Origin of the sequence: Janibacter sp. HTCC2649 (assembly GCF_000152705.1) — a bacterium.
Lineage (GTDB): Bacteria > Actinomycetota > Actinomycetes > Actinomycetales > Dermatophilaceae > Knoellia.
On record NZ_CH672413.1, the window covers coordinates 3,897,427 to 3,955,097 of the forward strand.

48 protein-coding genes (1 of these 48 running past the window's edge) are annotated in these 57,671 nt (G+C 69.2%); 31 read left to right on the forward strand and 17 right to left on the reverse strand.

The features are described from left to right. On the forward strand, positions 1-1,028 hold the 3' portion of the coding sequence (pruA, locus tag JNB_RS18600; protein WP_009778080.1) for an L-glutamate gamma-semialdehyde dehydrogenase. Its footprint begins 604 nt before the window's first position; 1,028 of the gene's 1,632 nt are visible here — the last part of the coding sequence; the start codon falls outside the window, past its left edge; its stop codon occupies positions 1,026-1,028. Between the two features lie 102 nt (positions 1,029-1,130). Here pruA and JNB_RS18605 read toward each other — a convergent pair whose 3' ends face one another. Genes JNB_RS18605 through JNB_RS18615 form a run of 3 tightly spaced genes read right to left on the reverse strand, consistent with a single transcriptional unit; the run spans position 1,131 to position 2,497 of the window. After that, a complete protein-coding gene (locus JNB_RS18605) occupies positions 1,131-1,619 on the reverse strand; it encodes a DUF2505 domain-containing protein (protein WP_009778081.1) in 489 nt (162 codons plus the stop codon). Positions 1,620-1,664: 45 nt separating this feature from the next. Further along, positions 1,665-2,189 (reverse strand): hypothetical protein, encoded by a 525-nt coding sequence (locus tag JNB_RS18610; protein WP_009778082.1) that lies wholly within the window; start codon positions 2,187-2,189, stop codon positions 1,665-1,667. After that, positions 2,186-2,497: a hypothetical protein gene (locus tag JNB_RS18615; protein WP_148232516.1), complete on the reverse strand. Its 312-nt coding sequence runs from the start codon at positions 2,495-2,497 to the stop codon at positions 2,186-2,188. Before JNB_RS18615 ends, JNB_RS18610 begins: the two co-directional genes overlap by 4 nt. Before the next feature lie 143 nt (positions 2,498-2,640). Between JNB_RS18615 and JNB_RS18620 the strand changes: the two genes are divergently transcribed. From JNB_RS18620 to JNB_RS20745, 3 genes are all read left to right on the forward strand, one after another. Further along, positions 2,641-7,569 carry an NAD-glutamate dehydrogenase gene (locus tag JNB_RS18620; RefSeq protein ID WP_009778084.1) on the forward strand — a complete coding sequence of 1,643 codons (4,929 nt, stop codon included), beginning with the start codon at positions 2,641-2,643 and terminating at the stop codon, positions 7,567-7,569. Between the two features lie 25 nt (positions 7,570-7,594). After that, positions 7,595-9,079 carry a sensor histidine kinase gene (locus JNB_RS18625; RefSeq protein WP_009778085.1) on the forward strand — a complete coding sequence of 495 codons (1,485 nt, stop codon included), beginning with the start codon at positions 7,595-7,597 and terminating at the stop codon, positions 9,077-9,079. A 284-nt stretch (positions 9,080-9,363) separates the two neighbouring features. Continuing rightward, a complete protein-coding gene (locus JNB_RS20745) occupies positions 9,364-11,070 on the forward strand; it encodes an HNH endonuclease signature motif containing protein (RefSeq protein ID WP_009778086.1) in 1,707 nt (568 codons plus the stop codon). An 89-nt stretch (positions 11,071-11,159) separates the two neighbouring features. Here JNB_RS20745 and JNB_RS18635 read toward each other — a convergent pair whose 3' ends face one another. The 3 genes from JNB_RS18635 to glgX all read right to left on the reverse strand — a co-directional run bounded on the left by JNB_RS18635 (position 11,160) and on the right by glgX (position 18,183). Then, positions 11,160-11,408, reverse strand: a complete 249-nt coding sequence (locus JNB_RS18635) for a WhiB family transcriptional regulator (protein ID WP_009778087.1) — start codon at positions 11,406-11,408, stop codon at positions 11,160-11,162. Positions 11,409-11,683: 275 nt separating this feature from the next. Further along, complete coding sequence (locus JNB_RS18640) at positions 11,684-15,928, reverse strand: FtsK/SpoIIIE domain-containing protein (RefSeq protein ID WP_009778088.1); 4,245 nt, start codon at positions 15,926-15,928, stop codon at positions 11,684-11,686. Between the two features lie 89 nt (positions 15,929-16,017). Beyond that, positions 16,018-18,183 carry a glycogen debranching protein GlgX gene (gene glgX / locus JNB_RS18645; protein WP_009778089.1) on the reverse strand — a complete coding sequence of 722 codons (2,166 nt, stop codon included), beginning with the start codon at positions 18,181-18,183 and terminating at the stop codon, positions 16,018-16,020. Between the two features lie 86 nt (positions 18,184-18,269). Here glgX and JNB_RS18650 point away from each other — a divergent pair, with 86 nt between their 5' ends. Further along, positions 18,270-18,803 (forward strand): YbjN domain-containing protein, encoded by a 534-nt coding sequence (locus JNB_RS18650; protein WP_009778090.1) that lies wholly within the window; start codon positions 18,270-18,272, stop codon positions 18,801-18,803. Further along, positions 18,803-19,615 carry an enoyl-CoA hydratase/isomerase family protein gene (locus JNB_RS18655; RefSeq protein WP_009778091.1) on the forward strand — a complete coding sequence of 271 codons (813 nt, stop codon included), beginning with the start codon at positions 18,803-18,805 and terminating at the stop codon, positions 19,613-19,615. The genes JNB_RS18650 and JNB_RS18655 overlap by 1 nt, the downstream gene beginning before the upstream one ends. Before the next feature lie 37 nt (positions 19,616-19,652). Here JNB_RS18655 and JNB_RS18660 read toward each other — a convergent pair whose 3' ends face one another. Further along, positions 19,653-20,297 (reverse strand): HAD family hydrolase, encoded by a 645-nt coding sequence (locus tag JNB_RS18660; RefSeq protein ID WP_009778092.1) that lies wholly within the window; start codon positions 20,295-20,297, stop codon positions 19,653-19,655. Positions 20,298-20,466: 169 nt separating this feature from the next. Between JNB_RS18660 and JNB_RS18665 the strand changes: the two genes are divergently transcribed. The 4 genes from JNB_RS18665 to mnmA all read left to right on the forward strand — a co-directional run bounded on the left by JNB_RS18665 (position 20,467) and on the right by mnmA (position 24,675). Beyond that, positions 20,467-21,258: an electron transfer flavoprotein subunit beta/FixA family protein gene (locus JNB_RS18665; RefSeq protein WP_009778093.1), complete on the forward strand. Its 792-nt coding sequence runs from the start codon at positions 20,467-20,469 to the stop codon at positions 21,256-21,258. Between the two features lie 13 nt (positions 21,259-21,271). Further along, complete coding sequence (locus JNB_RS18670) at positions 21,272-22,228, forward strand: electron transfer flavoprotein subunit alpha/FixB family protein (RefSeq protein ID WP_009778094.1); 957 nt, start codon at positions 21,272-21,274, stop codon at positions 22,226-22,228. A gap of 120 nt (positions 22,229-22,348) precedes the next feature. Continuing rightward, on the forward strand, positions 22,349-23,551 hold the full coding sequence (locus tag JNB_RS18675; RefSeq protein ID WP_040883983.1) for a cysteine desulfurase family protein: 1,203 nt from the start codon (positions 22,349-22,351) through the stop codon (positions 23,549-23,551). Beyond that, positions 23,551-24,675 carry a tRNA 2-thiouridine(34) synthase MnmA gene (gene mnmA / locus JNB_RS18680; protein WP_009778096.1) on the forward strand — a complete coding sequence of 375 codons (1,125 nt, stop codon included), beginning with the start codon at positions 23,551-23,553 and terminating at the stop codon, positions 24,673-24,675. The genes JNB_RS18675 and mnmA overlap by 1 nt, the downstream gene beginning before the upstream one ends. Before the next feature lie 116 nt (positions 24,676-24,791). Here mnmA and JNB_RS18685 read toward each other — a convergent pair whose 3' ends face one another. Next, on the reverse strand, positions 24,792-26,210 hold the full coding sequence (locus JNB_RS18685) for a PLP-dependent aminotransferase family protein (RefSeq protein ID WP_050766650.1): 1,419 nt from the start codon (positions 26,208-26,210) through the stop codon (positions 24,792-24,794). 77 nt (positions 26,211-26,287) lie between these two features. Between JNB_RS18685 and JNB_RS18690 the strand changes: the two genes are divergently transcribed. From JNB_RS18690 to JNB_RS18700, 3 genes are read left to right on the forward strand one after another with little or no spacing between them, the layout of a single operon-like run. Next, a complete protein-coding gene (locus JNB_RS18690) occupies positions 26,288-26,929 on the forward strand; it encodes a pyridoxamine 5'-phosphate oxidase family protein (protein WP_009778098.1) in 642 nt (213 codons plus the stop codon). Beyond that, a complete protein-coding gene (locus tag JNB_RS18695) occupies positions 26,926-27,927 on the forward strand; it encodes a hypothetical protein (RefSeq protein ID WP_009778099.1) in 1,002 nt (333 codons plus the stop codon). Before JNB_RS18690 ends, JNB_RS18695 begins: the two co-directional genes overlap by 4 nt. Beyond that, positions 27,927-29,000 (forward strand): DMT family transporter, encoded by a 1,074-nt coding sequence (locus JNB_RS18700; RefSeq protein ID WP_009778100.1) that lies wholly within the window; start codon positions 27,927-27,929, stop codon positions 28,998-29,000. The genes JNB_RS18695 and JNB_RS18700 overlap by 1 nt, the downstream gene beginning before the upstream one ends. On the opposite strand, the gene JNB_RS18705 is transcribed toward JNB_RS18700, so the two are convergent. Continuing rightward, complete coding sequence (locus JNB_RS18705) at positions 28,978-30,501, reverse strand: long-chain fatty acid--CoA ligase (RefSeq protein WP_009778101.1); 1,524 nt, start codon at positions 30,499-30,501, stop codon at positions 28,978-28,980. The genes JNB_RS18700 and JNB_RS18705 overlap by 23 nt on opposite strands. Positions 30,502-30,665: 164 nt before the next feature. Between JNB_RS18705 and JNB_RS18710 the strand changes: the two genes are divergently transcribed. The 7 genes from JNB_RS18710 (at position 30,666) to JNB_RS21615 (ending at position 39,735) form a co-directional block, all read left to right on the forward strand. Further along, positions 30,666-32,144 carry a xanthine dehydrogenase small subunit gene (locus JNB_RS18710; protein WP_009778102.1) on the forward strand — a complete coding sequence of 493 codons (1,479 nt, stop codon included), beginning with the start codon at positions 30,666-30,668 and terminating at the stop codon, positions 32,142-32,144. Beyond that, a complete protein-coding gene (gene xdhB, locus JNB_RS18715) occupies positions 32,141-34,585 on the forward strand; it encodes a xanthine dehydrogenase molybdopterin binding subunit (protein WP_009778103.1) in 2,445 nt (814 codons plus the stop codon). The genes JNB_RS18710 and xdhB overlap by 4 nt, the downstream gene beginning before the upstream one ends. A gap of 3 nt (positions 34,586-34,588) precedes the next feature. Continuing rightward, positions 34,589-35,452: a xanthine dehydrogenase accessory protein XdhC gene (xdhC, locus tag JNB_RS18720; protein ID WP_009778104.1), complete on the forward strand. Its 864-nt coding sequence runs from the start codon at positions 34,589-34,591 to the stop codon at positions 35,450-35,452. A gap of 32 nt (positions 35,453-35,484) precedes the next feature. Then, positions 35,485-37,443: a glycosyltransferase gene (locus tag JNB_RS18725; RefSeq protein WP_009778105.1), complete on the forward strand. Its 1,959-nt coding sequence runs from the start codon at positions 35,485-35,487 to the stop codon at positions 37,441-37,443. Beyond that, positions 37,418-38,755, forward strand: coding sequence for a nucleotide disphospho-sugar-binding domain-containing protein (locus JNB_RS18730; RefSeq protein ID WP_009778106.1), 1,338 nt, complete (start codon positions 37,418-37,420; stop codon positions 38,753-38,755). The genes JNB_RS18725 and JNB_RS18730 overlap by 26 nt, the downstream gene beginning before the upstream one ends. Then, positions 38,752-39,210, forward strand: a complete 459-nt coding sequence (locus tag JNB_RS18735) for a DUF664 domain-containing protein (protein WP_009778107.1) — start codon at positions 38,752-38,754, stop codon at positions 39,208-39,210. The genes JNB_RS18730 and JNB_RS18735 overlap by 4 nt, the downstream gene beginning before the upstream one ends. Positions 39,211-39,459: 249 nt before the next feature. Next, positions 39,460-39,735, forward strand: coding sequence for a hypothetical protein (locus tag JNB_RS21615; RefSeq protein ID WP_009778109.1), 276 nt, complete (start codon positions 39,460-39,462; stop codon positions 39,733-39,735). A 17-nt stretch (positions 39,736-39,752) separates the two neighbouring features. Here JNB_RS21615 and JNB_RS18745 read toward each other — a convergent pair whose 3' ends face one another. Continuing rightward, positions 39,753-40,964 (reverse strand): IS110 family transposase, encoded by a 1,212-nt coding sequence (locus JNB_RS18745; RefSeq protein ID WP_040883616.1) that lies wholly within the window; start codon positions 40,962-40,964, stop codon positions 39,753-39,755. Between the two features lie 183 nt (positions 40,965-41,147). Between JNB_RS18745 and ligA the strand changes: the two genes are divergently transcribed. After that, positions 41,148-43,343, forward strand: a complete 2,196-nt coding sequence (gene ligA, locus JNB_RS18750; protein ID WP_009778110.1) for an NAD-dependent DNA ligase LigA — start codon at positions 41,148-41,150, stop codon at positions 43,341-43,343. Positions 43,344-43,366: 23 nt separating this feature from the next. Here ligA and JNB_RS18755 read toward each other — a convergent pair whose 3' ends face one another. Both JNB_RS18755 and JNB_RS18760 read right to left on the reverse strand, forming a co-directional pair. Then, complete coding sequence (locus JNB_RS18755) at positions 43,367-43,762, reverse strand: hypothetical protein (RefSeq protein WP_009778111.1); 396 nt, start codon at positions 43,760-43,762, stop codon at positions 43,367-43,369. Next, the gene (locus JNB_RS18760; RefSeq protein ID WP_009778112.1) at positions 43,762-44,226 is read right to left on the reverse strand and encodes a hypothetical protein; all 465 of its coding nucleotides are present in this window, start codon (positions 44,224-44,226) and stop codon (positions 43,762-43,764) included. The genes JNB_RS18755 and JNB_RS18760 overlap by 1 nt, the downstream gene beginning before the upstream one ends. Before the next feature lie 56 nt (positions 44,227-44,282). On the opposite strand from JNB_RS18760, the gene JNB_RS18765 reads away from it, so the two are divergent. After that, positions 44,283-44,630 (forward strand): hypothetical protein, encoded by a 348-nt coding sequence (locus JNB_RS18765; protein ID WP_009778113.1) that lies wholly within the window; start codon positions 44,283-44,285, stop codon positions 44,628-44,630. Position 44,631: 1 nt separating this feature from the next. Here JNB_RS18765 and JNB_RS18770 read toward each other — a convergent pair whose 3' ends face one another. Further along, positions 44,632-45,678 (reverse strand): hypothetical protein, encoded by a 1,047-nt coding sequence (locus JNB_RS18770; protein ID WP_009778114.1) that lies wholly within the window; start codon positions 45,676-45,678, stop codon positions 44,632-44,634. After that, positions 45,675-45,968 (reverse strand): type VII secretion target, encoded by a 294-nt coding sequence (locus tag JNB_RS18775; RefSeq protein WP_009778115.1) that lies wholly within the window; start codon positions 45,966-45,968, stop codon positions 45,675-45,677. Before JNB_RS18775 ends, JNB_RS18770 begins: the two co-directional genes overlap by 4 nt. Positions 45,969-46,047: 79 nt before the next feature. On the opposite strand from JNB_RS18775, the gene JNB_RS18780 reads away from it, so the two are divergent. From JNB_RS18780 to JNB_RS20750, 6 genes are all read left to right on the forward strand, one after another. Further along, on the forward strand, positions 46,048-46,578 hold the full coding sequence (locus tag JNB_RS18780) for a hypothetical protein (protein WP_009778116.1): 531 nt from the start codon (positions 46,048-46,050) through the stop codon (positions 46,576-46,578). A gap of 10 nt (positions 46,579-46,588) precedes the next feature. Then, positions 46,589-46,948, forward strand: coding sequence for a hypothetical protein (locus tag JNB_RS18785; protein ID WP_148232517.1), 360 nt, complete (start codon positions 46,589-46,591; stop codon positions 46,946-46,948). Between the two features lie 20 nt (positions 46,949-46,968). Further along, positions 46,969-47,265: an Asp-tRNA(Asn)/Glu-tRNA(Gln) amidotransferase subunit GatC gene (gene gatC / locus JNB_RS18790; RefSeq protein ID WP_009778118.1), complete on the forward strand. Its 297-nt coding sequence runs from the start codon at positions 46,969-46,971 to the stop codon at positions 47,263-47,265. Positions 47,266-47,353: 88 nt separating this feature from the next. Continuing rightward, positions 47,354-48,877 (forward strand): Asp-tRNA(Asn)/Glu-tRNA(Gln) amidotransferase subunit GatA, encoded by a 1,524-nt coding sequence (gatA, locus tag JNB_RS18795; protein WP_009778119.1) that lies wholly within the window; start codon positions 47,354-47,356, stop codon positions 48,875-48,877. Positions 48,878-48,881: 4 nt separating this feature from the next. Then, on the forward strand, positions 48,882-50,414 hold the full coding sequence (gene gatB, locus JNB_RS18800; RefSeq protein ID WP_009778120.1) for an Asp-tRNA(Asn)/Glu-tRNA(Gln) amidotransferase subunit GatB: 1,533 nt from the start codon (positions 48,882-48,884) through the stop codon (positions 50,412-50,414). A 232-nt stretch (positions 50,415-50,646) separates the two neighbouring features. Next, entirely contained in the window at positions 50,647-51,558 is a 912-nt protein-coding gene (locus tag JNB_RS20750) for an endonuclease/exonuclease/phosphatase family protein (protein ID WP_148232518.1), read from the forward strand. Between the two features lie 78 nt (positions 51,559-51,636). Here the strand turns inward: JNB_RS20750 and JNB_RS18815 are convergent, their stop codons facing one another. Then, on the reverse strand, positions 51,637-52,230 hold the full coding sequence (locus JNB_RS18815; RefSeq protein ID WP_009778122.1) for a DUF937 domain-containing protein: 594 nt from the start codon (positions 52,228-52,230) through the stop codon (positions 51,637-51,639). A 107-nt stretch (positions 52,231-52,337) separates the two neighbouring features. Next, positions 52,338-53,489 carry a sorbosone dehydrogenase family protein gene (locus JNB_RS18820; RefSeq protein ID WP_009778123.1) on the reverse strand — a complete coding sequence of 384 codons (1,152 nt, stop codon included), beginning with the start codon at positions 53,487-53,489 and terminating at the stop codon, positions 52,338-52,340. 29 nt (positions 53,490-53,518) lie between these two features. Here JNB_RS18820 and JNB_RS18825 point away from each other — a divergent pair, with 29 nt between their 5' ends. Both JNB_RS18825 and JNB_RS18830 read left to right on the forward strand, forming a co-directional pair. Next, entirely contained in the window at positions 53,519-54,448 is a 930-nt protein-coding gene (locus JNB_RS18825) for a 2-hydroxyacid dehydrogenase (protein WP_009778124.1), read from the forward strand. A 31-nt stretch (positions 54,449-54,479) separates the two neighbouring features. Beyond that, positions 54,480-55,022, forward strand: a complete 543-nt coding sequence (locus tag JNB_RS18830; RefSeq protein ID WP_009778125.1) for a histidine phosphatase family protein — start codon at positions 54,480-54,482, stop codon at positions 55,020-55,022. 12 nt (positions 55,023-55,034) lie between these two features. On the opposite strand, the gene JNB_RS18835 is transcribed toward JNB_RS18830, so the two are convergent. After that, complete coding sequence (locus tag JNB_RS18835; protein ID WP_009778126.1) at positions 55,035-55,478, reverse strand: MarR family winged helix-turn-helix transcriptional regulator; 444 nt, start codon at positions 55,476-55,478, stop codon at positions 55,035-55,037. Between the two features lie 129 nt (positions 55,479-55,607). Here JNB_RS18835 and JNB_RS18840 point away from each other — a divergent pair, with 129 nt between their 5' ends. Then, positions 55,608-57,623, forward strand: coding sequence for an MMPL family transporter (locus tag JNB_RS18840; RefSeq protein ID WP_009778127.1), 2,016 nt, complete (start codon positions 55,608-55,610; stop codon positions 57,621-57,623). Positions 57,624-57,671: the final 48 nt, after the last annotated feature.

Here is a 57,671-nt window from a genome sequence, read left to right on the forward strand (position 1 = left end):
CGCCAGCCCTCATGGGCAACACGGTCGTGTGGAAGGCGTCGCACACCCAGGCTCTCGCCGCGCAGTTCGTCCTCGAGATCCTCGAAGAGGCCGGCATGCCGCCGGGTGTCATCAACCTCGTGACCGGGCACGGCACAGAGGTCTCCGACGTCGTCCTCAAGCACCCCGAGTTCGCCGGCCTGCACTTCACCGGTTCGACCCGCGTCTTCCAGCAGCTGTGGCAGGAGATCGGGTCCAACCTCACGACCTACCGCCACTACCCGCGCATCGTCGGTGAGACCGGTGGCAAGGACTTCATCCTCGCCCACCCCAGCGCCGACCCCGAGGTCGTCCGCACCGCGATGCTCCGTGGCGCGTTCGAGTACCAGGGCCAGAAGTGCTCGGCCGCGTCGCGCGCGTTCATCCCGCGCAGCATCTGGAAGGTCATCAAAAAGGATCTGCAGGACCTGACCGAGGGTTTGACCGTCGGCGACGTCACCGACCTGTCCAACTTCATGGGCGCCGTCATCGACGACCGCGCGTTCGCCAAGCACAAGGCCGCGATCGACCGGGCCAAGGCCACGAGCGGCATCGACATCGTCGCCGGCGGGACCTATGACGACTCCGAGGGCTACTTCGTGCGCCCGACGATCATGGTCGGCGAGGACCCGCACGACGAGATCTTCACGACCGAGTACTTCGGCCCGCTGCTCTCCGTCCACGTCTACCCGGACCGCCAGTTCGACAAGGTCATGGACATCATCGACAGCGCGTCGGCCTACGCCCTGACCGGCTCGATCATCGCCCAGGACCGCGCCGCCGTGGCTGCCGCATCGAACCGTCTGCGCTTCGCCGCCGGCAACTTCTACGTCAACGACAAGCCCACCGGTGCGGTCGTCGGCCAGCAGCCGTTCGGTGGCGGGCGTGCGTCCGGCACCAACGACAAGGCCGGCTCGGCGCAGAACCTCCTGCGCTGGACGAGCCCGCGCTCCATCAAGGAGACGTTCGTGCCGCCGAAGAACCACACCTACCCGCACATGGGTGTCTGACCCTCACACCACGCGACTTCGTGCCCCGGACGGACACGGTGACGGAGGCCTTCGGCCGACGGAACGTGTCCGTCCGGGGCACAAAGTCGATCTTGGGGTTGGTCAGCTGACGCGCTGGCGGAGCAGGTCCGTCTCGGTCCTGGCCGCGAACAACAGCGGGTCCGACGCGGCCTTCTCGAGCTTGCCGCCGATGAGGGGAACGCTGACCTTGAGGTCCCCGTCGATCTCCTGAACGCTGCCAGAAGCGCTGGGGGACAACCGAACCGTGCCCTTGAGGGTCATCGGCGCGCCCTTGATCTGCACCTGCAGGTCGCCCGTCCGCGAGCCGTCGGCGGCCGGGGGTCCCCACACCTGGACCTCGGCGATCGTCAGGGTCGGCCCGACAAAGGTCTTCGCGATGTCGGGCAGGTCGTCGGTCGGGAGCACCCGCTCGCTCACGATCCTGGTCTTGTCGCCCGCCGTGGAGACGGTCGAGGACCAGTCGCCGGTCGTGGTCGCCTCGCACTTCGCGTTCTGGAAGTCCTGGGTGCTCATGACTGCCCAGACCTCGTCAGCGGTGGCGGGGTACTCGGCTCGATGGGTGAACTTCACTGCAACTCCTCACGTGGCGGGAACTGATCTTCTCACTGGGGCCTCTCACCGAAGGCGCAGGTTGCCCGCGACCTCGGCGAGCTCGCGCGTCGACGTGAGGACCTCGGCGAGGAGCCGGTCCCGTCGTCGCCGGTGCTGGGCCGTGAGTCCGTCGAGCTCGGTCTGCAGCGTGCTCACGAGCGCCGCGGTGTCGCGGGCGGCGTCGAGGTCGGCCTCGCCGGTGACACCCCACCCGAGCCCGACCTGTCCGTGCTCGATGACGAGCCCGGCCGTGTCTGCGGCGTCGACCACCCGCCGAGCGCGAGCCTGCAGCTCGCTCAGCTCCGCGGCATACGTCTGAAGGGCAGCGCCGACAACGTCGGCCTGACGCCCGCTCTCGGTGAGCGCTGCGATCGAACGCTGTCCCTCCTTGCGGAGGCGCACCGACGTCGAGGTGCCCCACGAGTCCTTGAGAGCGGCGTATGCCGTCGTGCCGCCTTCGCTGGCAGCGGCCAGTTCGCGCGCTGCCCGTCGGGCGGCCGTGCCGGCCGCCGTGACAGAGCCCGGGTCTCCGGGGACCTGGCTCCTCATCGCTGCTCCACCGGCAGGGTGGCGTCGTGCTGCTCGGCCGCCGTGAGGTCCTCGGACGTGTCACGGTCACCGAGCCGGGTGGAGACTCGCGACAGGGTGGAGAGGTGCTGGCCGGTGACCTCGTCGACGGCGCGCAGCAGGTCGACGACCTGGTCGACCCAGGCATCGACGGTGCGCTGGGGGTCTGGCTCACCCATGACGACGAGGCAGGACAGGAGGTCGTCCTCGACTGCGGCCACGGTCTGCGACAGGCCCTCGAGAACTGCACTCACCTGGGTGAGTGCAGGGGTGTCGGCGGGCCTGGGCACCACGTCACTCTAGTGCTCACGTGTCACGCGCCCGGCCCCTCATCCACAGCCACCGCGAGGTGAGTAGTCTCGTTGTCGGACACAGCGACGTGTCCCGCCGAGGCCTTCGGTGACGCCAAAACTCAAAGGATCTGCAGCGCACCATGACGGAGTCATCGGTCCACCCCCGATCGACCACGCTCGACACCATCATCACGGCGTTTGCCGACCTCGACGACCGCCCGGACGGGCCTGTCGTCGTGAGTCGCTACTACCGCCATGTGCCCGATGAGGAGCTCCGCTCGCGACCCGCGCTGACCCTCGCAGGGACGGTGAAGTCCCACCTCGAGATCGCCCAGACGCGCGCGCCCGGCGCCGGGCTCGTGCGGGTCTTCAACCCCACGACCGAGAGCGATGGCTGGTCCAGCGCGCGCACGGTGATCCAGGTCGTCACCGATGACATGCCGTTCCTCGTCGACTCCGTCACCTCCGCGCTCGTCCAGCGCGACATCGACATCCACCTCGTCGTGCACCCGCAGCTGCGGGTCCGACGAGACGCCTCCGGGCAGCTCATCGAGACGTGCGACGAGGACTGCGCCACCGCCGCCACGGACGATGGAACAGGTGTCCTCTCCGAGTCCTGGATCCTGCTCACCATCGACCGTGAGAGCGACGAGGCCGGACGCGAAGAGCTCCAGGCCATCCTCGAGAACGTCCTCGGGGACGTCCGTGAGGCTGTCGCGGACTGGCCCCGGATGCGCACCAAGTGCCTCGTCCTCGCGGCCGAGCTCGAGGGTGAGCCACCGGCCGGTGTCGATCGCGACGAGGTCGGACAGGCCGTGGCGTTCCTGCGCTGGATGGCCAACAACCACTTCACCTTCCTCGGCTATCGCGAGTACTCCCTCGAAGCCACCGATGACGGAGACGTCATCCGGCCGCTCAACGGCACCGGCCTCGGCATGCTCCAGAAGGACCGACCGGCGGACAAGGCCCTCGTTCCCTTGTCCCCGCAGTCGAGCAAGAAGGCACGCGAACGCGGCGTCCTCGTCCTCACCAAGGCGAACTCGCGCTCGACGGTGCACCGCCCGGCATACCTCGACTATGTCGGTGTCCGGACCTATTCAGCGGACGGACAGACCTTGGGGGAGAAGCGCTTCCTCGGCCTCTATGCCTCGACGGCCTACACCGAGTCGGTGCTGCGGCTGCCCGTCGTCGCCGAGAAGGTTGCCGCTGTCCTCGAGCGTTCCGGCCTCGCGGCCGACTCGCACACCGGCAAGGACCTCGTCGAGGTGCTCGAGACCTATCCGCGCGACGAGCTCATCCAGGCCAGCCCTGACCAGCTGTTCGAGACCGCGATGGCCGTCACCCAGCTGCAGGAGCGTCGACGCACCAAGCTCTTCCTGCGCGAGGACGACTTCGGGCGCTTCGTGTCCTGTCAGGTCTACATTCCACGCGACCGCTACAACACCGGCGTGCGCACACGCATGGCCGCGATCCTCAAGGACGCCTTCCACGGTGAGAGCGTCGAGTTCACAGCTCGCGTGAGCGAACGCGCCCTGTCCAGACTGCAGTTCGTCGTCCGGGTTCCCGTCGGTCAGCGCATCCAGTCGCTCGACGAGACCCAACGCGCCGACCTCGAGCGCAGCCTCGTGGAGGTCAGCCGCAACTGGTCCGACCGCCTCGGTGACGGGCTGCGTGGTCGACTCGGTGAGGTCGAGGGCGACCGGCTGCTCGACAAGTTCGGGCGCGGATTCCCCACCGGCTACGAAGAGACGTTCTCCGTCGTCCAGGGTGTGGCCGACCTGCACCACCTGGACCGCCTCGGCGACGACCGGCGCACCAGCGTCGCGCTGTATCGCCCGGCCGACTCGGCCGAGAACCTCCGCCGGTTCAAGCTCTTCCGCATCGACCCGTTGTCGTTGACCGACATCCTCCCGATCTTCACCGACATGGGTGTCGAGGTCGTCGACGAGCAGCCCTACGAGGTCACCCGATCCGACGGCTCACCCCTGCACGTCTACGACTTCGGCCTGCGCGTCAACGACGCGGCGATCTGGTCCGGGGTGACGCACGAAGATCTCCGTGACCTCTTCGAGGGCGCCGTGCTCGCCGTCTGGGACGGGCGCGCCGAGTCGGACGGGTTCAACCAGCTCGTCCTCGCCGCTCGCCTCACCTGGCGCCAGGTCGTCATCCTGCGCACCGTCGCGAAGTACCTCCGCCAGACGCAGGCGACGTTCAGCCAGTCCTACTTCGAGGACGCCCTCGTCTCCAACCCGACGATCGCCACCGACCTCGTCGCCTTCTTCGAGGCCCGGTTCGACCCGGACCGCTTCGACGGAGAGGCGACGGACGAGCGCGAGGCCGCCGCGAAGGAGATCGCCGACCGCATCACCGGTGCCCTCGACGACGTCAGCTCGCTCGACGAGGACCGCATCATCCGTTCCTTCCTCGCCGTGATGACCGCAACCCTGCGCACCAACTTCTTCCAGACCGTCGCAATGACCGAGGTCGCCGCCGAGGAAGACGTCGCAGAATCCAAGCCGTACGTCTCCCTCAAGCTCAACCCCAAGGCGATACCCGACCTCCCGGCTCCTCGGCCGGCATACGAGATCTGGGTCTACAGCCCCCAGGTCGAAGGTGTGCACCTGCGGTTCGGTTCGGTCGCCCGCGGTGGTCTGCGTTGGAGCGACCGGCGCGAGGACTTCCGGACCGAGATCCTGGGACTGGTCAAGGCGCAGATGGTCAAGAACGCCGTCATCGTGCCGACCGGCTCCAAGGGTGGGTTCTATGCCAAGGACCTCCCCGACCCCGCAGTGTCACGCGAGAAGTGGCTCGAGGAGGGCCAGTCCGCCTACCGCACCTTCATCTCGGGTCTGCTCGACCTGACGGACAACCGCGTCGGCACCGAGATCACCGCACCGGAGCGGGTCGTCAGGCATGACGGCGACGATTCCTATCTCGTCGTGGCGGCGGACAAGGGGACGGCGACGTTCTCGGACATCGCCAACGGTGTCGCCCAGTCCTACGGCTTCTGGCTCGACGACGCCTTCGCGTCGGGTGGCTCGGCCGGCTACGACCACAAGGCCATGGGCATCACCGCCCGGGGCGCGTGGGAGTCGGTCAAGCGTCACTTCCGCGAGATGGGCGTCGACAGCCAGTCGCAGGACTTCACCGTCGTCGGTGTCGGCGACATGAGCGGTGACGTCTTCGGCAACGGCATGCTGCTGTCCGAGCACATCCGTCTCGTCGCCGCGTTCGACCACCGCCACATCTTCATCGACCCTGAACCCGTTGCGGCACAGTCGTTCCAGGAGCGAGCACGGCTCTTTGCGCTGCCACGTTCATCGTGGGACGACTATGACCGTTCGCTCATCTCGGAGGGCGGTGGCGTCTTCCCGAGGACGCTGAAGTCCATCGCGATCACCCCGCAGATGCGAGCGGCCCTGGGTCTGCCCGACGACACGACGATGATGACTCCGACAGAGCTCATCCACGCGATCGTCCTCGCGCCGGCGGACCTGTTCTGGAACGGTGGCATCGGCACCTACGTCAAGGCGTCCAGCGAGAGCCACCTCGAGATCGGCGACCGCGCCAACGACGCCATCCGCGTCAACGGCAACGAGCTCCGGGTCAAGGTCGTGGGCGAGGGCGGCAACCTCGGCCTCTCGCAGCTGGGCCGGATCGAGGCGGCCCTCTCGGGGGTTCGCGTCAACACCGACGCCATCGACAACAGTGCGGGCGTCGACACGTCCGACCACGAGGTCAACATCAAGATCCTTCTGGGCGACGTCGTCCGACGCGGTGACCTCACCACCGAGGAGCGCAACACCCTCCTCGCGTCGATGACCGACGACGTGGCCGAGCACGTGCTCCGCGACAACTACGAGCAGAACGTCCTCCTCGGCAACGCCCGGGCGCAGGAGGTCTCCATGGTGTCCGTGCACCAGCGGCTCATGGGCTGGCTCGAGGAGCGCGGCGAGCTCGACCGGGCCCTGGAGTTCCTGCCGACCGACGCCGAGATCGAGAAGCGCGCCTCCGAAGGTATTGGCCTGAAGTCCCCGGAGTTCGCGGTGCTCGTCGCCTACGCCAAGCTCGCGCTCAAGAAGGACATCCTCGAGAGCGACCTTCCGGACGACCCGTACTTCGAGGCGACGCTCGCCGACTACTTCCCGGCAGCACTGCGGGAGGCGTATGCCGCGGAGCTGGGTGAGCATCCCCTGCGCCGTGAGATCGTCACCAACTCCGTCGTGAACTCGATGGTCAACCGTGGCGGCATCACCTTCGCCTTCCGGGCGACGGAGGAGGCCGCCGGCAGCCCCGAGCAGGTGGCTCGCGCCTACGTCGTGTGCCGTGAGGTCTTCGACCTGCGCGGCCACGTCGAGGCCGTCGAGGCGCTCGACAACGTCCTGCCGACCTCGGTGCAGACGGAGCTCTACCTCGAGTTCCGGCGGCTGCTCGACCGGGCCGTCCGCTGGCTGCTGGTCGCTCGCCCGAACCGACTCGACATCACCACCGAGGTCGAGCGGTTCGCCCCGGTTGTCGCCGCGCTCGCGCCGCGCATCCCCGAGCTGCTCCAGGGGACCGAGCGTGAACGCGTCGTCGCCCAGGCGGCGCACTGGGAGGCCGCCGGTGTGCCGACCGACCTGGCCAAGCGGGCGGCATCACTTCTCGACTCCTACTCACTGCTCGACGTCGTCGACATCGCCTCCGATCTCGACCGCACACCCAGCGACGTCGCCGAGGTCTACTTCCGGATGTCGGAGCGGTTCGGCATCGACGGCATGCTCACCCGGGTGGCCCGCCTGCCCCGTGACGACCGCTGGGATGCGCTTGCTCGTGGAGCGCTGCGCGACGACCTCTACGGCGTGCTCGAGGCGTTCACCCGCAGTGCCTTCGAGTTCGAGGAGGATCTCGACGGCGACGGCACGGTGACTGCCGAGGAACGCATCGAGTCGTGGAGCCTGGCCAACGCGGACGGTCTGGCGCGCGCGGCAACCCAGCTCACCGGCATCCGTTCGCTCGAAAAGCCCAACATCGCGGCACTCTCTGTCGCGTTGCGTGCGCTCCGATCCATGGTCCGCTCCGGGAAGTGAGGGACCCACGATCTAGGCTCGGCCCGTGAGCACCCTTGCCGAATCCCTCCGCGCCTCAACCACGCTGGAGGATGCCGACATCGAGTGGGTCCACTTGGTTGTCGGCGACTGGCAGCTCATCGCGGACCTGTCGTTCGCCGACCTCGTCCTGTGGGTTCCGTCGGGCCTCGACGGGTGGCGGGCCGTGGCCCACGTGCGGCCCAACACGGGACCGATGGTCTTCTACGACGACGTCGTCGGCAGGACCTCCGGGCGATGGCGCGACCCGATTCTCGATGAGGCCTATCGGCACCGACGGATCGTCGCCGCGCGCGAGCCGGAGCGGCAGGGTGAGATGGCCGTGCGTGAGCACGCCATCCCCGTCGTCAAAGAGGGCCGTGCGCTCGCGGTCATCACCCGGCACGCCAACGTCGTCACCGGTCGGACCCCGAGCCGGCTCGAGCTGACCTATCGGCACCTCGCCGACGCCCTCACGCGGATGATCGCGGCGGGGGAGTTCCCGAGCACCGCGGCCCCCACCGGGGCTCGTCGGGGGGCCCCTCGCGTCGGCGACGGTGTCGTCCACCTCGACACCGACGGGGCAGTGCTCTACGCCAGCCCCAACGCGATCAGCGCCATCCACCGTCTCGGGCATCGCGGCGACGTGATCGGTGAGGTCCTGTCCACTGTCGTCGCCGAGCTGTTGCAGTCCTCTGGCTCTGCGGTCGACGAGTCACTCGCCGTGGTCATCACCGGCCGGGCGCCCTGGTGGACCGAGATCTCGACGACGTCGGCGAGTGTCACGTTGCGGGCGATCCCACTCACCGCGGCGGGCAGTCGCGAAGGCGCCATGCTCCTGCTGCGCGACGTCTCCGAGTTGCGCCGCCGGGAGCAGGAGCTCATCACCAAGGACGCGACGATCCGCGAGATCCATCACCGGGTCAAGAACAACCTCCAGACCGTCGCGGCCCTCCTGCGGCTGCAGTCCCGGCGGGTGCCCGACCAGGGCGCTCGCAATGCCCTCGACGAGGCCGTGCGTCGGGTCGGAACGATCGCCCTCGTCCACGAGACCCTGAGCCAGGGGATCGACGAGACGGTCGACTTCGACGAGATCGCGGTGCGTGGGCTGAGGGCCGTCGTCGACATCGCCGTCACCGAGCACCGCGTCGACTCCACGGTGATCGGGTCCTTTGGCCGGATGCGCGCCGAGGATGCGACCTCGCTCGCCATGATCGTGTCCGAGCTCGTCCAGAATGCCGTCGAGCACGGCCTCGCCTCGCGTGGGGGCTCGATCTCGATCGAGGTCGAGCGGCGCGAGGTCGAGCAGGGCGTCGATGGACTCACTGTGACGATCACGGATGACGGCACCGGCCTGCCGGCCGGGTTCCGACCCGTGCTCGCAGGGCTCGGCACGCGCATCGTCACGTCGCTGGTCCAGGACCTGCAGGGCCGGATCCGGTGGGAACCGGCGTCACCGCAGGGAACTCGCGTCGAGTTCACTGCCCGGTTGCGCCCGCTGACCCGCCACTAGATCACCCCCACCCCGGCGGGGTATGCCGTCCGCTCACCTTTCGATCTCGCTGGTGGTCTCCCAGATGAGGAGGTCAGCGCATCGGTTGGGGGCCCCTTGTGGGGTGGCCGGCGTCTGAGAAGCCGGTGTCGGTGGTCGTTGTTAACGTGATTTCGGTCGGGGTTGCGCCTCGGTCCGGTGTCGGGTGCTTTCGCGCGAATTCGGTTGTGCCAGTGCGGAATTCAGCCCAGAGCGTAGCCGAAAACACTTGACAGTCGAACGTGAGTTCTAGGACAATTGAGGGCATGAACGAGACACCCGCAACCGACATTGCGCGACTGCGCGCAGCGTTGGAGGGTGCCCGTGACGCGTTGGTTTCGGACGGCTCGGGGGCGGGGCCGTTGGGGGATGTGTTGACCCGGTTGAACGGGCCGGAGTTGGCGGAGTTCATGGCGTTGATGGATGACGTGAAAGCACGTGCGGCTGCGGGTCAGATCCGGGTGACGGCGGAGGCGTCGCACCGGGGTGAGTTCACGTCCGCTCGTCGCGGGGAGGGTTCGGTGCATTCCTGGGTGCGGGAGCATGCACCGTCGTTGCAGCAGGACGGTGCGGGTCAGGTTGCGCAGTTGGCGCAGGATGTGGCGTGTTCGGTGCCGGGTGGGTTGTGGTCGACGGCGGGTCCTGGGGTGGGGGCGTACGCGGACCCGGAGAAGCCTGAAGGGATTGTGTGGGCGCGGGTGCTCACCGGTGAGGTGGGGGCGAAGCTGGCGCTCAAGGTGTTGCGGGAGGCTGCCCGGTTGGAAGACATGTTGGCGCCGGAGGCGGTGCCCACGGTCGCGAAGGCGATGTGCGACTTCGGGGTGGCCTGGGGTGCGGGCGAAGTGCCGAAGCTGCGTCATGAGTTGATTGCCCGGTTCGGGCGTGAGGGTGAGTTCGATGACGTGCAGGACCGGTTGCGGTCCGGGGCGTACCTGTCCAGTCCTCGTATCCAGGATGGGGATGTCACGGCGTACGAGTTGGCTTTGACTCCGGAGCAGGCGGCGATGTTGGAGGCCGCGATCGGCCCGTTGTCCCAGCCCGCCCCCAACGAGGTCACGGGGGAGCGGGACCACCGCCCGGCGGGACAACGTCGCGCGGAGGCGTTGGCTGCGGTGTGTGGGCGGGTCGCGGGGGAAGACGCCGCGGCGCAGGATTCACCGGGTGGGGCGGACACGACGGTGCACGTGAACATGGACTTCGATGACCTCCTGGCCCACTTCCCCGACCACGAAGACACTGACACTGCGCCTGACCTCGACCGTGAAACTGAGGGTTCCGGGTGTGGGCGAGTGATGGTGTCGCGGGCTCAGGCCACGATGCTGTCCCCGGCGATCGTGCGCCAGCTCGCGTGCGACGCCGACATCCTCCCGGTCGTGTTCGGCTCGAACGGGGAAATCTTGGACGTGGGGCGCGCGGTCAGGTTGTTCACCAAGGCTCAGCGCCGCGCCCTGTGGCACAGGGACAAGCACTGCACCTATCCCGGCTGTGATGTTCCGGCCGGGTGGGCCAAGGCGCACCACCTGGTTCATTGGGTCGATGGTGGCGATTCGGACCTGGCCAACGCGGCCCTGCTGTGTCAACGCCACCACACCCACGTCCACGACAAGCGGTTCATCGCGACCGTGCACCCACCCGACGAACACGGCCGGTGCGTCACCTGGGACCTCACTCCCGGCTCCTACGACCGGGACCTCCCCGCCCGCCTGAACCGCATCCACCGCGAACGCGCGAAGCAACGTGCCACCGCGGAGCAGGGGGCGGCCGAACGCGCCCGCCTCGACACCGGACCACCCGACCCCTGGGCCAACGAACCACCCGAGGACGTCATCGAAGCCTGGATCGATGAGTGGACCGCCGAAGAGCAGGACCGCGAACGCCTCGAAGCCCAACGAGAGGCGCAGATCGACGACGCCCTCGCCACCATGCTCGACGAAGAACGCACACTCGGTGAATCACGGGCCAACACCGGCTGATCCGGGGCTTGGGCGGTACGTGCGGTGGGGGTGGAGAGACAAGAACGGCCTCGCCGCAATGGCGAGGCCGTCGAGTGTCGTGCTGTGAGTCAGCCTGCGCGGCGGGCGCGGGCGTTGCGGCGCTTGAGTGCGCGTCGCTCGTCCTCGGAGAGTCCGCCCCAGACGCCAGCGTCCTGTCCGGACTCCAGCGCCCATTTGAGGCAGGTGTCAACGACTTCACAGCGGCGGCAGACAGCCTTGGCCTCCTCGATCTGCAGAATCGCCGGGCCGGTGTTCCCAATGGGGAAGAACAGCTCGGGATCTTCATCGAGGCAGGCAGCGCGGTCGCGCCAATCCATGGGTGGTGCTCCTGTTCCGTGGAGTTCATGTGGTGCTGGCCGCTTGCAGGGGTGAGCAAGGACCAACCGAAGGGTTGCGTCCTTGCAAACCCAACGGACGTAGACACACAGACGTCCGAACCTTCAGTCTAGACCCCGCAACCCAATTCCGCACCGGTTCTGGGGGGTGAGATTTTCGTTCGCGAGGCGACCAAGATTTCGAGCCTAGACCCTCAGCGGCTGCACGTCTTCCACGCGCAACGACTCAGCCACCGATTGTGTTCCGTGATGGGTCCTCACACGGTGAGCTGGTCGGCTGCCAGCACTCGACCGATCTGCACCTCCGTGTACTGCCGCCCGCTCACCAGCAGCGCTCGTCCGGGCAGGGCAGCGAGGCCTCTCGGAGCACGGATCGCGAACGCCTCACCATCGCTGGGGGCGCGCGGACCGAGCAGGATCCCTGACTGCTCGCGGGCGACCGTGTGGACGATCCCGCGAAAGGCCAAGGACACGGCGCTGAGGGTGGACGCGGCCACGACCAGGCCGGCATCGCGGTCGACGAGGGCGAGAATCTCCTGCAGGACCGGCTCGACCGGCGTGCCATCGAGGCGTTCGGCATCGTCAATGAGCACGACGAGATCCGGGTGAAGATTCTTGGCGTCGATGAGTCCTTGGGAGTCCCAGGGGTCGACGCGGATCACACCGGCCGTGCGCCCGACCTCCTCGGCGCGCCCTTCCACGACGGATACCGGACGGCCGGCTGCCACTGCCGAGCGGGCGAGGGAAGCCAACGTGGTCGACCGGCCCGAGCGGGAGTGGCCCGCGACGAGAATCCGGCGTCCGTGCCGCTCCGGGTCCAGCACCGCCGTGGCGCCCGTCTCCGCGGACAGACCGATCGGCAACTGGCCAACGGGCAAGGACTGGCCGTGTGTGCGACGCCCAGAAAGAAGGAGGGCGTGGTCCACGACATCCGGAAGCTGGGGCAGCGCGAACGGCTCCGCAGCCCCGACCGGTCGCGCGACCGCTTCGGCCAACGGATCGCGCAAGGCAAACTGCACCTCGGTCCGATCGCGCAGCCGCAAGCCGCGACCGGGCGCACGACTCGAGGGGAGATCGCTTCTCGACAGCCCCGCGTAGGTCGCGTCGGACGGGTCGGCCAGAGGCAGGACGAACGTCTCGGAGATGACCGCACTCAGCCGACCCGACAGTGCAGATCGATCACCCGTGACCACCGCGCGCAGTCCGTTGTCGCCGCCGCGACAGAGGTCGAGCAGCTCATCGCGCAGTCCGCCGATCGCCAGATCGGCGTCAGCGTCGAGGCGCTCCCAGCCGTCGACGAGCAGCAGGGCGGGTGCAAGCGCACCGGCTGCCGTCGCAGGGCGTCGTTCCGTTCGCGACCGCAGCTGCGCGAGCAAGCGACGCACCCGCGACACGTCGTCGGCACGCACGACGGCACCGACGTGCGGCAGGTCCGCAAGGTCAGCGAGCTCCCCGCTGGAGTCGATGACGTAGGCGTGGACGGGGTTGTTCTCGAGCGCGACCTGCGAGGCAAGGATCGTCCGCAAGCTGGTCGTGCGGCCGGACCTGGGACCCCCGACGACGAGCCAGTGACCGTGGTGATCCGCGTGGTCGAACGCGTCCTGACGCTGTTGGGCGGGGGAGTCCACCAGCCCGACGCCGGAGGCACCCAGGCCCGCCGGCTCGAGGAGGTCCGGGAGGGGCGGAAGCCAAGGGCGGTGAGGCGGTCGGACCCCCACCATCGAGGCTGCCTCCCGGGTGGTCGCGGCGAGGGCGCCGAGACCGGTCGCGTCTGCAGCCCCCTCGCCACGTGGGAGGGCGCCGGAGGTGGGGTCTGCCCCCAGAGCGACCGCCACGCGGGGCTCGCCCTCGGGCCGACCCGCCTGATCGAGAACTGTCACCGTCGTGGGGGCGGTAGCCATGCCGGAGCCGACGCGAGCGGCCTGGAACTCGAGGAGCTCACCGTCACCACCCCTGGCGAAGCCCCGACCCGGACGGGCGGTGGAGAGGTGGGCGGCATCGGGAGACCCGATGACATCAGTGGAGTCGGCGACGTCGCGCATTCGCATGGCGATGCGCAGGTTGACGTTGGCCTGGATGTCGGCGGTGATCGCGCCTGCCGGTCGCTGAGTGGCGAGCACGAGGTGAACGCCGAGCGAGCGGCCCACCGCGGCCAGGGACACCACGCCGTCGACGAAGTCGGGCAGCTCGTCGGCGAGGAGGCGGAACTCGTCGATGACGATGACGAGCCGGGGGAGGCCACGGTTTGGGGAGTCACCGACCCGCCGACGGTGGTCCGCGAAATCGCGCGCGCCCGATGCTGCCAACAGACCCTCGCGGCGCGTGATCTCGGCACCCAGGCTGATGAGGGCGCGACGAGCCAAGCCCTCGTCGAGGTTGGTCACGAGCCCCACGGTGTGGGGCAGGTCGGCGCACTCGCCGAAGGCCGAGCCGCCCTTGTAGTCGACGAGGACGAACGTCATGTCCTCCGGTGAGCACTCCAGGGCGAGGGACGTGACAAGCGTCCGGAGGAGCTCGGACTTGCCCGAGCCGGTCGTGCCGCCGACGAGCAGGTGAGGTCCGTCCGAGGCGAGGTCGATGGTCCACACCTCGCCCGCCAGGCGTCCGACCCGGGCGAGCGGCGCACCGCCGCCTTCACCCCAGTGCGCGGACAGCGCGGCTGGCGTCAACGACCGGGCGCCATCGAGCCACGGCAGGACGTCGAGCAGGTCCACCGAGCCGGGGACGACGTCGGCGTGGCCAGCGGCATCCTCGAACGCGGCGAGCGATCGGCCGATGCGCTCGCCCCACCACCACCCGACCTGGTCGGGGATGAAGGCGGCGACTGGCTCGGCGCCATCGATGTCGAGTCGCGCCACCACGTCGCCCGCACGGGCACCGCCCTGCGCCCCCACCCCCACGACGGCGCGGCACGAGGACGGGAGGGCGGCCGCGGTCCGCGCACCGACGAGGCACCACACGCCGAGGTCGCGACCGCGCTCGATGAGGTCGACCAGCTCGCCGACGCCGAGGCCGCTCTCGGACTCGGGCAGGACCAGGAGGACTCGCGGATCGCGCGGGTTACGGCCGCGCTCGCGCTCCGCCTCGCGTGAGACCACGAGTTGCCTCAGGGCGTCGAGACAGGTCGCCAGGTCCCCGTAGACCGCCGTGTGCGGCAGCCAGCGCGTCCAGGAGAGCGGCGCGGCAGCCTCATCGCAGCCAGGGGCATCAGGGTCCTCGGAAGGGACGTCCCGACCGACCGCACGGATGAGTACGAGCACGTCGCGCGGTGAGTGCAGGGTGGCGATCTGACCGAGGACGTGTCGGATCATCGCCTCGACCTCGCAGGGGGAGCCGGCGATCCCGAGGCCACCGACGTCGTCGAACCCGACCTCGACCGGCAGTCCCGTCATCGCCGGGTGCTGCGCGTCGTGGCTGCCCGGAGGAACCCACGCGGTCCTCGTGGGAAGCGCGCCGACCCCGAGGCGGACCCGACCCAGGTCGGGCGCTCCCCGACGGCGCTCCCACAACCGGGTGCCGGGCCCGCTCGCGATGTCGAGGACCGTCGCCGGATCGGGTAGGTCGCGCCACCTCTGCTCGCGTTCCAGTCGGCGCACGGCCTCGAACTCGCCCTGACGTTCGGCCAGCTCGACCTCGTGGGCGGCGAGGTCGCGGGCGTACTCGCGTCGACCACCCCAGCGGTCGCCGAGGACGTTGCCGGCCAGCATGAGCGGCGAGAGCAGAGCGAAGGCCAGCATCTGGGGGCCGAAGAAGACGGCGAGGAGCCCCGCGAACGGAAGGGGGAGTGCCGCAGCGATCCACGGGATGCGCCCTCGCCGGGGTGGGGACGGTGGCGTGGGCGCCGTGATCGTCAACGACAGCTCGGGAGGGCGCGTTCGCGGAGACCGGTTGACCACGATCCGCCCGTCACCACGCGGAAGCATCGACGCGGTGGTGCCGACGGCCCGCACGAGCCGCAGCAGGGAGTCGCCGATCGCGATGACGTCGGAGCCGTCGACTTCGGTGCTCGACCCGTCCTCGAGCTGCGTCGACCCACAACGGGTCCCGTTGGTCGAAGACAGGTCAGTGACGCGAAAACCATTGTCGGAGAGGGTGATTCGGGCGTGCCTACGACTGAGGCGTTCGTCGGCGAGCGTGAGACCCATGCCAGCGGACCGACCCACGACCACCCCGTCGGCCGTGAGCGGGATCCGGCGACCCGCATCCGGCCCGGCGACGACCGCGACATCCATCGGCGCGGAACCCGACCCCGATGGGCGATGAGGTTCGTCGAGAACGAGCGTGACCCCGTGCACCAGTGGAGGCACTCCCAGCGGCGCTTGCGCCGCGACCGTCTCACCACGACAGGAGATCCGCACAGGGGCGCTGCCCATGACGTCGCAGATGAGGGGCAGGACATCCGCGAGGGTCGCGCCGTCGGGCGCGGTGAGTCGGACGTCGAGCCCGCTCGCGCGACGGCTGGGCCACCGCAGGGTGACGTCGAAGGTGATCGAGGACGGCATACGGGCACGTTAGGCAAATCCCGAAAATCGGCCGCAGAGTTGTCCACAGGCCCCCAAGGAACCCGGTAGGACGCCCGAGGTGAGCGGACTCAGGTCGGGTCGGTCACGGCATACGCACGCATGCTGAGCGGCGCGAGGTTCACCTCGGCGCCGGCATCCGACCGCTCGCCGTCCACCGGCCGCTCCCAGGTGCTGTCCCACAGGAGCCGGTATGCCGCGAGACCAGGTGCCGTGGGCAGGGTCACCGGTTGCTCGTGCTGGCCGCCGTGGAGAACGACGAGCACCGACTCGTGGCCCAGCCAGGCGCCGTTGACGAGCATCTGCAGCGTGCGGTTCTCGGGGGAGGTCCAGTCCTTCATCGAGGAGCCGTCGGCGCCGTACCAGGCAAGGTCGATGGACCCGTCCTCGTGCACCTCACGGCCGAGCGCCCACGTCCGCTGGCGCAGTGCCGGGTGCTCGCGGCGGATCGCGAGCAGGTGGCGGGTCGTCGCGAGGAGGTCGTCCTGCCACGGTGCGAGGTCCCAGTCGAACCACGTCGTCGCGTTGTCCTGGTTGTAGGGGTTGTTGTTGCCGTTCTGGCTGCGTCCGAACTCATCGCCGGCGTTGATCATCGGGATGCCGGAGGACAGGAGCAGCGTGCCGAGGAGGTTGCGCATGGAACGGCGACGTCGCGTCAGGATCTGCTCGTCGTCGGTCGGACCCTCGACCCCGTGGTTCCACGAGTGGTTGCCGTTGGAGCCGTCGTTGTTGTCCTCGCCGTTGTCCTCGTTGTGTTTTTCGTCGTATGCCGTGAGGTCGGCGAGCGTGAACCCGTCGTGTGCGCAGACGAAGTTCACCGACGCGGTCGGTCCACGGTCGCGAGCACCGAAGAGGTCGCGGGACCCGGCCAACCGCGTGGCGAGATCCTGTACGCCGTGCGGCACCTGGCCGGGCACGGACGGTCGGTGGTCGGCGAGCCAGAAGTCGCGCACGGAGTCGCGGAAGCGGTCGTTCCACTCTGAGAACGGCGGCGGGAACTGGCCGGTGCGCCAGCCGTGCATGCCGACGTCCCACGGCTCGACGATGAGCTTGGTGGCCGAGAGGATCGGGTCGGTGCGGAGTCCGACGAGGAAGGGGTGGTCGGGGTCGAACTCGTCGGTGCGCCCACGGCCCAGAGCCACGGCCAGGTCGAAGCGGAAGCCGTCGACGTGACACTCCTGCACCCAGTAGCGCAGCGAGTCGAGGGCCAGGCGACACATGACCGGGTGCCGCAGGTCGAGCGTGTTGCCCGTCCCGGTGACGTCGATGTCGCGACCGCGTTCGTCGAGTCGGTAATAGGCGCGGTTGTCGAGGCCGCGGAACGACAGGGTCGCGCCCTTGCCGTCCTGCTCGGCCGTGTGGTTGTAGACGACGTCGAGGAGGACCTCGAGGCCGGCGGCGTGGAGCAGCTTGACCATGCCCTTGAACTCGTCGAGAGCGCCTTGCGGATCGGTCGACGCGGCATACGCGGCGTGAGGAGCAAAGAACCCCAACGTGTTGTAGCCCCAGTGGTTGGCCAGTCCCTTCTGCACGAGGGCCGGCTCGGAGGCGAACGAGTGCACGGGCAGCAGCTCGACGGCGGTCACCCCGAGCCCGGTGAGGTAGGCGATCGTCGCGGGGTGCGCCATTCCGGCATACGTCCCACGCAGTTCCTCGGGGACGCCCGGCAGCTCCATCGTGAGGTTGCGGACGTGGGTCTCGTAGACCACCGTCTCGCTGCGGGTCACGGATGGCGGTGCATCGTCCCCCCAGTCGAAGGTCTCGTCGACGACGACGGAGCGCGGCATGTCCGGAGCGGAGTCCGTGTCGGAGGGGGCGAAGCCGTCGCCGTGCCACGTGCTGTCGTCGACAACGTGTCCGTAGACGCTCGGTCCCCAGTGGACCTCGCCCTCGATGGCGCGGGCGTAGGGGTCCATGAGGAGCTGGTGGGGGTTGTGCCGCAAGCCCTGTTCCGGATCCCAGGCGCCCCCGACCCGGAAGCCGTAGCGCTGCCCCACACCCACGTCGGGGACGAAGCCGAACCACCAGCCGAAGGCGTGGTCGACCAGGGGCACGCGACGCTCGGTGGCGCCCTCGGAGTCGCCGGCGTCGAAGAGGCACAGGTCCACGGATTCGGCATGTCCGGCGTAGACGCTCACCTCGATGCCCCCGTCGACGAGAGTCACGCCCGGAGCGGGCGGCAGGTCGCGGGGAACACGGAACGAGGAGGCTGTGGCGGCGGACGTCAACGGCGTCATGGCGGCAGCCTATTGAGGGCGAGGAGAAGTGGCCACGAGCGACCACTGTCGCGCGCGTCGCGCGCGACGCATGACAAGGTGGAGTCATGAGTGATCCGACTTCTCTCCCCAACTTCCCGCCGCCCGCCAACGAGCACCCGTTGCGCGGCCGAGTCCTCGACGTGCTGGTCGATGCAGGGGCCCAGCCCAACATCGACACCGACGGCGACGTCGCCTTCCAGGCCAACGACCAGACGGTTTTCGTCCGTGTCACCGAGGGCGACCTGCCCGTCATGCGCATCTTCGGCCAGTGGACCCTGCCCGAGGAGGTCGCCGCCGACCAGGAGAAGGTCTCGGCCACCTGCAACGAGGTCAACCTCTCGCTGAACTGTGTCAAGACCGGGGTCGCCAACAACACGCTCGTCGTCACGAGCGAGCACCTCGTCACCGAGGGCGCGGACGTCGCGACCCTCGTCCAGGTGAGCACCTCGATCATCCTGTCCGGCGTCCAGCTGTGGCACGAGCGCGCGCTCGGCCTCGAGCCCGGATCGACCCAGGGCGAGGTTCCCAGCGATGCGCCCGAGGGTTCCGACCTTCCGGGCCCCGAGACCAACGGGTCCACGCCAGGTCAGGGCAGCTGATGTCCGAGGCGTCGGGGGCGTCGGAGTTCGTGCGTCTCGAGGTTGAGGACGGCATCGGCATCATCCGGCTCGACCGGCCGCCGATGAACGCGCTCGACGCCGACGTGCAGCGAGGCATCATCGCCGCGTCGCAGGAGGCGTCCGAGCGCAAGGACGTCTTTGCGGTCATCGTCTACGGCGGCGAGAAGGTCTTCGCGGCGGGCGTTGACATCAAGCAGATGGCCGACTGGTCCTACACGGACATGGTCGACAACTCGCACCTCTTCCAGGACTTCACCCGAGCCCTGGCGCGCATCCCGAAGCCGACCGTCGCGGCCATCACCGGCTACGCGCTCGGTGGCGGTTGTGAGGTCACCCTCGCGTGCGACTTCCGGATTGCGGCCAGGGGCGCCAAGCTCGGCCAGCCCGAAGTCCTCCTGGGGCTCATCCCCGGCGCGGGCGGCAGCCAGCGACTGGCTCGTCTCGTCGGCCCGGCCAAGGCCAAGGACCTCATCTTCACGGGCCGGTTCATCGATGCCGACGAGGCGCTCGCGATCGGTCTCGTCGATCAGGTCGTGGACCCGGGCGAGCGGGGCAGTGAAGCTGTCCTGGCCGCCGCGAAAGAGATGATGAAGAAGTATGCCGGTGGGCCGGCCTACGCTCTCCGCGCAGCGAAGGAGGCCATCGACTCCGGTCTTGAGACCGACCTGCAGAGTGGCCTCGAGATCGAGCGCATGCTGTTTGCAGGCCTTTTCGCGACGAAGGACCGTGCCGCTGGCATGGCCTCGTTCATCGAGAGCGGTCCGGGCAAGGCCACCTTCGAAGGCGCCTGACGCAGCACCACGAAGTCGGTTCAGGGGTCCGTCGTCCTCAGCTGGTGAGGAGCCCGTCGACGAACGTCCGCAGGCCCGCGGCGTCCGTGTAGCGGTGCGAGCGGATCCCCAGGATCTCCGCGGTGGCGACGTTCTCGGATGAGCGGTCGACGAACGCGATCTCACTGAACATCAGCCGGTTCTGCAGGGCGATGCGGCTGAACACGTCCGGGTCTGGCTTCGTCAGCCCGATGTCGGCGCTGCTCGTCACCCCGTCGACCTCATCGGTGAGTCCGAGCCGGGCGATGTCGTCCTCGAGCCGGCTCGTGGCGTTCGTGAAGACCACGACCCGCAGCTGCGAGCGAGCCTGCCGCACGATGGCGAGCACCTCGGGGTCCACTGTGCCGGTGGGAACCATCCAGTCGTGGACCGCAGCATGGGCAGCGTCCCCGTGCTCGGCCGCGATCGCCTCGGCCACCGAGTCGCGCCACACCTGGTCGTCGACGGCACCGGTCAGTGCTGGCATGAGCCGGTGAGGTGCGAACGCGGCCATGGACAGGGTGCCGGCGGGCAGGCCATGGGCCGTCTCGACCGCTCCGGTGTGGTCTGGATCCCAGAGGCGGAGCACCCCGTCGAGGTCGAGCAGCAGCACCTTGAACATGGGGCTCTCCTCCTCGTCGTCCGCTCCTCGTGGGCTGTTCATCGCGTCCTTCGTCGATCGTCTCTCACTCGCCGCCGTGAGTGGGCGAGGAGCGCACGCCAATGAATTCTGTGCCCACCATCACGCCCGGAGGATTCTCCGGAGGGCGAGCACCCGGCATACGCTCGGGGGTGAACGTATTTACCCACCCAGAGATGAGGACGAGGCACGCATGAACATCGTCGTCTGCGTCAAGTACGTGCCTGACGCACAGTCCGACCGCACCTTCAACGAGGCCGACAGCACCACGGATCGCGAGGGCGTCGACGGTCTCCTGTCCGAGATCGACGAGTACGCCGTCGAGGAGGCTCTCAAGCTCGCCGAGGCCGGCGAGGGCGAGGTCACCGTCGTGACCGTCGGTCCCGCGCAGGCCATCGATGCGGTCAAGAAGGCACTGCAGATGGGTGCCGACAAGGCTGTGCACGTGAGCGACGAGGCCATCCACGGCTCCGACGCCGCGTCCACCTCGCTCATCCTCGCCGAGGCCATCAAGAAGACCTCCGGCGGCAACAACCCCGACCTGGTCCTCATGGGCATGTCCTCCACGGACGGTGTCATGGGTGTCGTGCCCGCGATGGTTGCCGAGCGCCTCGGCCTCCCTGCCGTGACCTACGCCTCCGAGCTCACCCTCGACGGCCAGTCGGTCACCATCCGCCGTGACGGCGACGCCGCGTCCGAGACGATCACGTCGACGCTGCCGGCCCTCGTGTCGGTCACCGACCAGATCAACGAGCCGCGCTACCCCTCCTTCAAGGGGATCATGGCCGCCAAGAAGAAGCCGGTCGACACCTGGACCCTCGCGGATCTTGGCGTCGACGCAGGCCTCGTGGGCCTCGACGCTGCCTGGACCAAGGTGACGTCGTTCGCCAAGCGTCCGCCGCGTGAGCAGGGCCAGATCGTCACCGACGAGGGCGACGGTGGCACCAAGCTCGCCGAGTTCCTGTCCGCCCAGAAGTTCCTCTGAGGAGAATCCACCCATGGCTGAAGTTCTCGTCCTCGTCGACCACGCTGGCGGCAAGATCCGCAAGGCGACCGCCGAGCTGCTGACCATCGCCCGCCGTCTCGGCGAGCCCTCCGCTGTCTACATCGGCCCCGGTGCCGAGACCGCGCAGGTCACCCTCGCCAAGTACGGCGCTGCCAAGGTCTACGTCTACGACGCCCCTGACGCACTCGAGTACCTCGTCGCCCCCCAGGCCGAGATCCTCGCGTCAGTCGTCGAGAAGACCTCCCCGCTCGCCGTGCTCATCCCGAGCAACTCGGCCGGCAAGGAGATCGCGGCCCGTCTCGCGATCCGCACCGAGTCCGGTGTCATCACCGACGCCGTCGACGTCACCGCTGGTGGCGAAGGCGTGGAGACGACCCAGTCGGTCTTCGCCGGTTCCTACACGGTCAAGTCCACGATCACCAAGGGCACCGCGATCGTCGCGGTCAAGCCCAACTCGGTCGCCATCGAGCCGGCTCCGGCCGCAGGTGCCGTCGAGAAGGTCGAGATCACCCTCTCGGACAACGCCAAGGCCGCCAAGATCACCGAGTCCAAGCCCAAGGAGGCGACGGGTCGCCCGGAGCTCACCGAGGCCAAGATCGTCGTCTCCGGCGGTCGCGGCACGGGTGGCGACTTCGGTCCGGTCGAGCAGTTCGCCGACTCCCTCGGTGCTGCCGTCGGTGCCTCGCGCGCGGCCGTCGACGCCGGTTGGTACCCGCACAGCAACCAGGTCGGCCAGACCGGCAAGCAGGTCTCGCCGCAGCTCTACGTCGCGGCGGGCATCTCCGGTGCGATCCAGCACCGCGCCGGCATGCAGACGTCCAAGACGATCATCGCGATCAACAAGGACGAAGAGGCCCCCATCTTCGAGCTCGTCGACTTCGGTGTCGTCGGTGACCTGTTCACCGTCCTGCCGCAGGCGACCGAGGCCGTCAAGAAGGCCAAGGCCTGACCTCGCCTCACCCACGACTAATTGCGCATTCTTGCCGTTCCGGCGCAGGGCGACCTGCCCTGTGAGCGGCAGGAATGCGCAATAAGTCGTTATGGGGATGGCGAACGTAGAATTCGCGGGGTGAGCGCGTATCTGGACCATGCAGCAACGACCCCGATGCGGGCGTCTGCTCGTGCTGCGTGGGTCGAGCAGTCGCAGCGGGGTGGCAACCCGTCGTCGTTGCACACCTCCGGTCGCGCTGCGCGCGCCGTCGTCGAGGAGTCGCGCGAAGAGATTGCCGGTGCGCTCGGCGCCCGACCGTCCGAGGTCGTCTTCACCTCCGGTGGCACCGAAGCGGACAACCTGGCCATCAAGGGCACGTATGCCGCACGGCTGGCTTCCGTGGGAGCGCGCCGTCTCGTCGTGGGCGGGATCGAACACCACGCCGTCCTCGATCCGGTCGAGCACCTCGTCGAGACGCAGGGCGCGGAGGTCACCTGGCTCGAGCCGGACCGCTGCGGCCACATCTCCGTCGACGACCTCAAGGTGGCGCTTGCGCCCGCGGCTGTTGCCAGCGTGACGGACGCGCTGGACGTGGCCGTCGTCAGCGTCATGTGGGCCAACAACGAGGTGGGGACCGTGCAGCCCGTGGCTGCACTGGCCGCCGTGGCGCGCGAGGCGGGCGTGCCGTTCCACACCGACGCCGTCCAGGCCGTGGGCCAGCTGCCGGTGGACTTCGCGGCGAGTGGGGCCGACCTCATGACCGTCTCGGCGCACAAGGTCGGTGGACCCGTCGGTGTCGGAGCCCTGCTCGCGCGGCGCGATGCCAAGCTCGTGCCGCTCGCCCACGGTGGTGGGCAGGAGCGGCAGGTGCGTTCGGGCACTCTCGACGCGGCCGGCATACGCGCGTTTGCCGTTGCCCTGACCGAGGCCGTCGCCGAGCGCGAGGTCGAGGCCAAGCGGCTCACGGCCCTGCGCGACCAGCTCATCGGCCGCGCGCTGTCACTGGACCTCGGCATCAGCGTGAGTGGCTGCTGGACGGCGGGGGAGGCGACCGACCGGCTTCCGGGCAACGCGCACCTCCTCGTCCCCGGCTGTGAGGGCGACTCATTGCTCTATCTGCTCGACGCCGCTGGTGTGGAGTGCTCGACCGGCTCCGCGTGCCAGGCCGGTGTGCCACAGCCGAGCCACGTGCTGCTCGCGATGGGCTACCCCGAAGCGGAGGCGCGTGGAGCGTTGCGGCTCTCGCTCGGACACACCTCCACCGACGCCGATGTCGACGCTTTCATCGCTGCCCTGCCCGGTGTCGTCGAGCGGGCCCGACGTGCGAGCGGAGCCGCCTGATGCGCGTCGTCGCTGCGATGAGCGGGGGAGTGGACTCAGCCGTGGCTGCTGCCCGGATGCTCGACGCCGGCCACGAGGTCGTGGGGGTGCACCTCGCGCTGTCACGTTCGGCCGCCACCCTGCGCGAGTCGGCGCGAGGCTGCTGCACCATCGAGGACGCCGGTGACGCGCGACGGGTTGCCGATCGGCTGGGGATCCCCTTCTACGTGTGGGACATGGCGGAGCGGTTCCAGCGCGACGTCATGGACGACTTCGTCGCGGAGTACCAGGCGGGGCGCACGCCCAACCCGTGCCTGCGCTGCAACGAGTCCATCAAGTTCGCGGCCCTGCTCGACCGAGCCGTGGCTCTCGGGTTCGACGCCGTGGCGACCGGGCACTATGCCCAGATCGTCGAGCGCGTGGATGCCGAGGGTGTGACGCATCGCGAGCTGCACCGAGCGGTCGACCCCAAGAAGGACCAGTCCTATGTCCTCGGGGTGCTCGACGACGAACAGCTGTCGCGGGCGTTCTTCCCGCTCGGTGACACGGCCAAGCCGCAGATTCGTGAAGAAGCTGCGGCACGAGGGTTCTCGATCGCGAAGAAGCCGGACTCCTATGACATCTGCTTCATCCCTGACGGCGACACCCGCGGATTTCTGACCAAGAAGCTCGGCGAGCAGCCCGGCGAGATCGTCGACGCCGAGAGTGGCGAGGTCGTGGGTTCGCACGAGGGCGCCTATGGCTTCACGGTCGGTCAGCGACGAGGGCTCGGGCTGGATCGCTCCTCGCTCGACGCCGAGCCCCGCTACGTCGTCGGCGTCGACGCCCCGACGAACCGCGTTCTCATCGGCACCCAGGACCTGTTGGGCGTCGATGTCATCGTTGCCGACCACGCCCGCTGGTGTGGTGACGCACCGGTCGGCGAGGTTCGGGTGGGTGCCCAGGTGCGGGCGCACGGCGAGGAGGTCCCCGCATTGGCATGGGTCGATGAGTCCGATCCCGAGCTCGTGCACGTCCGGCTCGACGAGCGCATCCGTGGAGTCGCGCCGGGGCAGTCGGTGGTGCTCTACGACGACACCCGAGTCGTGGGTTCGGCAACCATCGCCGCGACCTCCCGCGCCGGCGCACCCGTCCCCACCAGCTGAGCGCGGCTGGCGCCAGCCGCGCAGAGCGTGGTCCGCCGCGCACCCATAAGAGCGCGGGTGGTCAGGAACTGCGGCCCTCGCGCCAGCGGCGCAGAAATGCCCCGGGCAGCGACCCGTCAGGTGAGGCCGCGGGCGAGGGCGCGGACCGCAGCGTCCGCGTGGGACTCGGACAGGCCGGCATACCCAATGACGAGTCCGCGGCGCACCGCCTCGACGCAGTAGGCCGACAGCGGGTTGACCGACACCCCGTGGCGCAGGAGGGTCATCGACACCTCGTGGTCGTCGACGTCATCGGGCAGGAGCAACACGACGTGCAACCCCGCGTCGACGCCGCTGAGCCGATGGTCCGGCAGGTGACGTGCCAGGGCGGCGACGAGCCGAGCCCGGCGAGCGGCATACGTTCGGGCAGCCCGAGCGTGGTGCGCGGCCAGCGAACCGTTGGCGATGAACTCGGCGACAGCCTCGCCGGTCATCTCGTTGACGATGAGGCTGCGGCGTTCGAGCTCGACCCGGACCGCCTCGCGAAGATGCTTCGGCGGCGCCAGCCACGAGACGCGCAGGGTGGGCACCAGGATCTTGGACGCCGTGCCGATGTAGAGGACGTGGTCGTCGGCGCCCTCGAGCGAACGCAGTGCAGGCAGTGGCGACACGTCGTAGCGGAACTCGCCGTCGTAGTCGTCCTCGATGATGAGCCCGTCCGCGGCCCGCGCCCATTCGAGCAGGGCCGTGCGCCGGGCGACGGGCATGCGAGCGCCCAGGGGGTACTGGTGCGACGGGGTGACGTAGACCGCGGCATCGCGGCGGCGAAGCGTCGATGGATCGAGCCCGTCCTCGTCGACCGGCAGGGCAGAGATGCGAGATCCGTTGTCGGAGAACGCTGTCCACGCCTCAACGTAGCCCGGATCCTCGACAGCGACGGTTCGCCCCACGAGCCCGAGCGCGGCCGGCAGGGCCTGCAGTGTGGCGCTCACGCCGGGGGTGATGAGGAGGTCGTCGGGTTCCAGGGCGATGCCCCGGCTTCGACGGATGTGGTCGGTGAGCACCTGGCGCAGTCGCACGTGTTGTGGTCCGTGGCTGATGTCGGTCGTGGGGACCTGGGACGCGGCATGGCGCCACGCCCGCCGCCAGGCCGCCTGGTCGAGGAAGCCGATGTCCGGTCGCCCGGGACGCAGGTCGAACCGGGCCTGGGATCGGGCGGGACGAGGCGGGCCGGTGGGGAACGGCTCCATCGGATCGACCGACGACAGGGCGCCGGCTCGCGCTGCGCGATCGGCTCCCGCAGCGATCGCCGCTCCCGAACCCGGTCGCGTCTCGATGAAACCGGCTGCCGCCAACTCGTCGTATGCCGCGACGACCGGTCCCCGGGACACCTTCAGTTCCGTAGCGAGCACGCGGGTCGAGGGGAGCGGGTCGCCCGGTCGCAGCCGGCCCTCGCGCAGCTCGCCGACGATGGCGTCGGCGATGCGGTGTCGCAGCGGGCGATCGGAGGCGTCGAGGAGGAGAGCCATGCTGGCGGTGCGGGGAGGGCGGGGCACGAGACCAGAATACTGGTCCTGCTCATGAGGCAATAGTGGTTCTTGGGCATGGTCCACTTGCGGGCCAGAATGGAGCCATGCCCAACCTCACCCTGAACCGACACCGCGAGCGCGGCAGCACCGAACGCCTCATCCTTGACGATCTCCTCGACGACATCCTCGCGGGGACCTTGAGCACCGTCGTCGATGGCGAGCCGTGGGTGGTGCCGATGCTCTTCGCCCGACAGGGAGACCGCATCCTGCTGCACGGTTCCACCGGAGCGGGGGCGCTGCGCCACGTCGCCGCCGGGGCACCCGCCGCCCTGGCCGTCATTGCGGTCGACGCCCTCATCGTCGGCCACACGACCTTCGACTCCTCGGCCAACTACCGGTCTGCCGTCGTCCACGGAAAGCTCACCCCCCTGCCCGACGACGAGAGGCCGGCAGCGCTGGACGCCCTGTCGGAGCGGATCCTGCCGGGTCGTGCGCGTGAGGTCAGGCCGATGACGCGCCAGGAGATGGCCAAGACGATGGTGGTGTCCCTGCCGATCACCGAAGGCGCCTTCCTCGTCAAGACGAGGACCGGAACGGCCAGTGCACCCGACGAGGAGACCACCGCCTGGCACGGTCACGTGGAGCTGCGCACGGTCGCGCTGGAGCCCGTGACGGCACCCACCTCAACGACCTCCGAGGTCCCGCAATCGGTGCGCGACTTCGCGGGTGCGAGGGTTCTCGTGTGACCCACGTTTCCGGAGTTGGCTCCTGGCCCGGCGAGTCGTCGCGCGAGGCCATCATCACGGTCCGCGACCTGCTCACCGATGTCGAAGGACTCGGCCTGCCGTACCTGCCCGAACTGCCCTCTCGCGGTCCGGGCGCTGACATCATCGGTCGTTCCGCGGCGCTGCTCGCGGACCTGTCTGTGGACCTCCAGCCCTCGGGCTGGCGCTTCACCGATCGCCCGGGTCGCGACATGCTCCGCGCTCGCGCCCACCTCCGACAGGACCTCGATGAGCTCGCCGAGGCCTACGACGGGTATGCCGGCCCGCTCAAGATCCAGGTCGCCGGGCCGTGGACGCTCGGGGCGTCCATCGAGCTCAACCGGGGGGAGCGCTCGCTCACGGATGGGGGTGCGCGACGCGACCTCGTCGGATCGCTCGCCGAGGGCGTGCGCCGCCACATCGCCGACGTGCAGCGGCTCGTTCCCGGCGCGGTCATCACGGTTCAGCTCGACGAGCCGTCGGTCGTGTCCGTCCTGCGCGGCGAGCTGCCGACAGCGTCCGGCTACGGACGCGTTCGTGCGGTCGACCGCGTGGAGGTGGCACGCGGCATACAGGACGTTCGCGAAGCGCATGACGGCGACGTCGTCCTGCACTCGTGCCACCCCGCAGCCCCGGTGGAGCTGCTCGCGGCCACGGGCGTCACCGCCCTCGCGCTCGACCTCACCGAGTCGTCACCGCAGCGTTGGGAGGCGATCGCCGAGGCCGTCGAGTCCGGCACTCGCCTCTGGGCAGGGGTCGTGCCGACGACGGCCGTCACCTCGTCGGCGGACGCGGTCCGGACCGCCACCGCCCTTGTCCTGGACGGCTTCTCACGCGTCGGACTTCCGACCTCGTCGCTCGCCGATGTCACCGTGACACCGACGTGCGGACTTCCCTCACTCACACCCCGGGGGGCCGTGGACGTTCAACGGGTGGCGATCGCTGTCGCCGCCGAGTTGACCGAGAAGGAGAACGACTGATGTCACCCGCACCCAGGGTCCCGTGGCAGGCCAAGTTCATGGCACTCGTCTTCATCTGGGGCTCGAGCTTTCTGCTCATGAAGGTCGGCCTCGAGTCCCTCTCAGCCGTGCAGATCGCAGCCCTGAGGCTCGTCACCGGTGCGGCCACGATCCTCGTGCTCCTGTGGATCCGGGGTGGGTCCCTGCCGCAGGAACGCTGGGTGTGGAAGCACCTCATCGTCACCGGACTGCTGCTCGGCACACTGCCGTTCACCCTTTTCGCCCTCTCCGAGACACGGGTGAGCTCGGCTCTCGCCGGCATCGGCAACGCGACCACGCCCATCGCCACCGTCCTCGCGACGATGGCCTTCCTTCCCGGCGCCCGCGCGACCCGGCCCAAGGTCATCGCCGTCGTCATCGGCTTCATCGGGGTGGTGACGATCATGCAGCCGTGGGCGTCGGGCCGACCCGATCTCGTCGGCTTCGGCATGGCCCTCGCCGGTGGCGTCTGCTACGGCATCGGGTGGACCTACAACCGGCGCTTCCTGGCCGGTGCCGACCTCGGCGGGCTCAGCCAGCCGGCCGCGACGCTGCTCATGGGGTGCGTTCTCATGGTGCCCGTGATCCTCGTGTGGGGTGCGCTCCAGCCGGGCGGCATCGGGGCGATCTGGGCCTATGACAGGGCCCGCCTCGGCACCTCGCAGATCGAGGCGGGCAGCGCCGGCGGGGGCTGGATCTGGTTGCCGCTGCTCTGCATCCTGGCGCTCGGCATCGTCGGGACGGGTGCGGCCTACATCCTGCAGTTCGACGTCGTTCGCGGCGCCGGACCGGTGATCGGTTCGACGATCACCTACCTCATCCCGATCGTCTCGGTGCTGCTCGGAGTCCTCGTCCTGGGCGAGTCACTCGGGCTGTTCGAGGTCATCGGCTTCGTCATCGTCCTGGCCGCCGCGGCCGTCATCAATGCCCCGGCTCGGCGACCACGACCGCGACTTCGTGCCCCATTGGGACGTTCCAGCGTTGTGGCACCTGACCCGGAAACGGTCCCAATGGGGCACGAAGTCGAAGGGGTCAGTCAGCCGCGGGTGCCTTGACCTCGCGACGCAGGATCTTGCCGGTCGGGCCCTTGGGCAGTGCGTCGAGGAGCCAGACGCTGCGGGGGTACTTGTAGGCCGCGATGCGCTCCTTGGTGAACGCGATGATGTCGTCGGTGGTGGCCGTCGAACCCTCGCGCAGGACCACGCCCGCACCGACCTGCTCGCCGAGCAGGTCGTCGGGCACGGCGACGACCGCCACCTCGAGGATGTCGGGGTGCTGGTAGATGACCTCTTCGACCTCACGCGGATAGACGTTCATGCCACCGCGCAGGATCATGTCCTTCTTGCGGTCCACGATGGTGAAGTAGCCCTCGTCGTCCTGAGTGGCCATGTCTCCGGTGCGGAACCAGCCGTCCGGGATCGCCTCGGCCGTGGCCTCGGGGTTGGCCCAGTAGCCCTTCATGACGTTGTCGCCGCGGATCGCGATCTCGCCGACCTCACCATGCTCGACCTCGGCGCCGTCGATGTCGATGACGCGCATCTCGCAGCCCGGGATGGCCAGGCCGATCGTGCCGGGCTTGCGCTCGTGGCCGGGCAGGTTGAACGACGCGACAGGGGAGGTCTCGGACAGGCCGTAACCCTCGAGGATCATGCAGCCGAACTTCTCCTCGAAGGCCTTCATCACCTCGAGCGGCATCGCCGATCCACCCGACGCGCACACGCGCAGCGACGATGCGTCGAGACTGTCCGAGTCCGGGTGGTTGAGGATCGCGGCGTACATCGTCGGCACGCCCTGCATCACGGTGACCTTCTCGTCGCCGATGACCTTGATCGCGGCCGCCGGGTCGAAGCGGGGGATGAGGGCGAGTGAGGCGCCGACGCGGACGGCGGCGTTGAGCCCGACGACGAGGCCGAAGACGTGGAAGAGCGGCAGGCAGCCCATGATCACGTCGTCCTCGGTCAGCTCCTGGATGACCTCGGCGCACCGCATGGCGTTGAGGCTCACGTTGTCGTGGGTGAGCTCGGCGCCCTTGGGCCGGCCGGTCGTGCCCGAGGTGTAGAGGATGATCGCCGTGTCGTCGCCCTCACGATCGGCGGGCACCACAATCGGCTCAGGGATCGGTTCACCGGTGCCGAACGCGCCTTCGTCCGGGCCCATGGGACCGCACTGAACGATCGTGGTCCCAGAGTTCACGGCTCCCTTGGTGGCCTCGTCCACGAAGTCCGGCCACACGAACGCGACCTTGGCTCCGGAGTTGGTGAAGAAGAAGTCGATCTCGCCGGACTTGAGCAGCGGGTTCATCGGGACGACGACGCCACCTGCGAGGAGCGTGGCGAAGAACGCGACCGGAAACGCCGGGACGTTGGGCAGGATGAGGGCGACGCGGTCACCGGGCTCAATTCCGTTGGCGCGCAACGTTCCTGCGAGCTTTGCCGACATGGCGTGGAGCTGCTGGTAGGTGATGTCCTGCCCGTTGATCTTCAGGGCCGGCCGGTCCGGCATCGTGCTCGCCGTGCGGACGAGTGCTGATGCGAGGTTGGAGTCTGCGCTGCCCATGATGTGTGGCTCCTTTGCCGTGATGTGTTGCTCGCCATTGTGGTCCGTGCACCGATCCCTTGGGGCGGAAGGTGATGTGCAAGCCTCAGCGCGGGCGGCATACGCGAGCGGAGCGGTCCACAGCCACCCAGTGTGCGAAGGCACTGTCGATAGGATCGGCAATCATGACGAGCGTGACGAACGTGAGCGGGACGACGGCCTCCCTGACCCTCAACGGCTCGTCCGTGCCGCTGGGTGATTCGACCACGCCGCACACGACGACGCTGGACTGGTTGCGCGACCAAGGTCTCACCGGGAGCAAGGAAGGCTGCGCCGAGGGGGAGTGCGGCGCCTGCGCCATCATGGTGGCCCGACCCGGGGCCGACGGGACGTCTGCGACCGAATGGGTCGCCGTCAACTCCTGCCTCGTGCCCGTTGCAGCCCTGGATGGACAGGACGTCGTGACGGTCGAGGGGCTCGGAACCATCGACCGGCTGCACCCCGTGCAGCAGGAGCTGGCCGATCGCGGAGGCTCCCAGTGCGGCTACTGCACCCCGGGCTTCGTCTGCTCGATGGCGGCAGAGTTCTACCGCGGCGGGCGTGCTCGCGCTGAACCCCACCACGCGGCCGGCCAGATCGGGCCCAACGGCTTCGACCTGCATGCGGTGTCGGGAAACCTCTGCCGGTGCACCGGCTACCGCCCCATCCGTGACGCAGCCTTCGCGCTCGGCCTGCCGGAGGACTCGGATCCGCTGGCGCAGCGGTGCCACGCCGAGCCGACCCCGGCACGGCACACCCGACTCGTGGGCGACGGCGCCGAGTTCGTGCGCCCGGCTGACCTCCCCGAGGCGCTGCGGCTCCTCGCCGAACGCCCCGACGCGGTCCTGCTGGCCGGTTCCACCGATGTCGGAGTGGAGCTCAACCTTCGCGGCTCACGCCCCAAGGTCCTCATCGCCGTGGACCGGCTGCCCGAGCTGCGTGGGCTGCAGTTCGCCGACGACGAGGTGAGGATCGGCGCAGCACTGACCCTGACCGAGATCGAGCGCAAGCTCGACGGGCGGGTGCCCCTGCTGACCCAGCTGTTCCCCCAGTTCGCCTCACCCCTCATCCGAGGTGGTGCCACTCTCGGCGGCAACCTCGGCACCGCGTCGCCCATCGGCGACGCCACGGCTGCGCTGCTGGCACTCGAAGCCAGCCTCGTGCTGTCCGGCTCCGGTGGCGAGCGGGTGGTGCCCCTGTCCGACTACTTCACCGGCTACCGGAAGACTCTCCGCCGTCCGGACGAACTCATCCGCGAGATTCGGATCCCCCTGCCACTCGCCGGGCTCACCGCCTTCCACAAGATCGCCAAACGCCGCTTCGACGACATCTCCGGCGTGGCCGTCGCGTTCGCCCTGGACGTGGTCGACGGCACCGTGGCGCGGGCTCGGATCGGCCTGGGCGGTGTGGCAGCGACGCCGATCCGTGCGCTGCGCACCGAGTCGGCCCTCGAGGGCATGCCCTGGACGCGCGAGAGCGTCGAAGCCGTCGCGAGCGTCCTCGCCGCCGAAGGAACGCCGCTGTCCGACCACCGAGCGAGCGGCCCATACCGCAGCGCCATGCTCGGGCAGTCGCTCCTCAAGCTGCACGCCCAGTCGGGCACGACACCGCAGGATGTCCGGTGAGCCAGTTGTCGCAGCGGCCGTCCGACGCCGCCGTGGGCCGGTCCCTGCGGCACGAGTCCGCGGGGCTGCACGTCACCGGTCGGGCGCTCTACACCGACGACCTCCACCCGCGCACCAAGGATGTGCTGCACGCCTGGCCCGTGCAGGCGCCGCACGCGCACGCTCGCATCACAGCGCTCCGGGTGCAACCGGCATACGCCGTTCCGGGAGTCGTGCGCGTGCTGACCGCGAAGGACGTTCCCGGCATCAATGACGCCGGCATCAAGCACGATGAGCCGCTCTTCCCGAGCGAGGTGTCCTTCCACGGCCACGCGGTCTGCTGGGTGCTCGGTGAGAGTCTCGAGGCCGCCCGTCGCGGGTCCCTCGCCGTGGAGGTCGACTACGAGCCGCTCCCGTCGATCATCACGCTGGCCGAGGCGATCGACGCCGAAAGCTTCCAAGGGGCTCAGCCCACCATCCGCCGGGGGGATGCGCAGGCAGCGCTCGAGCGGTCGGCCCACGTCTTCCACGGCGAGATCGAGCTCGCCGGCCAGGAGCACTTCTACCTCGAGACGCACGCTGCGCTGGCCACCGTCGAGGACGACGGCCGCATCTTCGTGCAGAGCAGCACCCAGCACCCGACCGAGACCCAGGAGATCGTCGCCCACGTCCTCGGCCTGAGCAGCAACCAGGTCACCGTCCAGTGCCTGCGCATGGGCGGCGGTTTCGGTGGCAAGGAGATGCAACCGCACGGGTATGCCGCGATCGCGGCTCTCGGGGCGACGCTCACCGGCCGCCCCGTTCGCCTGCGGCTCAACCGAACCCAGGACCTCACGATGTCGGGCAAGCGCCACGGATTCCACGCGCAGTGGCGCGTCGGCTTCGACGAGGGGGGTCTCCTGCAGGGGCTCGAGGCGACGTTGACCTCCGACGGCGGCTGGAGCCTGGACCTGTCGGAACCCGTGCTCGCGCGAGCGCTGTGCCACGTCGACAACAACTACTGGATTCCTGACATCCGGGTCACCGGTCGGGTCGCCCGCACCCACAAGACGTCGCAGACCGCCTTCCGTGGCTTCGGTGGACCGCAGGGGATGCTCGTGATCGAGGACATCCTCGGTCGGTGCGCGCCCCTGCTCGGCATCGAGCCCCACGAGCTGCGACGCCGCAACTTCTACGAGGACGGTCAGACCACGCCGTACGGCCAGCTCATCACCCAGGCCGAGCGGGTGCAGCGCGCGTGGGAGCAGGTCGCCGTGAATGCAGACCTCGTCCGCCGCCGGGTCGAGATCGCGGAGTTCAACGCAACGCACGAGCACGTCAAGAGGGCGGTGGCGGTCACACCGGTCAAGTTCGGGATCTCCTTCAACCTCACGGCCTTCAATCAGGCCGGGGCCCTCGTGCACGTCTACAAGGACGGGTCGGTGCTCATCAACCACGGTGGCACCGAGATGGGTCAGGGCCTGCACACCAAGATGCTCCAGGTCGCGGCAACCGCGCTGGGCGTGCCCCTCGACATCGTGCGGCTCGCACCCACCCGCACCGACAAGGTGCCAAACACCTCGGCGACCGCGGCGTCATCGGGGACCGACCTCAACGGCGGAGCGGTCAAGAACGCCTGTGAGCAGCTCCGCGGCCGACTCGCCGAGGTGGCCGCCCAGCGCCTGGGCGTGCCGGCCTCGGACGTGCGCTTCGTCGATGGAACCGTCTCCGGGTCCGGCACCGATGAGACCGTGTCGTGGGCGCTCCTGGTCCACGCGGCCTACTTCGCGCGGATCCAGCTCTTCGCGGCCGGCTACTACCGCACCGAGGGGCTGCACTGGGATTCCACCGTCATGCAGGGCAGCCCGTTCAAGTACTTCGCGCACGGGGTCGCCGCGACGGAGGTCGAGGTCGACGGCTTCACGGGCGCCCACCGCACCCTGCGCGTCGACATCGTCCACGACGTCGGCGACAGCCTGTCGCCGTTGGTTGACATCGGTCAGATCGAGGGCGCCTACGTCCAGGGGGCGGGGTGGCTCACCCTTGAGGACCTGCGCTGGGAGACCGGTGACGGTGAGCACCGAGGCCGCCTGGCCACCGCATCCGCCAGCACCTACAAGCTGCCGAGCCTCTCCGAGATGCCCGAGGTCTTCAACGTCGATCTGCTCGCGCGCGCTCACGAGGAGGGTGCCGTCTACGGATCCAAGGCCGTCGGGGAGCCGCCCCTCATGTTGGCCTTCGCGGTCCGAGAGGCGCTGCGCCAGGCCTGCGCGGCCTTCGGTCCCGAGGGCACGAGCGTTGACCTGCCGAGCCCGGCGACCCCCGAGGCGGTGTTCTGGGCACTGCAGGACGCCCGGGCCGGGCACGACCCGGACCACGAGGTCGCGCCGGGCGCGGGACCCACCCCACCGGAGGCCGACCCGACAGCGCCCACCCGACACCCGGAGTCCGAGTCCGCCCTGCAGCGCCTCTCGGAGGCATGAGCCGTGCGCTGGCTTCGAGCGGTCGAGCAGCTGCGCACCGGGGGCGAGCCGGGCGTGCTCGTGACCCTGACGTCGGTCAGGGGGCACGCGCCCCGCGAGGCGGGGGCCAAGATGGTCGTGGGCCGGACGCGGACATGGGACACGATCGGCGGCGGCAACCTCGAGGCGGTGGCCGTCGAGCGCGCCCGCTCCATGATCGAGGAGGGGAGGACGGTCCCCGAGACGTTCATGTCGTCGCTGTCGGACAAGGCGCCCTTCCAGCACGGCATGCAGTGCTGCGGTGGCGAGGTCGGTGTGCTCCTCGAGCCCCTCGCGGTGGCGCCCGTCGTCGCCATCTTCGGCATGGGCCACGTCGGTCACGAGCTCGCCCGAATCCTCGCCCGCCACGACCTCGACCTGCACCTCGTCGACTCGCGCCCGGAGGCTCTGGACGCGGACGCCCTCGCTCCGCTGGCCGACGCGAATGCCCGGGTGCACGCTCACTCCGTGCCAGTCCTGCCCGAGCTCGTCCTCGGGGAACTGCCCTCTGGGGCACATGTGCTCGTCATGACCCACGACCACGCGGAGGACGCCGCCATCCTCGATGCGGCGCTGCGCACGACAGGCCTCGGCTCGGTGGGGCTCATCGGGTCGAGTGCCAAGTGGACCCGGCTGCGACATCGGCTGGCGACCGAGGGCGGACTCCCCGTGCAGGACCTCGACCGGGTCGCGACGCCGATCGGGATCCCGCACCTTGTCGGCAAGGATCCGGCGACGATCGCGGTGGGGGTGGCGGCAGACCTGCTCATCCGGTTCACGGCTGCCGTGCCGAAACCCGAGGGGGAGGGCGAGAGCTCGGCCGACGGGAGAAGTACGGTCGACGTATAGGGTTTGTACAAGGTTTGGCCTACCATGCGAGGGTGACCCACACTCTTGCGACGCCGACCCTGGGGATCCTCGACGCGGTCCGAAGGGCGCCGTCCTTCCTCGACGCGATTGACTTCATCGACCCGCTCGTGGCGTCCGTGCGCGACGAGGGCGACGACGCCAACCACGTCGACACGACGACGGCAGCGCTGCGCGAAGCCATCGACGATGGCACCGACCAGCTGACGGCGATCGCGGCGGTGCATGCAGCCGCTGCTGGGGGAGCAGCCATGGCGGAAGCACTCGTCGTGCCGCTGCTGACCTCTCCCGTGGCCCACCTCCGGGAGCACGCTGCGTGGGCACTGCGTTCGTCCGCGCTGCGCGCAGGTGCCGTTGCCCCGTTGCGCGGGCTGATGGAGGAGGGCGGCTTCGTGGGCATGCTCGCCGAGGCGACGCTCGAGGCCTGGGGACTCGTCGAGCTCAATGAGGACGATGAGGACGATGGCCTGGATCCTCCGGGCGTGCGTCCTTCCGAATCCGACGAGTCCGACGAGTCCGACGACTCCACCGACTCCGGCCGGGACGGCCTGACGGTCGCCCAGCTGTTCCTCCACGCCGACATCGACGGGAGCCTGCGCAACGCCGGCAAGGGTGACACCGGCGGGATCGCGACCCTGCTCGTCCACCTCGGCGATGCCCTCGTCGCCGAGCCCGGAGTCTCGCGGGTGCTGACCCTCTCGCGCAGCCACCGCCACGGGGAGCGGGGACCCGGCGACTGCCTGGCGCCCGGTCACCACTACCTCGGCCTGCCCCTTCCGGGGCCGCCGCGACCGTCCGCCGACACCTGGCCAATGCGGGTCGGCATCCGGCGCGGACTCCGGCAGGCACTCCTGGCCGCGGGTCCGGTCGACGTCCTCCACCTGCGCATGGCCGACGTGGGGTCGTGGGCGGCGTCCGAGGTGGCGAAGGAGCTGGGCATCCCCACCGTGCTGACCCTGGCTCCGGACCCGCACGCGCTCATCGCTGCCCGGGAGGCCTCGGGTGCGCTCACCCGGGCCACCTTCGGCGCGGCGGACCACGCGGAGCACCTCGTCTTCCGGGTCCGACTCCTGCGCGACCTCGCGGACCAGGCAGCCCACCTCGTCGCCTTCCCCCGGCCACGGCTGGACCGCGATCTGCGTGAGCTCCTCCACCTCGACCCGGACGCGGGCGACCGGTCGCTCACGGTGGTCCCCGAGGGCATCGACCTCGCCCCGATCGACCGCGCGGCACGGGAGGTGGCGGACGCCACCCGGGGGCACGCCGTCCCGACGGCCACGGGTCGGGCTCTCGCCGAGCTGGACGCCCTGCTCGGGACGCTCCCACCGGAACGCCGGAACCTGCCACTCGTGGTCACGGTCGGGCGCCTGCACCGGGTGAAGGGGATGGCCACGCTCGTGGAGGCATGGGCGTCCGATCCCGCGGCCGTCCAGGGCTCCAACCTGCTCGTCGTCGGAGGTGACCTGGACGACCCGACGTCCGACGAGGCGGAACAGCTCTCCCGCATCTGCACGTCGGTCGCCCGCGTCGACGCCGCCGACCGGGGCCTGCTCCTGGCCGGACACCGCCCGAACGGGGTGGTCGCCACGTGGTTGGCGGCAGTGCGGCTGGGGCGGCCCGGGCTCAGCGGGCCGGGTGGCATCTATGTCTCCGCCAGCCTCAAGGAAGAGTTCGGCATCGCCATCCTCGAGGCGATGGCGTCCGGGCTCGTCGTCGTCACGCCCCGAGAGGGCGGGCCCGCGACCTACGTCGAACAGGGCGTGACCGGGCTGTTGATCGACACCACCTCGCCCACCGCCCTCTCGGGGGCGGTGGTCGCCGCGCTCGAGCTGGCGGCGGCGCCGGATGCCGCAGCGCGTGCCGACCACGCCCGGAGCCGGGTGGCCAAGGAGTTCGGCATCGCCACCATGGCCTCGTCCCTCGCCGCCATCTACTCGGAGGTCTCCCGTGACGCTTCTCGTCATCAGTCCTGACTACGCGTCCCACCTGTTGCCCCTCGCCACGGTGGCCACGGCGTGGGCCGAGGCAGGCGAGCGGGTCGTCGTCGCCACGGGCCCCGCGACGGACGCGATCGTGCGCAGGTTCGGCTTCGAGCGCGAGCACCTCCAGCTCGGGCGCGGATCCAACCCCGGCGTCATCCGCGCCGAGGACCAGCCGAGCGGCGAGGACGACGCCTTGCGAGGGTTCTTCGACGCGACCCGCCTCGGGGCCGTCCCGACCCTCGCGTTCCAGGCGGCAGCCCGCGGAGCAGACCTGCTCTGGGAGCCGCTGCGGGTCGCCCGCGAGGTGCACCGCGTCGTGGAGCGGGTGCAGCCCGACCACGTCATCGTCGACCACCTCGCCTTCAGCGCCCGTCTGGGTCTCACCGGGGCGGGGGTGCGGCACGCCGACGTCGTCCTGGGCCACCCGTCCGCGCTGACCGTGGGCGACGAGGTCTACGGCTACCCGCCGGCCTGGCCCCGGCGCCTCCAACCGACCCGTACCTCTCTCGTCGACCTCCGGCGCCAGTGCGAGGGCGTGCGCGACGTCTTCACGCACGAGTGGAACACGGTGCTTGCCGCCCTCGACCCGGGAGCGCCCGCCAGCGAGGACGCCTTCGCGCAGACGGGCGATCTCCTGCTCCTCAACTACCCCGGCGAGCTGCATCCTCCCGAGCGCACGGCACTGCTGAGCCCGCACGCCTTCCTCGGTTCCGCCGTCCGCACCGAGGAGCCCGACGCGGAGGTGGACGCCTGGCTGGCGCGCCACGACGGGCCGATCGTCTACGTGAGCCTCGGCAGTTTCCTCTCGGTGCGGTCGGACGTGCTGGGCCGCATCGCGCAGGCCCTGAGAGGCATGGACGTGCGGGTCGCCCTGGCCGCCGGGTCGACGTCGCGTGACGCACTGGGCCCCATCCCGCCGTCGTGGCTGGTCCGGGCCGAGCTTCCTCAGCCCACGCTGCTGGAGCGCGCCGTGCTCGCGGTGTCCCACGGAGGCAACAACAGCGTCACCGAGGCGTTGACCGCGGGCGTGCCGCTGCTGCTCCTGCCGATGTCGACCGACCAGTTCGCCGGCGCTGCCTCGCTCGAGACGGCCGGACTGGCGGAGGCGCTCGACCCGAACTCGGCCACCCCCGAGGAACTGCGAGCCGCCGCCGAACGACTCCTCTCCTTGGACCCCGACATCTCAGCCCGCCTCGCCCGGTTGTCCGGGGAGCTCACCCGCACCTCGGGTGCGCAACGGGCCAGAGCGGCGATGCTCGCCGTGAGCGAGGATCCGGAGCCGGTCATACACTCCCGCGTGTGATCAGCATCGACGAATACCTCACCTTCTGTGACCGGTCCCTGGACGGGTATGCCGCGTGCGTGCGTGAGTTGGGCGATGCTCACGTCAACCGTTCGCTCACCGGTGTGGAGGGCTCGAACTCCGCCTTCGCGCTCGTGGCCCACGTCGTCGGGGTCATGGGTCGTTGGGGTCGCACCGTGAACCGAGGCATCGTCGTCCCACGCGATCGTGACGCGGAGTTCACGTCGACCGGGACGGTCGAGGAGGCCCTCGCACTCCTCGCGTTAGGGCGCGCGCGGCTGCACGAGGATGCCCACGCAGCAGACCTTGGGGCACCGCCGGCGAACCCGCCCAGCGGACGGGACCGGACGGCATACGCGACGCAGGGAGCCGTTCTTCTGCACGTCCACGAGGAACTGGCCCAACACCTCGGCCACCTCGAGGTCACCCGAGACGTCCTTCTCGCCTCGGGCTGAGCCTCACTCGTCGCGCCTGTCCCGAATGGGGTTGCGGCGGATGTTGCGCAGCAGCGGCGGGACGCCCGCTAGCACGGCCGCGAACACGGCGATGCGCAGTGCCACCCACAGGGAGTGGAGCAGGTGGATCCTGTGTGATCGGTGAGGGGGGTCGGTCTGGCGTTCGTCGTGTGACACCCCGGGCGTGGCCGCTGGCGCACGTGGGGTCTCCTGGGTTTCGGGCTTGCCCTGGCGAGCGGACTCGGCCAGATGGCCATCAGCGCGAGTTTCCTGAACCAGCCGGACCTGGGCAGCGGGTGGTTCACGTTCGTCATCGGACCGGGGTCTCTGGTCCTTCAACTCATGTCCCTGACCGGAGCGGGGTTCGTCGTGGCCGCCGTCGTCGCGGACCGCCGCGAGGTCCCGCAACCCGATGACGAAGTGCAGGGCGCCGCTGCCGACCAGCCCTCGGCAAGCCACGTCGTCGTGGAGGACCCGCTCGCCTACGACCCGGCGGACTTCGAGCCACCGCGCCTCATGTCCTGATGAAGCTCCTATGTCTGTCAAGCGGTATTGAGCCACTCGCGGTAGCGGTTAACGACTTCTGGAGTGATGTGCAGCCCTCGCTCGGTTCGGCTGATGGTTATCGTTGCTAGGCCAAGTGCGTGGGCTGCTGCTGCGAGGGTGATGTTCTTGGCCTGCCTGGTGGGGCGCAGGTCGTGGACGCCGAGGTCCTCGTGTGGCCGCGTGAGTTGCTTAAACATTTCCCGGGCGATGGCGCGTTTGAGGAGCCGCAGGATCTCTGGCGTGGACCGGCCGCGGTCACGCTGTCGCTGTACGAAGGCCTTGGTGGGCGGGTGGTTCCTGAGCCGTGCCATCGCGATGGTGTGCAATGCGTTGTTTGCGCGTCGGTCACCCCCGCGTGACAACCGGTGGCGTGTGGTCTTGCCTGACGAGGCCGGGACGGGCGCGGTGCCACAGAGCGCGGCGAACGAAGCCTCACTGCGCAGCCTGTCGGGGTTGCCGCCGGCGGTGATGAGCAGTTGTGCCGCGGTGGTGTTCCCAACGCCGTGGAGGTGCAGTAGATGGGGCGCGGCCCTTTCGATCATTGTGGTCAGTTCGGTGTCGAGTTCGCTGATCTCTCGGGTCAGGCTCTGGTGGCGGCGCGCGAGGGACTTCAATGCGGTCAGGACCAGACGTTCTTCGAGATCTGGGTGCACGCTGGGGCGGCAGGCTGCGAGCGTCTGGATCAGGCGTGCCGCGGTGAGGTTGCGATATTTTTCCCGCAGGTCGGCCGGGGACGTCACCAGTTGGTGGCGAATCTGGACCTGTGCTGCTGCTCTGGCTTTGACAGCTGAGCGCCGAGCATTGTGTAGAGCGCGAAGCGCGGTGATGTCCGCTGACTTCGCTGCCGCGGTTGCCCTACCGCTCAACATGGCCTGGGCCGCCTGGTAGGCATCCAACGGATCCGACTTGCCCTCGCGCCGGCGTACCGCCCGCTCAGGCCGCACCACCTCGAAGACCGCGATGCCCGCCTCACCGGCCGCTCGAGTGATACCCACTCCATACGAACTGGTGCCCTCAATCCCGATCCCCACCACCTCACCTCGACCGGTCAGGAACGCCAGGGCCTGCCGATACCCCGAAGGTGTCGTGGGGAACTCCTGGTCACCCAACTGCCTCCCCCACGAGTCAACAGCCGCGACGTGGATGGTGTCGGCGTGGGTGTCAACGCCTCCCACAAGCGTTCCGGGCTCGAGATTTGTCACTGTCATGATGGAAAGTGCCTTCCGTGTCGATTCGGTTGGTCGACGCCGGTCGGGCGAGCAGACAGGACACTGATGAGGCTTCGCCAGGCTCTTATGAGGTCATGTCCGCCCGGCCGGCGCGCGGGACCCCGAGAGTCAGGCGGTCCAGTTGATGGTCAAGCCAGCAGGCCGACAGTCAGTGCCAGAGTCATGACCCTCGGGGCAACAAACATCATCAGTGTCCGTGCCGTGCGGCAGGATGAGCGCGTGAGTGAGAACGACGTGGTGGCAGAGGTTCCCGACGAGATCCGGCACGAGTGGACTGACCTCGCCGAGCAGGCGACGACGCACCAGTTCGCCTATCACGTCAAGGACTCGCCGACGGTCAGCGATGGTGAGTACGACAAGCTGATGAAGCGGCTCAACATGCTCGAGGACGAGTACCCCTCGCTGCGCACGCCTGAGAGCCCGACGCAGTCCGTGGGTGGCGCGGTCTTCTCCACCGACTTCGAGTCGGTCGACCACCTCGAGCGGATGCTCAGCCTCGACAACGCGTTCTCTCCCGAGGAGATGGTGGAGTGGAACGCTCGCGTGACGCGGGACGCGGGCTCGGCCTTCCACTACCTGTGCGAGCTCAAGATCGACGGCCTCGCGATCAACCTTCTCTACGAAAAGGGGCGCCTCACAAGGGCGCTCACCCGCGGTGACGGTCGCACGGGCGAGGACGTGACCCTCAACGTGAGGACGGTGCGCGGCATACCCACTGAATTGAAGGGGACCAAGAAGCATCCGGTGCCCGATCTCGTCGAGGTGCGCGGAGAGGTCTACTTCCCGATCGAGGCCTTCGGCGAGCTCAACGCGCAGCTTGTCGAAGCGGGCAAACCGCCCTACGCCAACCCGCGCAACACGGCGGCAGGATCGTTGCGGCAGAGGGACCCTCGCGTCACGGCGAGCCGAGAGCTGCGCATGCTCGTCCACGGCATCGGCAAGCGCGAGGGCTTCGCCCTCACGAGACAGAGCGAGGCGTATGCCGCGTTGCAGGAGTGGGGTATGCCGGTCTCGACCCATTTCCGGGTCGTCGACACCATCGAGGAAGTCAACGAGTTCATCGTCTCGACGGGGGAGCATCGCCACGACGTCGAGCACGAGATCGACGGTGTCGTCGTCAAGGTCGACGAGATCGTGGTGCAGCGCCAGCTCGGAGCGACGTCCCGAGCGCCGAGGTGGGCGATCGCCTACAAGTACCCACCGGAGGAGGTCAACACCGTCCTCCTCGACATCCAGGTCAACGTCGGGCGCACCGGTCGGGTCACACCGTTCGGGGTGATGAAGCCCGTCGTCGTCGCCGGGTCGACCGTCGAGCGGGCCACCCTCCACAACGCCACCGAGGTGACCCGCAAGGGGGTGCTCATCGGCGACACGATCGTGCTGCGCAAGGCCGGTGACGTCATTCCCGAGATCCTCGGGCCGGTCGTCGACCTGCGCGACGGCAGCGAGCGGGCCTTCGTCATGCCTGTTGACTGCCCGTCGTGTGGCACGCCCCTGGCTCCGGCCAAGGAGGGCGACAAGGACATCCGCTGCCCCAACTCGCGGTCGTGCCCGTCCCAGCTGCGCGAGCGGTTGTCGGGGCTGGCGGGTCGCGGGGCGTTCGACATCGAGGCGCTCGGCTGGGAGGGCTCCGTTGCTCTGCTCGAGTCAGGGGTGCTGACCGACGAGTCGACCCTCTTCGGGCTGACCGATGCCGACATCGCCCGCGTGCCGCTCTACACCCGCGCGGCGAAGAAGACCGACTCCGAGGACGCCGTCATCGACGGTCGCGTGCCCTCGGCGATCGGTGCCAAGCTCGTCGCCAACCTCGAGTCGGCCAAGACGCAGCCGCTGTGGCGCGTCCTCGTCGGGCTCTCGATCCGTCACGTCGGACCGACGGCGGCCAGGGCGCTCGCCCAGCACTTCGGCTCGATGGATGGCATCCGCGCGGCCACCGTCGAGGAACTGTCCGGCGTCGAGGGCGTCGGCGGCATCATCGCCGAGTCGGTGCGCGACTGGTTCGACCGTGAGGGCAACGAGTGGCACGTCGCGATCGTCGACCAGTGGGCCGCCGACGGTGTGCGCATGGAGGACGAACGCGACACCTCGATCGAGCAGACCCTCGAAGGCCTCACCGTCGTCGTCACGGGGTCGATGGAGGGCTTCACCCGCGACGAGGCCAAGGAGGCGATCCTGTCCCGCGGTGGCAAGGCATCCGGGTCGGTCTCCAAGAAGACCGACTACGTCGTCGTCGGTCCGGGGGCGGGCTCCAAGGAGGCCAAGGCGCGCGAGCTCGGACTGACCATCCTCGACGAGGCCGGTTTCGTCACCCTGCTCGAATCCGGTGCAGCAGAAGGCAGTTCGGCGCAGGACAGCTGAGCCCGACCCCGAGCACGTCGAAACTAACGCTGGTCGTCCTGGTCCGACGTGAGGATCGCGGCTCGCGTGAAGCGAGTGCCGGTCGACTGCTGGACCGTGCGTGCCTGAGGTGAGTCCTCACCGAACGCCTTGATCGCTGAAGCCTGCAGCTGTCCCGCCAGGTCCTTTTGAGCGGCCAGCACGGCGTCGAGGACGTTGCCCGCGAGGGCATCCCCGCCACCGGCACAGGCCGCGTCGGACACGGTGACGCCGACGACGCCACCGCTGGCACTGACCTGGACGTTGACGCCGTTCTCCTGGGCGCGACCACGCAGCGCGTTGACGCTGGTCCGCCAGGCCATGGCTGCCTGCGCCTGCTGGACGAGCCGGTTCAGTTCGAGCTCACCCGGTGTCTCGCCATCAAAGATCGAAGGATCCATCACCACGTACCCCCATCGCGCGTCGTCGGCTGATCGTCATCGCCGGGCAGGGATCGACCATCGCTGTCCAACGGCTGCACGTCGATGAGCGGAGTTGCCGCCTCGACCTCCGCCCGGAAGGCGGCCGACGTGGCTGAGCCGGAACCCCACACCCGATCGGATGAGGCTTCGGCCTGCTCGCGAACGGACTCCTGCGCCGCGCGAAGAGCCTGCTGAATCGCGCGCGAGGCGGTCCGTCCTCCTTGGGAGGCCACGGCGTCACTCACGGCCAACCCGGTGAGCAGGCCCTGCACGTTGACGTTGGCCCGGACATCACCGTGTTCGGCGACACCGACGCCGACCAGGGCCTCGACCTCTGCGCTCCAGGCCCGAGCCTGTTCGGCGCGCGGCTCGACACCGGCGACCTGGGCGTCGATGGCCGCCAGGGCCTCCTCCGGTCCTGCATATCCCCTCTGTTCACTCATGCCCCGACGATAGCCGCACCCGTCACGGCAGAGACTGATGAGGAAGACTCATCCACATGACGACCCAGCTGAACCCCGACGGCCCCGTGATCCTGGCGTCGAGCATTGCCCTGGCACTCTTCGGAGGCATTTGGCTGCTGTTCGCCGTGCCGCTGGCCCGTGGGGCGATCGCCGGGCTCACGGCCGGCAACTGGTGGCGTCCGTTCGAGCCGAACGCACGCGGTCGCTACGGGCCCGTTGCCGGGTCGCGCTTCTTCGCATCGTTCCGGGCACCGGAGCCGGAGCGACGCACCCGCGCCGGGCTGCTCATCCGGTGGGGGATCTGGGTCGTCGTCCTCATCGGACTCGGCTACTACCCGGCGACCCTCGTGGTGCGACTGATCGAGATCAGCCGCACCACCTGAGTCACTCGTCCGGTTCGCCGTTGCCGTCGATGCCGGACTTGGCGCCGTCCGTGCCGTTCGTGGCCGCCGTGTAGGGCGCGTCGCGCGCTCCACCCCTCGCACCGTCCCCCATCGCCTCGGGGAAGGTCGGCATCGGAGTGGAATGCCGCCCGGTGGGGTTGTAGCCGTTGGGTGGCGTCCACGTCCAGGGAGGTATCGCGGGCGCAGGTCCGGGTGGAGCCGCGTGCCGGGGAGTGGGGCGGTTCAGGTTCGGGTTGGACTTGATCTTGTCGAGGAACTTGAGGACGTTCTTGCCCCAGGTGCCGAGCGCTTTGAGGAGCCCGTCGAGCTTGCTTCCGGAGCGGACGAGGCCGGTGACGAAGCCGGAGCACTTGGCGGTGACAGCCGCAACGCGGGTGCCGATCTGGCCGCAGATCCAGGGGATGAGGGTTCCGAAGGACAACACGGCTTCGGCGACCCAGCTGATCGCTGCCCCGACGAGCTGCGCGAGCACGTCGCGGAGGAAGCCGTGCACGAAGCCCACGATCCCGGCGGCCACCGAAATGGCTTCCTGCATGCCTTTGGTGGCACCGACGAGCTCGTTGATGGCCGCCGTGTGCGTCTCCTGCCAGCCGATGTAGGTCTCGACCGCTGGTCCCGACTGAGGCTTGATCAGGTTGGCTGCGGAGTGGTCCCAGTCGGTCGCGGCAGGGGTGAGGTCGGCACTGATGAGCCCCCAGGTCTGGGCCTGGGCGACGGCTCCACCCGGGTTGCCTGCGACTTCCTCGAACCATCCCTTGATCGGGTTGAGGTGGTCGATCACCCACCCGATGCCGGCCGCGAGCGCCGACCCCAGGGGGTCGGCTGCCGTGGCAGCGGCATCGAGGACGAGGGCGACCCCACTGAGCGCGGCGTCCACCCAGTCGCCGTTGCACAGCGCGGTGATCGTCTGGGTTCCGCTGTCGATGATCCCGGCGCCCGAGGTCCAGCCCGAACCCTCCTGGATACCGAAGGTCGTGCCGTCGGGTGAGCTGGCGTTGTCGGTGACGACGTACGGGTTGTTGCTCACGGGTAGGCCTTCCTCAACTGCCATTCAGCATCTTGGTCGTCGGTGTCGTACTGGTCGGCCATCGTCTTGAGGCCATTCACGGCCTGTGTGGCGTTCGTCGCGACCTGGTCCAGGGCTCCCTCGACATCCCCGCCGGCGGAGTTGATGGCGCCGGGCAGCCAAGCGAGGAGCAAGCCGTAGCTGTCGCCGCTCACCGAGCTCGCGTCCTTCATCTTCCCCAAGGTGGTGGCGACTGCTGAGACGGCATTGGCATGTCGCCGGATGTCAGCCGGAGTGACGCTGTACGTCATCGTGTGGACCTTTCCGTACTCGCGATCGATGTGGGCCCCTGGATGCCTTCCGCCCCGGGTCGAGACAATACTGAGAGGCATGACCGAGTCTCAATGGGGAGAACTCCCCGACCCCGTCGTCGTGCGTGCACCGGCCTGGGCGCGGGTCGTCAGCTTCCCCCTGATGGCCGCCCTCTGGGTCGGCTGCCTCTTCGGACTCTACGGGCTCGTGACGCGCGGCGCCGGGCCAGACGTCCCCTGGCTCGCGACTGCCGTGGCATGGGTGCTGGTCCTTTTCCTGGTTCTGCTGCTGCCGTTCGCTGGCTTCATGATCCTGAGCTACCGCCTCGTCCTGGGACGCGAGGGGATGGAGCGGCGGCCCGGCAACACCCGCGTCGCGGTTGGCGAGCTGAGCGAGCTGCGGGCGCTGCCGGCATCGACCATCAACCGGGCCAACCGGGGTGCCCGGGTGCAGCTGATTGATGCTCACGGCGGTGTGATCGCGCAGATCGAGGAGACGGCGGCGGAGTGGGCGAACGGTCTGAACATGGTGCGCTACTGGGCTTCTCGCCATCCCGACCTCGTCAAGGACGACTACACCAGGCAGCGGCTCGTGAAGAGTGGCGACTGACGAGGTGTCGGTGGAAGAACTGACCCTTCTCCTGTGGGGGATTCGCGCCTTCCTGCTCCTCGTGAGCCTGCTGCTCGCCGCGATTCTCGTCGCGTGCTGGTGGGTCGTTGCGGGCCGGGCCTTCGCTGAGCTCGGGCGCGGTTGGCGCGCCCACGACCTCTGGCTTCCCTTCCTGCGCGACGAGCGAGGGGAGTGGGGACCGCTCACGTCGAACCCCCGCTGGGCCCTTGCACGCGCCGAGGAGCGTGGGTCGACGCGCGCACTGGCGTGGCGCTGGGGCTTCTGGATCGCCGCTGCACTGGGCCTGACCGTGGGAGTGCTGCGCGGGCTCTGGGGGGTCGGTCAACTCCTCGTTCTGGGCTGGCCCTGAGCGGCCCATAGACTGGGCCCATGGCTGAACTCACCCGCGACGACGTGGCCCACCTCGCCGGCCTCGCCCGCATCGACCTCTCCGACGCCGAGCTCGACAAGATGGTCGGGGAACTCGGCGTCATCCTCGAGTCCGTGGCGACCGTCCAGCAGTCGCCCATCGAGGGCGTCGAACCGATGAGCCACCCGATGCCCATCGTCAACGTCACCCGCCCCGACGTCGTCCGCCCGAGCCTGACGGCTGACGAGGCCCTGTCCGGCGCTCCCGAGGCCGACCACCAGCGCTTCTCCGTGCCGCGCATCCTCGACGAAGACTGAAAGCCGCGCGTATGCGTGGGTGGTGACCACCCGGCATACCCCAACGGTTGTTTTCCGCACCTCGCACCCCCAGACCGCAAGGACCGATGTGACCACCGACCTGACTCGCGCCAGCGCCTCCGAGCTCGCCGACCTCCTCACCAAGGGTGAGACGTCGTCGGTCGAGGTGACCGAGGCGCTCCTGGCCCGCACCGACGCCGTCGACAGCGACGTCCACGCCTACCTCCACGTCGCTCGTGATAGTGCTCTCGCGAGCGCCCGCGACATCGACGAGCGACGCGGCCGGGGCGAGCAGCTGCATCAGCTCGCCGGTGTGCCGATCGCCGTCAAGGACGTCATGGCGACCAAGGGGCTGCCGACGACGTGTGGCAGCAAGATCCTCGAGGGCTGGATCCCGCCCTACGACGCGACCGTTGTCACGCGCCTGCGCCAGGCCGGTATGCCGATCCTCGGCAAGACCAACATGGACGAGTTCGCCATGGGCTCCTCGACGGAGCACTCGGCCTACGGTCCGACGCGCAACCCGTGGGACCTCGACCGCATCCCCGGTGGCTCCGGTGGAGGCTCGAGCGCGGTCGTCGCATCCTTCCAGGCGCCGCTCGCGATCGGCACCGACACCGGTGGCTCGATCCGCCAGCCGGCCGCCGTCACGGGGACCGTCGGGACCAAGCCGACCTATGGCGGAGTGTCGCGCTATGGCCTCGTCGCGCTCGCGTCCTCGCTCGACCAGGCCGGTCCGTGCACGCGCAACGTCCTCGACGCGGCCCTGCTGCACGAGGTCATGGGCGGTCACGACCCGATGGACTCCACGTCGATCAACGCTCCCGTCCCGCCCGTCGTCGAGGCTGCGCGCCGCGCCGACGTCAAGGGCATGCGCATCGGCATCGTGCGTGAGCTCACCGGCGAGGGCTTCCAGGCCGGAGTCCAGGCACGCTTCGACGAGTCGGTCCAGCACCTCGTCGACGCCGGCGCCGAGGTCGTCGAGGTCTCGTGCCCGAGCTTCACGGCCGCCTTGGCTGCGTACTACCTGATCCTCCCGAGCGAGGCGTCATCCAACCTCGCGAAGTTCGACGCCATGCGCTTCGGCCTGCGCGTCCTGCCCGAGGGCATCGACGACCCGAGCGCCGAGCAGGTCATGGCGGCCACGCGGGACGCCGGCTTCGGTGACGAGGTCAAGCGCCGCATCATCCTGGGCACCTACGCCCTGTCGTCGGGCTACTACGACGCCTACTACGGCTCGGCCCAGAAGGTTCGTCGCCTCATCGCGGACGACTTCACCAAGGCGTTCGAGGTGGCTGACGTGCTCGTCAGCCCGACCGCGCCGACGACGGCGTTCAAGTTCGGCGACAAGATGGACGACCCGATGGCGATGTACCTCAACGACATCGCGACCATCCCCGCCAACCTCGCGGGCGTCCCCGGCATGTCCCTGCCGAGCGGCCTCGCCGACGAGGACGGTCTGCCGGCCGGCTTCCAGATCCTCGCGCCGGCCGCCGCCGATGAGCGCCTGTATGCGGTGGGAGCCGCCCTCGAGCAGCGTCTCCTTGCGTCGTGGGGCGGACCGTTGCTGGGCAAGGCTCCCGATCTCTCGACCATGACGAAGGGTGCGTGAAACCATGGGATTGGCGCAGGTTGATACAGAAGCCACCATCTCCTACGACGAGGTCCTCGCGGCCTTCGACCCGGTCATGGGCCTCGAGGTCCACGTCGAGCTCGGCACCTTGACCAAGATGTTCTGCGGCTGTGCGACCGAGTTCGGCGCCGAGCCCAACACGCAGGTCTGCCCCGTCTGCCTCGGACTGCCCGGCGCCCTGCCGGTCGTCAACGAGAAGGCCGTCGAGTCGGCGATCCGCATCGGTCTCGCACTCAACTGCGAGATCGCGCAGTGGTGCCGCTTCGCGCGCAAGAACTACTTCTACCCGGACATGCCCAAGAACTTCCAGACGTCGCAGTACGACGAGCCGATCGCGTTCGAGGGCTACCTCGACGTCGACCTCGACGATGGCTCGACCTACCGCGTGGAGATCGAGCGCGCGCACATGGAGGAGGACACCGGCAAGTCGCTGCACGTCGGCGGTTCCACCGGTCGCATCCACGGGGCGACGCACTCGCTCGTCGACTACAACCGCGCAGGCATCCCGCTCATCGAGATCGTCACCAAGCCCCTGCGCGGTGCAGGGGAGCGGGCCGGCGAGATCGCCCGTGCCTACGTCGCGACCCTGCGTGACCTCCTCAAGGCCCTTGATGTGTCCGACGTGAAGATGGAGCAGGGCTCGATGCGCTGCGACGTCAACCTGTCACTCATGCCCAAGGGCGAGACCACGCTGGGCACCCGCACCGAGACCAAGAACGTCAACTCGCTGCGGTCGGTCGAGCGCGCTGTCCGCTACGAGATGTGCCGCCACGGCGCGATCCTCCAGCAGGGTGGTTCGATCCTTCAGGAGACGCGTCACTGGCACGAGGACACGGGAGTCACGACGTCCGGGCGGGTGAAGTCCGACGCCGACGACTACCGCTACTTCCCGGAGCCGGACCTGGTGCCTGTCGCACCGTCGCGCGAGAGCGTCGACGCCCTGCGGGGCACGCTGCCCGAGCCGCCGGCCGAGCGCCGCAAGCGCCTCCAGTCGGACTGGGGCTTCAGCGACCTCGAGATGCGAGACGTCCTCAACGCCGGGCTCATCGACCTCATCGGTTCCACGGTCGAGGCTGGCGCGACGCCAGCAGGTGCCCGCAAGTGGTGGTCCGGGGAGATCGCTCGCCGCGCCAACACCGAGGCAGGCGCCGATGTCGCCTCGTACGCCCTCGAGCGTGGGATCACGCCGGCCCACGTGGTCGAGCTCGAAGGTCTCGTGACCGCCGGTCGCCTCAACGACTCGATGGCTCGTCAGGTCTGGGAGGGCGTGCTCGACGGTGAAGGCACTCCCACCGCTGTGGCCGACGCCCGTGGGCTCGAACTGGTCCAGGACGACGGCGCCCTCGAAGCAGCTGTCGACACGGTCATCGCGGCCAACCCCGATGTGGCGCAGAAGGTCCGCGACGGCAAGGTCCAGGCCGCGGGCGCTCTCATCGGTCAGGTCATGAAGGAGATGAAGGGTCAGGCCGACGCCGGCAAGGCCCGCGAGATGATTCTCGCCAAGCTCACCAGCTGACGCACGCCGGAGGGGAACCCGCCCTCACACAAGCAGTCGAGAGGAGAGAACGCGCCGTATGGGCCCGGGCCCACGCGGCGCGTTCTCTCCTCTCGACTGCCTTTCAGGGTGGTTCTTGTGACGGTTTCGGGGAAGGGTAGGGGAGTGCTCCCCATGGCCGCACGCCCCCTTCGGTGTCAAGGATGAGTGGGTGGGGCAGGTGCCCCACGCTCACCAACGGAGGGGATCCACCATGTCCAAGCACAGGAAGCAGTCGACCCGCAGGAGAGGCCGAGGAGGACTCACCGCAGTCGTGGCACTCGGGGTGGTCGCCGCCGGCCTTCCGGCAGCGATGCAGGCGACCGCAGCGCCCCTTGACGGCACGGCCGCTGCCGCGGGCAACACGATCAAGGTTGTCCAGCACAACACCGACCAGATCGAGGCCCGGTGGACCCGCGTGCTCGGCAAGGGCGACTCGAACGACCTCCTCCTCGCCGAAGAGGTCTGCCAGAAGTGGGTCGAGGACGCGAGGGTCGCACACCCCGGCTGGAAGTTCTCCTTCCACCGACAGAAGCGCACCACGACGGACAACGCCCTCAACGTGTGTCCGGCTTCGGCCGACGGCTCGACGTGGAAGGGCCCGGCGGCGGTCTACACGGGCTCCGGCGCGTCAACCACGCAGGACAAGCTGCTCGACAAGAGCGATGGTCAAAGGTTCGGCATGGCCTGCGTGACCTTCACCCACTCAGGGCGCAAGGTGCACGGCTGCGCGACGCACCTGCAGGTCTACCACGACAAGGATCTCGCGGACCGAACCCGCCAGACGGCCGCCATCAAGCGGATCACCACGCCGTGGATCCAGGAGAAGGGCCACGCCGTCATCGTGGGTGGCGACTTCAACATGACGCCGTCGCGCAGTCCCATGAAGAGCATGTACCAGCCAGGGGGAACCGGTCGCTTCGTCGAGGCCCACCAGCTCATGACGGGCAGCGGCGCGCGCACGGGAGACCCCACGATCTTCGACAAGGACGGGAAGGGTCAGCGCAAGATCGACTACGTGTTCTTCTCGTCGAACCGCACCCCGTTGGGCTCCGGAGGAAACCTGGCGGTGACCCCGATCAACGACGCACACGGCATCCTGGCCGCCTCGGCCCACATCCGCTGACGCAGGTCCGACAACACAGAACACGCCGCCCCGGTCGAGCCGGGGCGGCGTGTTCGGTGATCGCGGTCGATGGCGCCGTCAGCGGCGGCCCCCGCCGAGGAGTCCGCCGAGGATCCCGCCGAGGATGCCTCCACCGGTCGACTGGGTCTGCGGTGCCGGGGTCTGCTGGGCGGTGCCCCCACCGAGAGCTCCACCGAGGACGTCCTGCAGCATCGACTCGAGTGAGCCCGGGCCGCCCTGCGCGCTCGAGTCGGTCGGGGCCGTCTGCTGCGTCGCCATGCCGCCACCGCCGCCACCCTTGAGGACCTTGTTGGCGAGGTAGGACAGGACGATCGGGGCGAGGATCGGGATGAGCTTCTTGATGAGACCGCTGCTCGCACCCGTGCCACCAAGGGCGGAGTAGACCTGCTCTTCGTTGGATCCGAAGATGTGCGATGCGATCTGCTGGCCGTCGGCCGGGTCGACCTGGCTGGGGTCGACGTCGTCGGTGTGCTGGCCGAGGGCCTCGAGGAGCGAGCCGGCGCCTCCTCCTTGCGCGTTGGCCTGCAGCCCGCCGAGGAGCGCGGGAAGGGCGGCCTGAGCGGCCTGCTGGACTTCCTGGGGGTCGGCGCCGACCTGCTGAGCCAGCTGGTCGATCGGCAGGTTCTGGAGGATGTCGTCAACTGCGGCCATCGTGGTGCCACCTCTCATCGGTCTGGTGGGCTTCGGCGCCCACCTCTGGCCTCAACGTACTCACCGTGTGCGCCCGCAGGGGGTTTTGCTGCAGACGGGTCGGCGCATCAGCCGATCGGGACCCGGATGATGCGGTCGTCGCCGGCTCGCGGCTGGCCCCGGAAGGTGTTGTTGCTCAGCACCCAGAGCGTTCCGTCCGGGGCGCTGACGGCGTCGCGGATACGGCCATACCTGTTCTCCAGCAACCGAATCGGTTCACCCTGACGCCTCGCGCCGGACACCTGGATCTTCCACAGGGACTCTCCGCGCAGGGCGGCCATATAGACCGCGCCGTCGGCTCCGACCGTGATGCCGCTCGGCGAGGACTCCGACGTGGCCCACTGTGCGATCGGGGCCACGAACGCACCATCGCCGTCCTGGATGCCCTCGACCTCGGGCCACCCGTAGTTCTTCCCGGCCACGATGACGTTGAGCTCGTCCCACGTGTTCTGCCCGAACTCACTGGCAAACATCGTCCCGTCCTTGCCCCACGCCAGGCCTTGGACGTTGCGGTGACCCATGCTCCACACGGGGCTGTTGCCGAACGGGTTGCCGGAGGCGGGCTTGCCGTCACCCGTGATCCGCAGGATCTTGCCGCCGAGGTTGTCGCGTTCCTGAGCGCGGTTGGACTGCGCGGCGTCTCCCGTCCCGACGTAGAGGAATCCGTCGGGCCCCCACTTGATGCGGCCTCCGTTGTGGTTCCCAGCCTTGGGTATGCCGGTGAGCACCGTTGTCGTGGAACCGAACCCGTCTGCCCCGAGGGTGGTGCGCACGATGCGGTTGTCGTTCGCGGAGGTGAAGTAGAAGTGGACCGTCTGGTCGGTCGCGAAGGTGGGGGAGACCGCGACCCCGAGCAGGCCGCCCTCTCCGTCGGCGTTCACGCCGTCGATGGTCCCGAGGCTGGACGTCTGCCCGGTCGGCGTGACGCGCAGGACCTCGCCCTTGTCCCGCAGGGTCACGAGTGCGTCGCCGTCGGGCAGGAAGGCGACGGCCCACGGCACGTCCAGCCCGGTGGTGACATTCGACGGCGATCCGGCGGGGATGGCGCCGCTGCTCGAGGGGGACGGTGTCGACGTCGATGTCGTGGGGGGAGCGATGGTGCCCGTCACGGAAGGAGTTGGCGTGGACGGCGTGGCGCTGTCCTCGCCACTGCAGCCGGCGGCGAGCAGGACGACGGCAGTGGCGGCGGCAAGCCGTGCGGGGATGGACTGGTCAGCCATGCCTCATTGTGTCCTCCTAGGCTGGGTGGATGGTTGTCGTCTCCTTCCCTGACCCGCTCCTGCGTGACGCCGTCGGCGAGATCCCGGGGGTCGAGGCAGTCATGTGGGATCCGCGCAACGGTCCCGCGACGGACGACCGCATCGAGGTCGTTGTCGCGCCGTATCTCGGTGCGGCCAAGGCCCTTGGTGCGGTGGCCGACCTGCCCCACTGCCGTCTGGTGCAGCTCCAGTCGGCCGGGTTCGACGGTGTCTTCGAGGCGGTCCCCGAGCGGGTCGCCGTGGCCAACGCAGCGGGGGTCTACGACGCACCGACCGCCGAGCTGGCCATCGGACTCACCATCGCGTCACTGCGTGGCATCCCCGAAGCCGTGCGCTCGGGCGACCAAGCACGCTGGGTCCCGCTCGGCCAACGCACCTCACTCGCCGACCGGCGGGTGCTCATCGTTGGCTACGGCTCGGTCGGCACGGCAATCGCCCGCCGTTTCAACGCTTTTGACGTCATGATCACCGCCGTGGCCTCACGAGCTCGCGCTGGCGACGAGCTCGTCGACACGGTCCATGGGATCGACGAGTTGCCCGCCCTCCTGCCCCAGCACGACGTCGTGGTCGTCATCGTCCCGCTCAACGACTCGACCCATCGGCTCGTCGACGAGGACTTCCTCGGGGCGATGCCGGACGGTGCCCTGCTCGTCAACGTCGCGAGGGGTCCGGTTGCCGACACCGACGCCCTGGTGCGCCACGCCGGACGGCTGCGCATCGCGCTCGACGTCACGGATCCCGAGCCCCTGCCCGACGGTCACCCGTTGTGGACTGCCACCAACGTCCTCATCACGCCGCATGCGGGAGGCAACACGACGGCCCTCCTGCCGCGCATGGCGGAGCTGTTGCGCGAGCAGCTGACCCGGGTCGCGGCGGGCGACCCGCCGGTCCACCTCGTGCGGCCGATTGTCAAGACCTGACAACCCCGCCGCAGAGGGGCAAGATCGGAGCATGACCGTTGCAGCTGAGGACCGGACGCTCGTGCTCGTGCGCCATGCCAAGGCTGTGCAGAGTGGCTACGACGCGGACCATGAACGCGAGCTGACACCTCGCGGACACCGCGATGCGGTCGAGGCCGGACGGTGGCTCCACGAGCAGGGCATCGGCGTCGACGAGGTCCTCTGCTCCACAGCAACCCGGACCCAGCAGACGTGCGAGGGGATCTGGAGCGCCGGGTGCTCGGAGGCAGACATCCACCACGATCACCGGATCTACAACGCTTCGGCCGATCGACTACTCGAGGTGGTCCACGAGGCCGACGCCGACGCGAACGTCGTCATGATGGTCGGCCACGCACCCGGCATACCCGTTCTGGCTTCTCTTCTCGCGGAAGGTGAGGGGAGCGACCGGGCCCACGAACTCATGAGCCAAGGGTTCCCGACGGCAGGCGTGGCGGTGCTGCGCTTCTCGGGTCACTGGAGCGACCTCGCCGCTGGCGTCGCACACCTCGACCGGTTCCATGTCGCCCGAGCCAAGGACCGCATTGCCACGTGAGCGCCGCTCGGTTCAGATGACGCTGCGCATCGCGGCGATGGCCCCACGCAGGTAGCGCTCGACCACGAGCCGTTCGTCATCGTCGAGCGACGCGTCGATCTCGGCGAGCTGGGCAAACATCGGGGCCAGCAGGGTGAAGACCTCGCGCCGTCCGGACTCGGTGACCACCACCTCCGTGCGCCGCTTGTCGTCGGCGTGGGGATGTCGCTCCGCATGTCCGCGCGCGACCAGTCGATCCACCACTCCCGAGGAGGCGGCGGAGGTGACGTTGAGCGCCTTGGCCAACTCGACCGGACCCATCGGCGAGGCCATCAGGTGACGCAGGGAGTGCAGCTCGGACACCGAGAGGCCTGCCCTGCGGGCCACGTCGTGGGGCACCTGTGCCGCGAGGTCGACGAGCTCTTGGAGGGCATTGAGGGACGTCGAGGGCTCAAAGGCGGGGACGACTGAGTTCACGGTCGTGGTCGCGTCGCCTGATGGGGCGTCACGGCTTGCGCCGGGCTGCTGACGTTCCGTAATATCGCTCACCTACTTAGTAACTTGGTGAATCACTCAGTAATCAACACTAGCAAGGAGAATGACCCCATGGCTGGTCTCGCCCGCCTCATCACCCGCAGGTGGGTCGCCGGTCTGCTGGCGCTCTTTGCCCTCGTCGGCGCAGGTGCGGTCATCGGTGCGGTGGGTCAGGCCGAGCGGGGGTCAACGGCCACGGCCTCCCTGCCGCTGGGTTCGGACAGCCGGGCCGCTGCGGAGCTCAGCGCCGAGTTGCCCGAGGCCCAGGGCTCGGCAGCCGTCGTGCTCTTCAGCAGCGACGGGCCCCTCAGCTCCGCTGCTCTCGCGCTCGTCCAGGAGAGGGCGCGCACCATGCCGGGGGTGACTGGAGCGCCACCAGTCATCGCGGAGGACCGCACCGCCGCAACGGTGTTCGTCCCGGTCACTGCCAACGACGCCACGGCCACCGCAGAGGTTGTCGCCGAGCTGCGCGCGGCCGCCAAGGCCGACCTACCGGAAGGCTTGGTCGCCCAGGTCACCGGGCCCGCGGCCATCCAGGCTGATCTGGCCGCCGTCTTCGACGGTGCGAACTTTCGCCTGCTCGGGGCCACGGCCGGAGTCGTCGCCCTCCTCCTGATCATCACCTACCGCAGCCCCGTTCTCTGGCTGGTCCCCCTGACCGTGGTCGCAGCCGCCGACCAGCTCGCTGCCGTTCTCGCCACGCACACGCTCGCGGCGTTCGACGTCCAGTGGGACGAGTCGACCATCGGCATCCTCTCCGTCCTCGTCTTCGGAGCCGGGACCGACTACGCGTTGCTCCTCATCTCCCGCTACAGGGACGAGCTGCGGGTCCACGCCGACCGTCGCGACGCCATGGCCAAGGCCCTGACACGCACCGCCGAGGCCGTGCTCTCGAGCGCCTCGACGGTCGTCATCGGACTCCTGACCCTGCTCCTGTCAGCCTTCCCGACCACACGCGGTCTGGGCCTGGCCTGCGCCGTGGGTGTCGTCGTGGCCGCGTCGTTCGTGCTGATCGTGCTGCCCGCGACGCTCGTCGTCTTCGGGCGTTGGATCTTCTGGCCCAAGGTGCCCCGCGAGGGTCAGGCGAGCCTGGCCGACTCCCGGTCCTTCTGGCGCCGCGTCGGAGATGCGGTTGCTCGTCGCCCGGCCCTGTTCGCGATGGTGACGGTCGCGTTGCTGGCCCTCGGTGGCGCGGGGATGACCCAGATCCGGACCGGCCTGGACAGCGCCGACCAGTTCCTCCAGAAGCCCGAGGCGATCGCTGCGGGTGAGCGCCTCTCGGAGTCGTTCCCGGCGGGCTCGGCAGATCCGGTCGTCATCGTCTCGCGCGGAACGGGCGCCGACGCGCTGTCGTCCACCGTCTCCGCCGTCGACGGTGTCTCGTCGGTTCGCACGATGGCCAGCGCCGGCGGCGTGAGCGAGATCCAGGCCGTCCTCGAGTCGCCGCCGGGTACCGACGGGGCGCAGGAGGCCGTCACGTCCATCCGCGCGGCCATCGCCGCCCTCCCCGACACCCATGTCGGTGGCACCGAGGCCGAGGCCCTCGACGCCTCGGAAGCGTCGAACCGTGACCGCCTGCTCATCTTCCCGCTCATCCTCGGGCTCGTGCTCGTGGCCCTGGGGCTGCTCCTGCGATCGGTCGTCGCGCCCGTGGTCCTCGTGCTGACTGTCGTCGCGACCTACGTGTCGAGTCTCGGGATCTCCTGGGTGCTGTTCACCCAGGTCCTGGGTTTCGATCGGCTCGATGAGGGCGTCCCGTTGCTCGCCTTCGTCTTCCTCGTGGCGCTGGGCGTCGACTACAACATCTTCCTCGTCACCCGCACGGCGGAGGAGGCGCGCGGCCATGGCGTGCGTGAGGGGATGCTTCGTGCGCTCTCCGCCACCGGAGGTGTCATCACGAGCGCCGGAATCCTGCTCGCGGCGGTGTTCGCGGTGCTCGGGGTGCTTCCTCTCGTCGTGCTCGCGCAGCTCGGCGTGGTCATCTGCGTGGGCGTCCTGCTCGACACGCTCGTCGTGCGCACCGTCCTCGTCCCGGCGATCGCTCTCGTGCTCGGTGATCGCTTCTGGTGGCCGCGGCGGCTGGTCTGAGGTCACGTCCCGGGCGAAAGAGTCGCTGAGTGAGATCGGCATCCCACC

What these genes read in the sequence shown, in the direction of transcription:
- JNB_RS20745 (WP_009778086.1), top strand. Translation starts at nt 9,364, where the DNA reads ATGAACGAGACACCCGCAACCGACATTGCGCGACTGCGCGCAGCGTTG.
- JNB_RS18755 (WP_009778111.1), bottom strand. Translation starts at nt 43,762, where the DNA reads ATGGATCCTTCGATCTTTGATGGCGAGACACCGGGTGAGCTCGAACTG.
- JNB_RS18820 (WP_009778123.1), bottom strand. Translation starts at nt 53,489, where the DNA reads ATGGCTGACCAGTCCATCCCCGCACGGCTTGCCGCCGCCACTGCCGTC.
- JNB_RS21615 (WP_009778109.1), top strand. Translation starts at nt 39,460, where the DNA reads ATGGCCATCAGCGCGAGTTTCCTGAACCAGCCGGACCTGGGCAGCGGG.
- JNB_RS18745 (WP_040883616.1), bottom strand. Translation starts at nt 40,964, where the DNA reads ATGACAGTGACAAATCTCGAGCCCGGAACGCTTGTGGGAGGCGTTGAC.
- glgX (WP_009778089.1), bottom strand. Translation starts at nt 18,183, where the DNA reads ATGACGCCGTTGACGTCCGCCGCCACAGCCTCCTCGTTCCGTGTTCCC.
- JNB_RS18650 (WP_009778090.1), top strand. Translation starts at nt 18,270, where the DNA reads ATGAGTGATCCGACTTCTCTCCCCAACTTCCCGCCGCCCGCCAACGAG.
- JNB_RS18660 (WP_009778092.1), bottom strand. Translation starts at nt 20,297, where the DNA reads ATGAACAGCCCACGAGGAGCGGACGACGAGGAGGAGAGCCCCATGTTC.
- JNB_RS18765 (WP_009778113.1), top strand. Translation starts at nt 44,283, where the DNA reads ATGACGACCCAGCTGAACCCCGACGGCCCCGTGATCCTGGCGTCGAGC.
- JNB_RS18780 (WP_009778116.1), top strand. Translation starts at nt 46,048, where the DNA reads ATGACCGAGTCTCAATGGGGAGAACTCCCCGACCCCGTCGTCGTGCGT.
- JNB_RS18620 (WP_009778084.1), top strand. Translation starts at nt 2,641, where the DNA reads ATGACGGAGTCATCGGTCCACCCCCGATCGACCACGCTCGACACCATC.
- JNB_RS18690 (WP_009778098.1), top strand. Translation starts at nt 26,288, where the DNA reads ATGCCCAACCTCACCCTGAACCGACACCGCGAGCGCGGCAGCACCGAA.
- gatB (WP_009778120.1), top strand. Translation starts at nt 48,882, where the DNA reads ATGGGATTGGCGCAGGTTGATACAGAAGCCACCATCTCCTACGACGAG.
- JNB_RS18665 (WP_009778093.1), top strand. Translation starts at nt 20,467, where the DNA reads ATGAACATCGTCGTCTGCGTCAAGTACGTGCCTGACGCACAGTCCGAC.
- gatC (WP_009778118.1), top strand. Translation starts at nt 46,969, where the DNA reads ATGGCTGAACTCACCCGCGACGACGTGGCCCACCTCGCCGGCCTCGCC.
- JNB_RS18655 (WP_009778091.1), top strand. Translation starts at nt 18,803, where the DNA reads ATGTCCGAGGCGTCGGGGGCGTCGGAGTTCGTGCGTCTCGAGGTTGAG.
- JNB_RS18635 (WP_009778087.1), bottom strand. Translation starts at nt 11,408, where the DNA reads ATGGATTGGCGCGACCGCGCTGCCTGCCTCGATGAAGATCCCGAGCTG.
- JNB_RS18775 (WP_009778115.1), bottom strand. Translation starts at nt 45,968, where the DNA reads ATGACGTACAGCGTCACTCCGGCTGACATCCGGCGACATGCCAATGCC.
- JNB_RS18700 (WP_009778100.1), top strand. Translation starts at nt 27,927, where the DNA reads ATGTCACCCGCACCCAGGGTCCCGTGGCAGGCCAAGTTCATGGCACTC.
- JNB_RS20750 (WP_148232518.1), top strand. Translation starts at nt 50,647, where the DNA reads ATGTCCAAGCACAGGAAGCAGTCGACCCGCAGGAGAGGCCGAGGAGGA.
- JNB_RS18830 (WP_009778125.1), top strand. Translation starts at nt 54,480, where the DNA reads ATGACCGTTGCAGCTGAGGACCGGACGCTCGTGCTCGTGCGCCATGCC.
- JNB_RS18710 (WP_009778102.1), top strand. Translation starts at nt 30,666, where the DNA reads ATGACGAGCGTGACGAACGTGAGCGGGACGACGGCCTCCCTGACCCTC.
- JNB_RS18705 (WP_009778101.1), bottom strand. Translation starts at nt 30,501, where the DNA reads ATGGGCAGCGCAGACTCCAACCTCGCATCAGCACTCGTCCGCACGGCG.
- mnmA (WP_009778096.1), top strand. Translation starts at nt 23,551, where the DNA reads ATGCGCGTCGTCGCTGCGATGAGCGGGGGAGTGGACTCAGCCGTGGCT.
- JNB_RS18815 (WP_009778122.1), bottom strand. Translation starts at nt 52,230, where the DNA reads ATGGCCGCAGTTGACGACATCCTCCAGAACCTGCCGATCGACCAGCTG.
- JNB_RS18760 (WP_009778112.1), bottom strand. Translation starts at nt 44,226, where the DNA reads ATGAGTGAACAGAGGGGATATGCAGGACCGGAGGAGGCCCTGGCGGCC.
- JNB_RS18640 (WP_009778088.1), bottom strand. Translation starts at nt 15,928, where the DNA reads ATGCCGTCCTCGATCACCTTCGACGTCACCCTGCGGTGGCCCAGCCGT.
- JNB_RS18670 (WP_009778094.1), top strand. Translation starts at nt 21,272, where the DNA reads ATGGCTGAAGTTCTCGTCCTCGTCGACCACGCTGGCGGCAAGATCCGC.
- JNB_RS18610 (WP_009778082.1), bottom strand. Translation starts at nt 2,189, where the DNA reads ATGAGGAGCCAGGTCCCCGGAGACCCGGGCTCTGTCACGGCGGCCGGC.
- ligA (WP_009778110.1), top strand. Translation starts at nt 41,148, where the DNA reads ATGACCCTCGGGGCAACAAACATCATCAGTGTCCGTGCCGTGCGGCAG.
- JNB_RS18840 (WP_009778127.1), top strand. Translation starts at nt 55,608, where the DNA reads ATGGCTGGTCTCGCCCGCCTCATCACCCGCAGGTGGGTCGCCGGTCTG.
- JNB_RS18825 (WP_009778124.1), top strand. Translation starts at nt 53,519, where the DNA reads ATGGTTGTCGTCTCCTTCCCTGACCCGCTCCTGCGTGACGCCGTCGGC.